The 56895-nt window shown below is 45.4% G+C and carries 64 protein-coding genes and 1 tRNA gene (1 of these 65 only partly in view); 13 read left to right on the forward strand and 52 right to left on the reverse strand.

Annotated features, from left to right (window positions below; translation table 11 throughout):
* Positions 1-851, forward strand: an 851-nt coding sequence (gene tnpB, locus CHX35_RS10960) for an IS200/IS605 family element RNA-guided endonuclease TnpB (protein WP_091837436.1), incomplete at its 5' end; no start/stop codon positions are given.
* Between the two features lie 160 nt (positions 852-1011).
* Positions 1012-1353, forward strand: coding sequence for a hypothetical protein (locus CHX35_RS10965; protein WP_091837437.1), 342 nt, complete (start codon positions 1012-1014; stop codon positions 1351-1353).
* 39 nt (positions 1354-1392) lie between these two features.
* Here CHX35_RS10965 and CHX35_RS10970 read toward each other — a convergent pair whose 3' ends face one another.
* The 11 genes from CHX35_RS10970 to CHX35_RS11020 all read right to left on the reverse strand — a co-directional run bounded on the left by CHX35_RS10970 (position 1393) and on the right by CHX35_RS11020 (position 9622).
* Positions 1393-1587 carry a hypothetical protein gene (locus CHX35_RS10970; RefSeq protein ID WP_091837439.1) on the reverse strand — a complete coding sequence of 65 codons (195 nt, stop codon included), beginning with the start codon at positions 1585-1587 and terminating at the stop codon, positions 1393-1395.
* A 144-nt stretch (positions 1588-1731) separates the two neighbouring features.
* Complete coding sequence (locus CHX35_RS17285) at positions 1732-3216, reverse strand: YecA family protein (RefSeq protein ID WP_140413600.1); 1485 nt, start codon at positions 3214-3216, stop codon at positions 1732-1734.
* 175 nt (positions 3217-3391) lie between these two features.
* Complete coding sequence (locus tag CHX35_RS10980; RefSeq protein ID WP_176392038.1) at positions 3392-4393, reverse strand: resuscitation-promoting factor; 1002 nt, start codon at positions 4391-4393, stop codon at positions 3392-3394.
* 287 nt (positions 4394-4680) lie between these two features.
* On the reverse strand, positions 4681-5784 hold the full coding sequence (locus CHX35_RS10985) for a VanW family protein (RefSeq protein ID WP_176392039.1): 1104 nt from the start codon (positions 5782-5784) through the stop codon (positions 4681-4683).
* Between the two features lie 216 nt (positions 5785-6000).
* On the reverse strand, positions 6001-6705 hold the full coding sequence (locus CHX35_RS10990; protein ID WP_091837444.1) for a gamma-glutamyl-gamma-aminobutyrate hydrolase family protein: 705 nt from the start codon (positions 6703-6705) through the stop codon (positions 6001-6003).
* A 133-nt stretch (positions 6706-6838) separates the two neighbouring features.
* A complete protein-coding gene (locus CHX35_RS10995) occupies positions 6839-7051 on the reverse strand; it encodes a DUF378 domain-containing protein (RefSeq protein WP_217895882.1) in 213 nt (70 codons plus the stop codon).
* A 125-nt stretch (positions 7052-7176) separates the two neighbouring features.
* Entirely contained in the window at positions 7177-8280 is a 1104-nt protein-coding gene (gene ispG, locus CHX35_RS11000) for a flavodoxin-dependent (E)-4-hydroxy-3-methylbut-2-enyl-diphosphate synthase (RefSeq protein WP_091837448.1), read from the reverse strand.
* A 133-nt stretch (positions 8281-8413) separates the two neighbouring features.
* Positions 8414-8662 carry a YkuS family protein gene (locus CHX35_RS11005; protein WP_091837450.1) on the reverse strand — a complete coding sequence of 83 codons (249 nt, stop codon included), beginning with the start codon at positions 8660-8662 and terminating at the stop codon, positions 8414-8416.
* The gene (locus CHX35_RS11010) at positions 8659-8838 is read right to left on the reverse strand and encodes a hypothetical protein (RefSeq protein ID WP_091837452.1); all 180 of its coding nucleotides are present in this window, start codon (positions 8836-8838) and stop codon (positions 8659-8661) included. Before CHX35_RS11010 ends, CHX35_RS11005 begins: the two co-directional genes overlap by 4 nt.
* Positions 8838-9044 (reverse strand): YqzE family protein, encoded by a 207-nt coding sequence (locus CHX35_RS11015; RefSeq protein WP_091837454.1) that lies wholly within the window; start codon positions 9042-9044, stop codon positions 8838-8840. The genes CHX35_RS11010 and CHX35_RS11015 overlap by 1 nt, the downstream gene beginning before the upstream one ends.
* A 50-nt stretch (positions 9045-9094) precedes the next feature.
* A complete protein-coding gene (locus tag CHX35_RS11020; protein WP_091837455.1) occupies positions 9095-9622 on the reverse strand; it encodes a shikimate kinase in 528 nt (175 codons plus the stop codon).
* A 131-nt stretch (positions 9623-9753) separates the two neighbouring features.
* Between CHX35_RS11020 and CHX35_RS11025 the strand changes: the two genes are divergently transcribed.
* Complete coding sequence (locus CHX35_RS11025) at positions 9754-10536, forward strand: PhzF family phenazine biosynthesis protein (RefSeq protein ID WP_091837457.1); 783 nt, start codon at positions 9754-9756, stop codon at positions 10534-10536.
* A gap of 46 nt (positions 10537-10582) precedes the next feature.
* Here the strand turns inward: CHX35_RS11025 and CHX35_RS17585 are convergent, their stop codons facing one another.
* A complete protein-coding gene (locus CHX35_RS17585; RefSeq protein ID WP_176392040.1) occupies positions 10583-10726 on the reverse strand; it encodes a hypothetical protein in 144 nt (47 codons plus the stop codon).
* 92 nt (positions 10727-10818) lie between these two features.
* On the opposite strand from CHX35_RS17585, the gene CHX35_RS11030 reads away from it, so the two are divergent.
* Positions 10819-12642 carry an alpha/beta hydrolase family protein gene (locus CHX35_RS11030; protein WP_140413601.1) on the forward strand — a complete coding sequence of 608 codons (1824 nt, stop codon included), beginning with the start codon at positions 10819-10821 and terminating at the stop codon, positions 12640-12642.
* A gap of 41 nt (positions 12643-12683) precedes the next feature.
* Here CHX35_RS11030 and CHX35_RS11035 read toward each other — a convergent pair whose 3' ends face one another.
* The 8 genes from CHX35_RS11035 to CHX35_RS11070 form a co-directional block, all read right to left on the reverse strand.
* Positions 12684-13448, reverse strand: a complete 765-nt coding sequence (locus tag CHX35_RS11035; protein WP_091837459.1) for a MerR family transcriptional regulator — start codon at positions 13446-13448, stop codon at positions 12684-12686.
* Between the two features lie 203 nt (positions 13449-13651).
* Positions 13652-14041, reverse strand: a complete 390-nt coding sequence (locus tag CHX35_RS11040; RefSeq protein ID WP_140413602.1) for a hypothetical protein — start codon at positions 14039-14041, stop codon at positions 13652-13654.
* Positions 14042-14043: 2 nt separating this feature from the next.
* On the reverse strand, positions 14044-14568 hold the full coding sequence (locus CHX35_RS11045; protein ID WP_176392041.1) for a pilus assembly FimT family protein: 525 nt from the start codon (positions 14566-14568) through the stop codon (positions 14044-14046).
* Positions 14505-14867 (reverse strand): type IV pilus modification PilV family protein, encoded by a 363-nt coding sequence (locus CHX35_RS11050; protein ID WP_091837465.1) that lies wholly within the window; start codon positions 14865-14867, stop codon positions 14505-14507. Before CHX35_RS11050 ends, CHX35_RS11045 begins: the two co-directional genes overlap by 64 nt.
* Entirely contained in the window at positions 14867-15319 is a 453-nt protein-coding gene (locus CHX35_RS11055; RefSeq protein ID WP_091837466.1) for a GspH/FimT family pseudopilin, read from the reverse strand. Before CHX35_RS11055 ends, CHX35_RS11050 begins: the two co-directional genes overlap by 1 nt.
* Complete coding sequence (locus tag CHX35_RS11060) at positions 15309-15647, reverse strand: competence type IV pilus major pilin ComGC (RefSeq protein ID WP_091837468.1); 339 nt, start codon at positions 15645-15647, stop codon at positions 15309-15311. The genes CHX35_RS11055 and CHX35_RS11060 overlap by 11 nt, the downstream gene beginning before the upstream one ends.
* Before the next feature lie 30 nt (positions 15648-15677).
* Positions 15678-16724 carry a type II secretion system F family protein gene (locus CHX35_RS11065; protein ID WP_176392042.1) on the reverse strand — a complete coding sequence of 349 codons (1047 nt, stop codon included), beginning with the start codon at positions 16722-16724 and terminating at the stop codon, positions 15678-15680.
* On the reverse strand, positions 16717-17799 hold the full coding sequence (locus CHX35_RS11070; protein ID WP_176392043.1) for a GspE/PulE family protein: 1083 nt from the start codon (positions 17797-17799) through the stop codon (positions 16717-16719). The genes CHX35_RS11065 and CHX35_RS11070 overlap by 8 nt, the downstream gene beginning before the upstream one ends.
* Positions 17800-18307: 508 nt before the next feature.
* On the opposite strand from CHX35_RS11070, the gene CHX35_RS11075 reads away from it, so the two are divergent.
* Both CHX35_RS11075 and CHX35_RS11080 read left to right on the forward strand, forming a co-directional pair.
* Positions 18308-18382: transfer RNA gene (locus CHX35_RS11075), tRNA-Gln, on the forward strand.
* A 127-nt stretch (positions 18383-18509) separates the two neighbouring features.
* Positions 18510-19340 carry a metallophosphoesterase gene (locus CHX35_RS11080; RefSeq protein WP_091837473.1) on the forward strand — a complete coding sequence of 277 codons (831 nt, stop codon included), beginning with the start codon at positions 18510-18512 and terminating at the stop codon, positions 19338-19340.
* Between the two features lie 44 nt (positions 19341-19384).
* Here the strand turns inward: CHX35_RS11080 and CHX35_RS11085 are convergent, their stop codons facing one another.
* Together CHX35_RS11085 and CHX35_RS11090 are read right to left on the reverse strand one after the other, a co-directional pair.
* Complete coding sequence (locus CHX35_RS11085; RefSeq protein ID WP_091837475.1) at positions 19385-20521, reverse strand: MGDG synthase family glycosyltransferase; 1137 nt, start codon at positions 20519-20521, stop codon at positions 19385-19387.
* Between the two features lie 125 nt (positions 20522-20646).
* Entirely contained in the window at positions 20647-21306 is a 660-nt protein-coding gene (locus tag CHX35_RS11090; protein ID WP_091837477.1) for a TerC family protein, read from the reverse strand.
* Positions 21307-21446: 140 nt separating this feature from the next.
* Between CHX35_RS11090 and CHX35_RS11095 the strand changes: the two genes are divergently transcribed.
* The gene (locus CHX35_RS11095) at positions 21447-21734 is read left to right on the forward strand and encodes a 4a-hydroxytetrahydrobiopterin dehydratase (protein WP_091837479.1); all 288 of its coding nucleotides are present in this window, start codon (positions 21447-21449) and stop codon (positions 21732-21734) included.
* Between the two features lie 90 nt (positions 21735-21824).
* On the opposite strand, the gene CHX35_RS11100 is transcribed toward CHX35_RS11095, so the two are convergent.
* The 5 genes from CHX35_RS11100 to CHX35_RS11120 form a co-directional block, all read right to left on the reverse strand.
* Positions 21825-23486, reverse strand: coding sequence for a M20/M25/M40 family metallo-hydrolase (locus tag CHX35_RS11100; protein ID WP_091837481.1), 1662 nt, complete (start codon positions 23484-23486; stop codon positions 21825-21827).
* 41 nt (positions 23487-23527) lie between these two features.
* Positions 23528-24730, reverse strand: coding sequence for a tRNA uracil 4-sulfurtransferase ThiI (thiI, locus tag CHX35_RS11105; protein WP_091837483.1), 1203 nt, complete (start codon positions 24728-24730; stop codon positions 23528-23530).
* A complete protein-coding gene (locus tag CHX35_RS11110; protein WP_091837485.1) occupies positions 24723-25886 on the reverse strand; it encodes a cysteine desulfurase family protein in 1164 nt (387 codons plus the stop codon). The genes thiI and CHX35_RS11110 overlap by 8 nt, the downstream gene beginning before the upstream one ends.
* Before the next feature lie 120 nt (positions 25887-26006).
* Positions 26007-26489, reverse strand: coding sequence for a DinB family protein (locus CHX35_RS11115; protein WP_140413604.1), 483 nt, complete (start codon positions 26487-26489; stop codon positions 26007-26009).
* Positions 26490-26766: 277 nt separating this feature from the next.
* Positions 26767-27240, reverse strand: coding sequence for an SRPBCC family protein (locus tag CHX35_RS11120; protein ID WP_091837731.1), 474 nt, complete (start codon positions 27238-27240; stop codon positions 26767-26769).
* Between the two features lie 284 nt (positions 27241-27524).
* On the opposite strand from CHX35_RS11120, the gene CHX35_RS11125 reads away from it, so the two are divergent.
* Together CHX35_RS11125 and CHX35_RS11130 are read left to right on the forward strand one after the other, a co-directional pair.
* Positions 27525-28457: a glycosyltransferase family 2 protein gene (locus tag CHX35_RS11125; protein ID WP_091837489.1), complete on the forward strand. Its 933-nt coding sequence runs from the start codon at positions 27525-27527 to the stop codon at positions 28455-28457.
* Positions 28458-28756: 299 nt separating this feature from the next.
* Complete coding sequence (locus tag CHX35_RS11130; RefSeq protein ID WP_245838779.1) at positions 28757-30121, forward strand: NCS2 family permease; 1365 nt, start codon at positions 28757-28759, stop codon at positions 30119-30121.
* Between the two features lie 207 nt (positions 30122-30328).
* Here the strand turns inward: CHX35_RS11130 and CHX35_RS11135 are convergent, their stop codons facing one another.
* Complete coding sequence (locus CHX35_RS11135) at positions 30329-30889, reverse strand: helix-turn-helix domain-containing protein (RefSeq protein ID WP_091837492.1); 561 nt, start codon at positions 30887-30889, stop codon at positions 30329-30331.
* Between the two features lie 128 nt (positions 30890-31017).
* Between CHX35_RS11135 and CHX35_RS11140 the strand changes: the two genes are divergently transcribed.
* Positions 31018-32508 (forward strand): L-lactate permease, encoded by a 1491-nt coding sequence (locus CHX35_RS11140; protein WP_091837493.1) that lies wholly within the window; start codon positions 31018-31020, stop codon positions 32506-32508.
* Positions 32509-32643: 135 nt separating this feature from the next.
* Complete coding sequence (locus CHX35_RS11145; protein WP_091837495.1) at positions 32644-32859, forward strand: hypothetical protein; 216 nt, start codon at positions 32644-32646, stop codon at positions 32857-32859.
* A 1227-nt stretch (positions 32860-34086) separates the two neighbouring features.
* Here CHX35_RS11145 and CHX35_RS11155 read toward each other — a convergent pair.
* The 17 genes from CHX35_RS11155 to CHX35_RS11235 form a co-directional block, all read right to left on the reverse strand.
* On the reverse strand, positions 34087-35436 hold the full coding sequence (locus tag CHX35_RS11155) for a 5'-deoxyadenosine deaminase (protein WP_425435349.1): 1350 nt from the start codon (positions 35434-35436) through the stop codon (positions 34087-34089).
* Between the two features lie 60 nt (positions 35437-35496).
* Positions 35497-36648 carry a M20 family metallopeptidase gene (locus CHX35_RS11160; protein ID WP_245838768.1) on the reverse strand — a complete coding sequence of 384 codons (1152 nt, stop codon included), beginning with the start codon at positions 36646-36648 and terminating at the stop codon, positions 35497-35499.
* Positions 36641-37267 carry a DUF1989 domain-containing protein gene (locus tag CHX35_RS11165; RefSeq protein WP_091837500.1) on the reverse strand — a complete coding sequence of 209 codons (627 nt, stop codon included), beginning with the start codon at positions 37265-37267 and terminating at the stop codon, positions 36641-36643. The genes CHX35_RS11160 and CHX35_RS11165 overlap by 8 nt, the downstream gene beginning before the upstream one ends.
* 10 nt (positions 37268-37277) lie before the next feature.
* Positions 37278-37961 carry a cyclase family protein gene (locus tag CHX35_RS11170; RefSeq protein WP_091837502.1) on the reverse strand — a complete coding sequence of 228 codons (684 nt, stop codon included), beginning with the start codon at positions 37959-37961 and terminating at the stop codon, positions 37278-37280.
* A gap of 4 nt (positions 37962-37965) precedes the next feature.
* Entirely contained in the window at positions 37966-39789 is a 1824-nt protein-coding gene (locus tag CHX35_RS11175; protein WP_091837503.1) for an adenine deaminase, read from the reverse strand.
* A gap of 7 nt (positions 39790-39796) precedes the next feature.
* Entirely contained in the window at positions 39797-40075 is a 279-nt protein-coding gene (locus CHX35_RS11180) for a EutN/CcmL family microcompartment protein (RefSeq protein WP_091837505.1), read from the reverse strand.
* A 15-nt stretch (positions 40076-40090) separates the two neighbouring features.
* Positions 40091-40792, reverse strand: a complete 702-nt coding sequence (locus tag CHX35_RS11185; RefSeq protein WP_091837507.1) for a hypothetical protein — start codon at positions 40790-40792, stop codon at positions 40091-40093.
* A gap of 38 nt (positions 40793-40830) precedes the next feature.
* Positions 40831-41112 (reverse strand): BMC domain-containing protein, encoded by a 282-nt coding sequence (locus CHX35_RS11190; RefSeq protein ID WP_091837509.1) that lies wholly within the window; start codon positions 41110-41112, stop codon positions 40831-40833.
* Between the two features lie 47 nt (positions 41113-41159).
* Positions 41160-41600, reverse strand: coding sequence for a BMC domain-containing protein (locus tag CHX35_RS18040; protein ID WP_091837510.1), 441 nt, complete (start codon positions 41598-41600; stop codon positions 41160-41162).
* 24 nt (positions 41601-41624) lie between these two features.
* A complete protein-coding gene (locus tag CHX35_RS11200) occupies positions 41625-42578 on the reverse strand; it encodes a hypothetical protein (protein ID WP_091837512.1) in 954 nt (317 codons plus the stop codon).
* A 16-nt stretch (positions 42579-42594) separates the two neighbouring features.
* Complete coding sequence (locus tag CHX35_RS11205) at positions 42595-42858, reverse strand: BMC domain-containing protein (RefSeq protein WP_091837513.1); 264 nt, start codon at positions 42856-42858, stop codon at positions 42595-42597.
* Positions 42859-42870: 12 nt separating this feature from the next.
* Entirely contained in the window at positions 42871-44214 is a 1344-nt protein-coding gene (locus tag CHX35_RS11210) for a UbiD family decarboxylase (protein ID WP_091837515.1), read from the reverse strand.
* On the reverse strand, positions 44211-44777 hold the full coding sequence (locus CHX35_RS11215; RefSeq protein ID WP_091837517.1) for a UbiX family flavin prenyltransferase: 567 nt from the start codon (positions 44775-44777) through the stop codon (positions 44211-44213). Before CHX35_RS11215 ends, CHX35_RS11210 begins: the two co-directional genes overlap by 4 nt.
* A 35-nt stretch (positions 44778-44812) precedes the next feature.
* Entirely contained in the window at positions 44813-45394 is a 582-nt protein-coding gene (locus CHX35_RS11220) for a cysteine hydrolase family protein (protein ID WP_091837518.1), read from the reverse strand.
* A gap of 108 nt (positions 45395-45502) precedes the next feature.
* The gene (locus tag CHX35_RS11225) at positions 45503-46924 is read right to left on the reverse strand and encodes a dihydroorotase (RefSeq protein WP_091837520.1); all 1422 of its coding nucleotides are present in this window, start codon (positions 46922-46924) and stop codon (positions 45503-45505) included.
* A gap of 37 nt (positions 46925-46961) precedes the next feature.
* On the reverse strand, positions 46962-47288 hold the full coding sequence (locus CHX35_RS11230; protein WP_091837522.1) for a hypothetical protein: 327 nt from the start codon (positions 47286-47288) through the stop codon (positions 46962-46964).
* Between the two features lie 18 nt (positions 47289-47306).
* Positions 47307-47633, reverse strand: a complete 327-nt coding sequence (locus tag CHX35_RS11235; protein ID WP_245838770.1) for a Na-translocating system protein MpsC family protein — start codon at positions 47631-47633, stop codon at positions 47307-47309.
* 469 nt (positions 47634-48102) lie between these two features.
* On the opposite strand from CHX35_RS11235, the gene CHX35_RS11240 reads away from it, so the two are divergent.
* Positions 48103-48828 carry a DUF4261 domain-containing protein gene (locus tag CHX35_RS11240; protein WP_091837526.1) on the forward strand — a complete coding sequence of 242 codons (726 nt, stop codon included), beginning with the start codon at positions 48103-48105 and terminating at the stop codon, positions 48826-48828.
* 144 nt (positions 48829-48972) lie between these two features.
* On the opposite strand, the gene CHX35_RS11245 is transcribed toward CHX35_RS11240, so the two are convergent.
* Positions 48973-51189 (reverse strand): RNA ligase, encoded by a 2217-nt coding sequence (locus CHX35_RS11245; protein WP_091837527.1) that lies wholly within the window; start codon positions 51187-51189, stop codon positions 48973-48975.
* Positions 51190-51258: 69 nt separating this feature from the next.
* Positions 51259-51459: a cold-shock protein gene (locus CHX35_RS11250; protein WP_091837529.1), complete on the reverse strand. Its 201-nt coding sequence runs from the start codon at positions 51457-51459 to the stop codon at positions 51259-51261.
* Positions 51460-51921: 462 nt separating this feature from the next.
* Between CHX35_RS11250 and CHX35_RS11255 the strand changes: the two genes are divergently transcribed.
* The gene (locus CHX35_RS11255) at positions 51922-52107 is read left to right on the forward strand and encodes an alpha/beta-type small acid-soluble spore protein (RefSeq protein WP_091837531.1); all 186 of its coding nucleotides are present in this window, start codon (positions 51922-51924) and stop codon (positions 52105-52107) included.
* A 60-nt stretch (positions 52108-52167) separates the two neighbouring features.
* Here CHX35_RS11255 and CHX35_RS11260 read toward each other — a convergent pair whose 3' ends face one another.
* From CHX35_RS11260 to CHX35_RS11280, 5 genes are all read right to left on the reverse strand, one after another.
* Positions 52168-52863 (reverse strand): TetR/AcrR family transcriptional regulator, encoded by a 696-nt coding sequence (locus tag CHX35_RS11260; RefSeq protein WP_176392044.1) that lies wholly within the window; start codon positions 52861-52863, stop codon positions 52168-52170.
* Positions 52864-52868: 5 nt separating this feature from the next.
* Positions 52869-53597 (reverse strand): ABC transporter ATP-binding protein, encoded by a 729-nt coding sequence (locus CHX35_RS11265; RefSeq protein ID WP_091837534.1) that lies wholly within the window; start codon positions 53595-53597, stop codon positions 52869-52871.
* Complete coding sequence (locus CHX35_RS11270) at positions 53594-54496, reverse strand: ABC transporter ATP-binding protein (RefSeq protein ID WP_091837536.1); 903 nt, start codon at positions 54494-54496, stop codon at positions 53594-53596. The genes CHX35_RS11265 and CHX35_RS11270 overlap by 4 nt, the downstream gene beginning before the upstream one ends.
* Positions 54497-54508: 12 nt before the next feature.
* Positions 54509-55792 (reverse strand): ABC transporter permease, encoded by a 1284-nt coding sequence (locus CHX35_RS11275; protein WP_176392045.1) that lies wholly within the window; start codon positions 55790-55792, stop codon positions 54509-54511.
* A gap of 365 nt (positions 55793-56157) precedes the next feature.
* Positions 56158-56895 carry the 3' portion of an MFS transporter gene (locus CHX35_RS11280; protein ID WP_091837540.1) on the reverse strand. 429 nt of this gene lie beyond the right edge of the window, so the window shows 738 of its 1167 coding nt (coding positions 430-1167); its start codon lies off the right edge, out of view; its stop codon occupies positions 56158-56160.

Consider the following 56895-nt stretch of genomic DNA (forward strand, 5'->3'; position numbering starts at 1 on the left):
ATGATCGCCCGCGCTTTAAAAGCAAACGCAACCGTGTCCAGTCCTACACCAGTCAGTGCAACCATGGAAAAAAAGGAACGGCTTCCATCGCCATTGTTGCCAATCGGATCAAGCTTCCTAAACTGGGGTGGGTGAAGTTTGCCAAATCTCGTGAGGTAGAAGGGCGAATCCTTTCTGCCACCATCCGAAGTCATCCTACGGGAAAGTTCGTTGTATCGGTGTTGTCCGAGGTCCACCCGTGTCCGGTTGTGCCCGTAACGAGGGAGAAAGTCATAGGCATTGACCTAGGGTTAAAGGACTTTGCGATTCTCACCGATGGAACGAAAGTCAAACCGTCCCGCTATTTCCGGCAGTACGAAAGGAAGCTAGGCCACGCGCAAAGGATCATGAGCCGTCGAACTAAAGGCGGTTCCAATTGGCACAAAGCCCGCATCAAAGTCGCCCGTATCCATGAGAAGATCGTAAACGCGCGTCTCGACTTCCTACATAAACTGTCCTCGAAGCTGATTCGTGAAAACCAAACGATCTGCATCGAAGACCTTGGTGTCAAGAACATGGTGAAGAATCACAAGTTAGCCAAATCGATCACGGATGCATCCTGGTCGGAGTTTGTCGCCATGCTCAACTACAAGGCAGAATGGCATGGACGAAACGTAGTGAAAGTGGGGAAACAGTTCCCTTCCAGTCAGCTATGCTCTTCCTGTGGCAACCGCAATAAGGACGTAAAAAACCTCAACCTACGAGAATGGACATGTCCTACGTGCCACTCCCATCATGATCGAGACATCAATGCATCCAAAAACATTTTGCAAGAAGGATTAAAGATTCTTGCCGTCGGGACGACGGTCTAAGCTTGGAGTGTATCCTGTCAGTCGATGGGAGTTTCCAAGAATCCCCCACCTCTTAGCGTTAGCGTAGGTGGGGGAGGTTCAATATTCTGTTAATTATATGGCATAGGGAAAAGGCATCACGGATATATTGAGAAGAACTTCATGACGAGGAGGCTCCGATGTGAATCTCAATATTAAGCGTGTGGCTGGACTTGTGCGTGAGTATGAGCGCATCGATCACATCCTCCGTTCTCAAGGGTTCACGTGTAAAAAATTAAGTCCCCCTGTCTATGACATACGACTTCAAGACAATATTTCTGGTCGTAACTATCGTTTACGGATCCCTACAAAATCCCATAACGATCATCATGTAGCATCCCCGTTGCTGCTTCAACTCGGCACCCCCACGATTGATCGCCCGCGCGGTAACATTCCCGATAGCATCATTGAGGCTGCCAATCAAGTATTAGCAGAAATTGTTTCGTATCTTCTCCCCAATCCCCCCACGCTTCCCTCTATTTAAAAACAGCACCTCCAGTGCTGGAGGTGCTGTACACTCAACTTACTTTCGGTTGCGTTTTCGAACCTCATCCGCGAGCTTATTACCTAGCTCCTTCGAGTTACCCTGTGTAGAGCGAGCATCTTTATTAATACCCAACTCTCCGGCAACCTCGTTCATCATTTCCTGGAGTTTACGGTCGTCGGTCGATTCACCACGTGCTTGTTTGGCTTTCTTTTCTTTTCCGAATCCAAACAAAGTAGCCGCCCCCTTTAAATTCTTGCGTCGAGTGCCTCCTTATTTTTCACGGGGGCCGACCTTTTTATAACTACCGGATAATGGTTGACACGCCGACCATACTAACAACCCCCTTTTAGTGATCACTAAAAGGGGGTTTCAAACTTAAACCATTTCCATTTCAGGAGTAATTGGACATGGATATACAATTTCAATCGCGGTAAAATAGCTGCTATTATTTTGTACGACGATGGACCCACGCACCCAAAACTGACTTTCCATCCACGTCGGTGGAAGACCTCGTAGGTTCATTTCAATGGGTAACCAACGCTCACCCATGTCTACAGTCGAGCCACCAGAGGATATAGCGACACGATACGACCCGGATATCGCCATCGATGCATCCCCCTCCTCCATGATTCCATTTTCGATAAGCCATCGCCGGGCTTCGAAGGTGAGGGGCAAACTGCGAATAAAGGAACGATACACTCTGGCAAAGGTTGAATAAACGTCACAAATCGCTTCTTCTTGCAACCATTTAAACAATCCTTTCAAGGTATTAAGCAGGATTTTTGCCCGAATCGGACCCGAATTCTTTTTCTCCACATACCAGACACCGAAGAAGTGGGAAAGGCTTTCCTCGGTCAAATCCATCCAAGTAAAGGAACGCCCAAAATGAAGGGCGATATATTCTTTAAACCATCGCAGGGAATCGCCATAGTACTCGCGCGTCTTCATTTGAAATTGACTCACAAACTTCACTTCAAACTGCCCCATTTGTTGATTCACAACATCGGGTACGACACGCTCTTCTTCATATACATGAACGAAATGAGGAAGATCACTTTCTGGAGTCTTCTCCGTGATAATTGGTTCTTCCACTGTCAATTCTGCTGGTACGGCTTCATCTATGATGGGTGCGGTGGCAGGGACAGCATTTCTAAGGTGCTCCATCTCTCTCGCTCGCTGCATGAGTCCACCTACAACCTGTAAGCTATTTTTTTGTAAGACTCCCCGATGCTGTCCCCCATTTTTATGTGCCTCGTTTTTTAAATACACATCCATCTCCCCTCTCATCTCGTCCCCGAAAGATGTGTAAGGGCCAAAGAGCTCATGGCGATTTCCTAGGCGGCAGAGGCGGGCAAACATCAGCATCCCTGGTCGCACCGTTTCAGTTAGATGAACACGGTACAACTGACCTTCTGATAAGGAACAAAGGGTTACAGTCTCTCCCTCTACCTCACTTACTTCATAACCGTCTAGACGGATATTACACAATTCTTCAGCCTGTTGGTAAACATCTGGTTGATGTGCCAAGGAATCTTTCCACAATTCGACAACTCTTTTTCCATCGTTAAAAAATGCATCAAATAACATCCAAAACCGAAAAGAATATGAATACTCCTGAGGAAGGGGTCTCGCCTCTTCCAATTGAAGATCTTCTTTAAATTTTCGAGTCCATTGCCACTCCACTTCCCTAAAGACCTTCGCTTCAAACCAACGATCTAATTCACCAAGTAGCTCTGTCTTCCCTTGCAACTCTCTTTTTTCACGAAGCTTTTCTGCGGACTGAATCGCGACGACTCGTTCGCAGCATTTTTTGTATTTTTTGCCGCTTCCGCAGGGACACGGATCATTGCGTCCAGCCATAGAGACACATCCCGTCGAAGAGTTATCCTTTTCTGTAGTATATATGATATTCAGCGGGTAATTCAAAAAAAATTGGAAAAGTCAGATGGATTTGCCACTCCAATTACTTTATGAATTCATAATAAAATGAGCAACCCAACGGTGTAAAGTCCGTCGGTTGCTCATTTTATGTCGTTTATTCAAGAATATAGGCTGTTACATTTCGTCGACCCCATTGGATCGCCTCTTCTCGAGAGTTGAAGAAAAGGTCGATAATGTGTCCTTTTACCGCTCCACCTGTATCTTCAGCAACAGCTTGCCCATATCCTGGAATGTACAACTTCGTTCCAAGAGGAATGACATTTGGATCCACCGCCACGGTTCCTCGATGAGGAACCGTACCTGTCGCCGTCCGATTCCCTGAAGCAGTATAACCGGTTGTCTCTGCAGCCATCGTTCGTTTATATTTCAAACCAGCGATTCGGGAACCTGAAGAGAGTTCCGTCCCACCTTTGTCTGCTGTCAGGTCAGCCGATCCAACCATCACAACCTCCGTGACAGGATCCACTTTATCAACCAATTTTTTATCAGTAACCATTGCTTTACCATTCTTATAAATGGCAGTTACTTGATAAATGGATTTTCCCTTTTTCCCTTCTTTAGTGACTTTTTTCTCACCTTTGGGAAGATCATCATCTTTTTTCTTTTTCACTTCATACGCGATAGGTTCCACTTTCTTTTGAACCCGTTTCTCAATCTTATCAATCACAATTGCCAGATCATTGGTAATTTTTTGATCCAGAGCCGCATTCATTTGGTCATTTTTATCGACCTGAACCTTTTGCTCCTTCAAAAAATCACCAACAGTAGGCTCTGTCGTCCGAAGCTTCTTATCTTTCTCGCCGCCTACCTTCAGACTTACTGAACAATTGCAAGCGAGTTGGATATTTGTTTCATCCTTCACGATAGGGCTGTCCCACTTCTGACTGGGTTGATACTGCTTTTTTAACTTTGCAGGATCGTAACCCTCTTGTTTCAGAGCATCTGACAGGGTACCGTTCAGGACTGACGTGTGAAGCTTCTCTTCTTTATCACTGAACGTAATCGTTACTTCCTTCTTCATCGCATAACCGACTGCGGTACCCGATAAGAGTAGGATGGCGATAACCCCTACCGCAATGAATAGGGTCTTTTTCATCCAATTCCTCCTTCGTTTTCCGACTAGCCAAAGAGACGGTTCCATTATAGCAGAGTGCCTCAATAGGATCTACGGAAATTTACGCTAATCCCTACGAAGTCATTTTATCAAAAATTGGAATATCAACGAAGTCTTTTAATTTTTGCATGGAATCCAAACAAAGCAGTCTTCTCCTTTTACCCCCCTTTGATTCATTTCTCATATATTAGACCATTTTTATGTAGTTTTTCTAAAATCATTCCTAAAACATAGAAAATAGGCGGATGGGTCTTGTCCGCCCATAGCTTTTATTCACTCATGGAATTGTCACGATTGCTGGAATCCGTCGATGGTAACGGAGAATTTTCATATTCTTTTTCCGTTTGATCAAGGGGTTGTTTCTCATCAGGATTGGGAACTTCTTCGGTTTGTGGCTCTTTTTGTGGTGGATCGGGTGTCTCACGGGGATGGTATACCGTATCCGCTGCCCCATAGATGGAAACGGTCAGCCATCCATCTGACGATACCGCTCGGATTAACACTGGACGATTCAACTGATTTTGAAAGCGAAAGTCCGGCCCCCCCCAAGACACTGTTGCATCTTGACCGACAGGCACATAAGTGACGTGCTTACTGTGGCTACTTCGTTGTAAAATTCGAAGCCCCGCCCGTGCCACACTGTTATACAGGGTGGATGAAGTTTGACAGATCCCGCCACCAATACCTTCGGTATATTCTCCTCGCACGATCACCGTAGCCGGACGGTATCCACGTTTTGCACTACGAATACCAACGGTTTGATTAAAGGAAAAAGTATCACCGGATGGAATCACGTGATTATGAATCGCATGAACAGACAAATCAATATTGTGCGAACGATTCCAGTGATAGGGATTATACCGAGTTGTATAAGATCCCAGCTTTTTCTCGCGAATATGCTTTAGCATCGCTGTCGTAACACGTGGACGCCAAGGGAGTATTGGCGCTTTTTCCACCTTGTTCGTATGTTCATGAAGATCATCCAACCATTGCTCAACAACCTCTCGATCCAACTTTTGTCCAATGGTATGAGGAACGATATGGTCATCCTCTAAGCGAGCATTGCGAGGCGCCCGATTGATCTCCTTTTGCACCTGATTTAACCATCGATGAAAAGCTGTACGATCCAAGCTGGTGGGATCGATTCCATCATAGCCCATCTGGGAAAGATCCACTTTCCATACATTTTCGCCATCAGAGAGCTTTAACCAACTCGGTGTCACCTTCGATTCTGACTGGCTTTGTACGGGAGTCGGCTTTTTCTTCTCGGTGGTCGATGAGAGTTCTTTTGCTGACGAGGAAGGTTTTCCCAGGGTACAACCACTGATGATTGATAACGTAAGTATCCAGACCCATGTTTTGTGACCACGCATGTTCATCTCCCCCTTTACGATGTAGTCTTCGTAAAAAAGGAAAAAACACTGGTGGTAACATCAGACAGGAGTCACTCAACAGAAGCTTACCATCCTATCTTATCCTAGAATAAAATCCCCCGCCTATCCCCCGATTGTCCAATCTTTTTAAAGATAGGGCTACTGCAAAGGGCTTTTCATGGTACAACTTTCGTCCAACGTCCTGCCCTTAATGCCCTACACACCTTTTCTACACGCTGAAATAAAGGATTTAAATATCGCCTGGGAGGTCACATCCTCCTTTAGCATCGCTTCAGGATGCCATTGCAGAGCGAGTAAAAAGGGGTCGTTTTTTCCTTCATATGCTTCAATCACCCCATCTAAAGACGTTCCTGAAATCACACAGCGATCCGGAATTATTTTAACGGCTTGATGATGAAAGCTATTTACACGAATGTCTCTTTGCTTTGTAATCCTAAATAAGAGGCTCTCTCCCTTAACTTTCACCCTATGGGAAGGGTGATTTCTAGGTGCACGCTGGGTATGTTGGAGTAGCTTTTCTTTTTGCGAAGGGAGATCTTGATACATGGAACCACCCAATGCAACCGATAACAACTGGCACCCGCGACAAATCGCTAAAATTGGCTTGTTTGTCCGTATGAACTCCTGGGAGAGGCTCATTTCCATCAGATCCCGTTCAGGTTCAACAACGCCGAGGCCGGGAAGGGGCTCCTCATTAAACAAGTACGGGTTAATATCTTTTCCACCAGTTAAAAGCAAACCATCTAGAAGAGTCGCCAGTTGTTGATGGATCTCTTTGTCCCTTGTCGGGGGAATCATCAAAGGAAGACCTCCCCCAAATAGAATTGCCTCACTATAATCACGACGACAGGTACACATTTCATTTTCGTAGGAAATAGTCAATCCGATAATGGGACGCATCACTTTTCCTCCCCTCCTCCTTTAATATAGAAGGGAGATCACCCTTTGGTGCCCATTCGAGCAAAACAAAAACGCCTCTACTCACCCTTACAAGGTCAGTTGGGCGTTCCTTGTTCCAAAATAAACACTGCACTTACATATCTGCTGGGGTTCTCGTTTCAAACAAGAACTTTATGGAATAGATGCCGGCAAGGCCGACGAGGGCATAGATTACGCGACTCAATCCAGAGGATTCGCGAATCGCATCCCCTCCAAATAAGGCTGAGACCAAGTCCCATTGAAACAGACCCACCAACAGCCAATTCAGCGCTCCTACAATAACTAAGATCATACTAATGCGAGACATAGCGCTCATGGTTAAACCCTCCTTTACTAAAGCTCGTCCCTAGTATGTTAATCCATCCTCATTCTTATCCAAAAATTTTTCAAAAACAAAAGATCACCTGAATGATCTCAGGTGATCTCCTACTATTAAGTGGTCTTTAATTCTTTTTCCTGTTCTTCTTTTAAGCGATACTCTTCGGCGATCTTATCGATCTCTTTCTTCAATTCTTCAACCATCGTTTCCTCTGGAACTTTACGGATAATCTCGCCATGTCGGAATAATAACCCTTCACCACGTGCACCGGCAATCCCAATATCTGCTTCCTTTGCTTCCCCTGGTCCATTTACTGCACAACCCAGCACAGAAACTTTAATAGGCGCTTTAATGTTGGAAATATATTCTTCCACTTCATTGGCAATCGAAATTAAGTCAATCTCGATGCGCCCGCAGGTAGGGCAAGAGATGAGGGTGGCTGCGTTCGCTGCGAGGCCGAAGGACTTCAATAGCTCTCTAGCGACTTTCACTTCCTCCACAGGATCGGCACTTAGGCTAATCCGCATCGTCGAACCAATTCCATGGGACAGAATCGCACCCATCCCCGCTGCACTCTTTACCGTACCTGAAAAGAGTGTTCCAGATTCGGTAATACCAAGGTGAAGTGGGTACTGAATCACTTCCGCCGCTTTTTTATAGGCTTCCGTAGCAAGACGAACATCCGAGGCTTTTAAGGACACAATGATGTCACGGAAATCAAGATCTTCCAGGATACCAATGTGGTACAGGGCACTTTCCACCATACCTTCTGCTGTCGGATATCCATACTTATCTAAGATACGCTTCTCCAAGGAACCCGCATTTACACCAATTCGCATGGGGATTCCACGTTCTTTAGCCGCCTTGACAACTTCTTCTACCTTTTCACGACGACCGATGTTTCCTGGATTGATACGGATTTTATCAATCCCACCTTCGATGGCTTTTAATGCAAGTCGATAATCAAAATGAATATCAGCCACTAAGGGGACCGTAATCTCTTTTTTAATGAGTGGAATCGCTTCAGCTGCACGCATATCAGGGCAAGCGACACGTACAATCTGACAGCCCGCTTCTGCAAGGCGATTAATTTCATCCACTGTTGCTTTTACATCATGGGTTTTTGTCATGGTCATGCTTTGAATAACCACTTGATCATTACCGCCAATTTGGATATCGCCCACTTTGACCGGACGGGTCTGAGTGCGATGATACATGGTGTATCGCTCCTTTTAATGCTACTTCGATACGCATTACACTCCGACCATTATACCATCTTGTGCCCAAAAAAAAAGGAGCCTTTCTTGTATCGGCACCTTTTCTACATAAAATCCTCACATTCGATGGTGTTTACAAATTCATCCGTGCTTGTACGGCTTGATAAACTTCTTCAGGAGTCATCCCATTTGCATTGATTACCGACATATCCGAGGTGGTATCCTGCATGCCCATCACATTTTTATCTGCACCTGTAATCACACTACAAGTGCAAGAGTTTTGTTCGGTCATCGATACCACTTCAACTCCCTGATTCGTCAGGTATTGACTCACATCGCTAAGTCCTTCTTCCACCGCCACACGTTGTTGATACTTTCTCATGATTCAACACCCCTTTGATCAATCATTGATCCATCCTGGTCTTTTGCGTAAGCAACCAAAGCGACTTTCTTATCCAAAAGTTGATTAAGTTGCTCTTCGGTTTTGGCGATCTGGTTTAGTGCGTCAGGTTCATTTAGTAAGTTTGCTAATTGAAATGGATCTCTTTTTTGCGCCATTATGATTCGCCTCTCGTCAACCGTTTTTTTTGTTTACGTGCAAACATCGATACACCAAAGGGGATCATGCCAAACCACCGAACAATCCAATTCGGCCGATGTTCCCGACGCTCCCGCCTGGCTTCTTTTCGTTCTGATTTTGGTGTATCGATATAGCGGACCATCCGTTGGGTTAAGAATTTCAGATAATCCTGGGAAGCAGACATGGTATCACCCCCTAGTCCTATCTTAACCAGGGGGTGATCCTTTCAATCCATTATGCTTTTGTTGATGAGAAAACCGCTTTCCATTGTCTCCAAATATTTTCAGCCGTTTTAGACGGTGAATTGTGGGTGGTATCTTGTTTAAAGTGAGCAAAATCATACAATCCCTGCCGCTCTTTTTTGATGCGCCGGACCTTTTCAGTAACATCCCCGGTTAGTAAGGGACGGGAACGATCTCGTGAAAGGCGACGTATCAATTCTTCTTCTGTCGCATCGAGAGCAACTACCCAACCCTTCTTCTGCATCAAATGGACGTTTTCCGGAAGTAAGACAATTCCACCGCCTGTGGTAATAATCTGAGGCTCTCTTTGAAGCACGTTCGCTAAAATTCTTTTCTCCCGATTACGAAAGCCTTCCTCCCCTTCTTGTGCAAAGATCTCAGGAATAAGCATCCCCGATTCTCGTTCCACTTCTTGATCCGTATCGGTAACCAATAGCTCCATTCGTTCACTGAGCAATCGTCCGATCAGGCTCTTACCCGTCCCCATAAATCCAATTAAAATCAAATGTTTGCCCTGCATCACATGTTCCCCCGTCAACCGATTTGTTCGTCATTATATCATGGGAATCCTACAAAACGGCTTTCCCATGATTGTGAATTGAAAAAAAATTCGTTACACTAATACAAATAATTAGGTAAAGGAGAACCTTCATGACCTGGCCCATCTGGCAAATCAATGCCTTTACGAATCGTCCTTTCAAAGGGAATCCTGCTGCCGTTTGTATGCCTCAATCAAACGGGGAAGATCAAAGGTTGCAACAAATTGCCATTGAGATGAATCTTTCTGAAACCGCTTTTCTCTACAAGAAAGAAATGAATACGTATCACCTTCGCTGGTTTACAATTTCAGAGGAAGAAGAACTTTGTGGCCACGCAACATTGGCTGCTGCCCATGTTCTCTGGGAGGAAGGTGATGCAGATCGACTCCATCCAATCAAATTTTTCACACGTAGCGGCCTCCTAGAAGCATATCGAGAAGGGAATGATATCCGCCTCGATTTCCCCAAGGAACCCATCACACTTTGCCCAATCCATCCTGCAATAAAAAAGTATTATGGCTCCATTATTCAAGCCCAAGGATACAATCGACTGGATCATTTTTTGGAACTCTCAACTGAAGAGGATGTTCTTCAGTTTCTGCCGGAAGAAGCGATAAAGCACTTAACAGGGCGACGTGGAATTATTATCAGTAGTCCGTCTACAAGGAAGCATACGGATATTGTATCTCGTTTTTTCGCACCTACAGAAGACCCGGTTACAGGCTCCGCCCACTGTGCAATCGGTCCCTACTGGGCAGAACGAATAGGGAGAGAAACTTTGAGGGCCTATCAAGCCTCCTCCCGTGGAGGAACCTTGCATGTTGTTTGCCATGGGAAGCGCGTTCACCTTATTGGCCAAGCCGTTACGATCTGGAAAGGCCGACTAACAGTCTAAGGGACTCATATAAATAGGGTAGGTATCCCATCAAAATATTATATCTTTAGTCATCCTTTTTCACAGAGCGACTCGGCAACCATCCAAATAACTCCTCTGCCTTATTCACTAACTCTTGACCCTGTACCATCTTGCCTTCCGTATGGAGCAGAATAAACTGGGTCACCAACAACCACTCCTCCCTATTCATCGCCCTTCATCTCCCCATCCATTATCCTTTACCTTATTATTCGTCAACGGATCCACTTTTTAGACCAAAAATAATTAGAAGGGGGCTTGTCAATGACTTCTTCAATCACACAATCAGAACTTCGACGATACTTAGAAATACGTTCAGCTTATGCGCCTAGTTACCATCGAATGGATAAAAGTGTGGCTTTTCTTTCAACAATGAGTGGCCTTCCGCAAGTTTGGAGAATGGGAGAAGCTCCTTGGCCGCAACAACTCACTTTTTTTTCGGAGCGAGTAATGGGAATGAGTGCCTCCCCCACACAGGACATTTTTTGTCTATGGAAAGATCAAGGCGGAAACGAACGATCTCAGTTGTATCTTATGGATGGAGATGGCCTTTCAATCGAAAACTTAACCAATGATCCCCAACATATCTACCGATTTGGGTCATGGGCTCCTGACGGCCGTCGATTTAGCTATACCTCCAACCAACGCGATGGTGTTCACTTTGATATTTACCTTTATGATGTGAAAAATCGCCAACATGATCTTCTCCTCGAAAGTGATCATACCAACCACGCTGGAGAATTTAGTCCTGATGGTCGAAGCCTTCTCTTCGCCCTTCTCCATTCGAATTCGGACAATGATTGGTACCTCCTTGATTTGGACTCCAAACAATCGGTTCATCTAACTCCTCATACTGAGGACGCTTTATATCAACGGCTCACCTTCTCATCGGATGGCAACTCGCTCTTTCTCTTATCCAACCAAGAAAGTGAATTTTCTCGTGTCGCCCGGTTGCATCTCGATACAAAGCATTGGTGTTGGTTAACTGAGGATCATTGGGATGCAGAGGATCTCACCCTGAGTCACGATCGAAACCTTCTCGCTTACAGTAAAAATGAAAATGGAAGCTCACAGATATATCTCCTTGAAACAGCCACTCACCATCATCTTCCCATCCCCACCAATCCACCTGGGGTAGTAGGGGATCTTTCATGGAGTCAACAAGACAACTCCCTCGCTTTTACGTTAAGTAGCCCCCTAGACGCGAATGAAATCTGGCAGTTCCACCTACAACATGCACACTATGAACGGCTCACTTATGCTTCCCTGTCCGGCCGACCACGAGAGCCCTTTGTTACACCTGAACTGATTCAATACACCTCCTTTGATCAATTGTCCATCCCTGGCTTTTACTATCGACCCCATCATCGCAGTGGCCCCTACCCTGTCATCATCTGGGTACATGGAGGACCTGAATCCCAGAGTCGCAACGGCTTTAATAGCCTATTTCAATTCTTTCTTTCACGAGGAATTGCAATCTTTGTACCTAATGTTCGTGGGAGTAGTGGTTACGGACATACATACGTCCATTTAGATGATGTACGAAAGCGAATGGACTCCGTTGCCGATTTAGCTTGGGGGGTACAATGGTTGCAAAGGTATGGGAATGCTCAGCCGGATGCAATTGGTATCATGGGGGGGAGTTACGGTGGATTTATGGTGTTGGCTGCCCTTACCCATTATCCAGACTTATGGGCAGCAGGGGTAGATATCGTGGGGATTGCTAATCTGAGGACTTTTATTCAAAATACTAGTTCCTATCGAAGGCACTTACGGGAGTCCGAATATGGGACGATTGAAAATGACGGAGAGTTTTTCGACCAAATTTCACCGATTCATCACGTTGAACAAATTAAAGCACCTCTATTTGTCATTCATGGAGCAAATGACCCCCGTGTTCCTGTCAATGAAGCAGAGCAAATCGTTACTGCCCTTCGTAAAAAGGAACATTCTGTTGAATATCTACGTTTTGAAGACGAGGGACATGGGGTGGTAAAGTTAGAGAATCGAATCAACGCCTATGCTGCCGTCGCCGAATTCTTAGATCGCTGGCTCTCTAAACCAACGAATTCGGATCAGGAAAATTGAGTCACCTAAATGAAAAGGGAAGCCCGTGGGCTTCCCTTTTACTATTTCTTAACTCCGGTAAAGAGATGAATGGCATCCCTTAAAAATTCTGCCGTTCCTTCTTGCTGTTGATCGTAGTGAGCCTTAAAGCGTTCATCGTCAACATACATTTGAGCAAGGCCCGCATGGGCTTCTTTGCTGTATTCATTCCAGTAAAACATCAGCCATTGTTTATGCAAAGCCGCAGCTTTTTGGGCAAGATCGCTTGCTGGATCTCCAGTTTGCATCGCTTGAGCTAACGCTGCTTTTATTTCATCAGCTAATTGTGTAACCCTAGCATGCTCCTCAGGTGTCATGTCCATCACTTTTTGGTTTGCCTGATCAATGGCCTCGTCGCCATACTTCTCGCGGATTTCTTCCCCATATTTTTGTTCGTTTTCGTGAACCATTTGTTGCTTAAAGCCAACAAACTTATCTTTGTCTGTCATCGTGATTCTCCCTTCTGAGAATGCGATTGTATTTTCCACGTTACTAATCAGTTGATCCAGTTGTCTGCGTTGATCTACCAGGCGCATACGATGTTCAATTAACGCTTGTTTCCGATCAAAGAGCGGGTCCCTTACAATCCTTTTAATCTCATCCAAACTCATCCCAAGCTCCCGGTAAAACAATATAACTTGAAGTCGGTCCACTTCCTTCGTGCCATAAATACGGTACCCTGACGAACTTACCCTCGCCGGCTTGAGTAGATCAATCTCGTCATAATATCGCAGGGTTCTCGTACTGATGCCTGCTAACTTCCCTAGTTTTTGGACGGTATATTCCATCGCTTCACCTCCCTATGTTCACGATAATGCCTTCCGTAACGTCAAGGTCAATGTACTTTTTTAAAAAAGGGCCTGAATGCATCGCCCTATCGTATTTGAATCCACAGCGCCACTCAACGACGTACCCTGAGGTTCTTCGATTAAGAAAGAGATTCAAGTTTGAACCAGATTAATCATGATATTCCTCCAATTACTGTAGTTGGTTAACGACTCCACTTTTGAATGATACAGGTATCCTTCGCAACGAGTACCCTAATGGTTTGCTTTACTCCCTGGCCTTTTGCAACCGATACAATCTGGATCTGATTCCCGTGGTGTGCTTCACTCCAAGTTTGTGATTGAAAGCCGTTCATCTGTGTAATCAATGAATCATTTTTTGAACGTGAACCGCCACAAAGTTGATATTGCATACGAGCAATCCCACTTTCCGCAGCATATTGCGCCCGAATCATTTTCCATTCGGCTGCACTACCATGCCCTGCTCTTACGAGTTGAGTAAGAACCGCCGTTATAATGAAGAAGAGCAGGATTGATACTGCCAGTACGATGGGAAGAGCCAATCCCTTTTCATTGTTTAGCACACGCCAAATCATGATCATAGAGAGCTCCTTCCCCGAAAATAGCGACGCACCTTCAAATCACTATGCCAATTTTGCAAACCGACCTCGAACCACACCCCATCCTGATCGGGCTCAAAGCCTATCCAATAAGCATCCTGTAATAAAATGGTCGTCCCTTGATATCCTGACCCTTCTTTTGAACGCACCCCTCGCAAGAGCCGTCTTTTATCCTGTTTATAACGAACGGTTTCACCAGAAGGTAAATCAAATAGGAGCCATCCCTCGTTGGATAACCTAAAATCTTGCCCTTGGCGAATTTCATCTCGTACATCCGCAACAAATTGTTGGATCTCCGCTCCCAATTGCTGACGGTAAAACCCCTTTTTTAATTGACGCTCTAATCCATATTCGAAAGAAAAGATAGCTGGAATAAGAAGGGTAAGGATGGTCATCACAATCGCGATTTCCACATAGGTAAAGCCCTTTTCTTCCTTCATCAAGGTCGATAGTTTAAACTTTTTAAGGTAATGGAACGCTCGTTTCCCCAACTGTCTCTCCACTCCACTGTCACCTCACATCCGGACAATTTCCGCGCAATGAACTCCCTTCGCCAACGGATGTCATAGGATACACGGCCTTCTTTGGTTGTTTTACGTTGATTGCGAGGAAGCGACGACGTATTTTTTTGCAGCTCCTCCATCTTCGATTCAGCGATTCCCATCGCAGCCATCCGTCTCACTCCCGAAACCAAATGATGATTGGCTTCAATAGCGACAGGTAATGCTGTCACTAAGAGTAGGCTAAAAATCAACATGGCGGTTACCGTTTCAACAAGGGTAAATCCCCTCTCATTGAACATCAGGGATCGACCTCCACACGCACTCGACCTGAAGCTACTTGGACCACAATCTTCCCGACACGTTCTCCTCCGCGAATTAGGTGAAATGTACCGCCACGTACTTGACCACTTTTACGAAAAACGACCTGATGATGGGGATAATTGCTGGCGATTTTATACTGTGTAGGAAGAGCCTCTCGTCGCAATAAATGACCATCCTGCAATACCACATAAACACCTTGAGAAGGTTGCAATAAAAATACAGTCTCCTCTTCGGTAAGACGAGACTGTACCTGAGCAAACCGCAAATCAGCTGCCATCCCCCTTAAAAATAACTCTCGCTCAAGCCGGTCTCCCCATTGGACAAAAGCAGGGAGAGCCAAGAGGGTCATGAAACTAATCATCATCATGGATAATGAAAGTTCGACTAAGGTCCACCCTGTTTCTTCACGTAAAAACTTCCTAATCGCCATGTTTACTACAGTGCACCCGTTTCTCCACCGAGGCACCCTTCCGAATGGTGTAAGTTCCCTTCGCTGGACAGGTTGGCGTGGACCGTAAATACCCTCGTTTTTTTAATTGCTCTACTGAAGTCGGAAAGCTCCCATACTCTAAATAGTAGTTATCAGCTTGCGCACCAATTAACTTCCGATTGGCATCACAGGCCCTCTCTTGTGCCGATTGTCCTGCCATTCTTAAATTTGGCAATGCAATCGCGATAATGACACCAATTACAAATATCACGACAATCATTTCAATTAAAGTAAATCCATCCTCATTGGAAATCCATTTTTTTATCATGTTCAAGCTCTCCTCTCTCTTACTGCTCTCTTACATCGCCTGTACCATATGAAGCATGGGCAAAAACATCGCAAGCACCGTCGCCGCCATCAGTACGCCCAGCCCAAAGATTAAAATCGGTTCCAAACTACGCGTAAAACGATTCATCCGTTCGCGAATAATCATTTCGGTTCCACGAGCTAAGGTTAATAGCGACTGATCCAAACTGCCTGTTTCCTCGCCGAGGGCAACCAGTCGTCGCAATGATTTTAGAAAGAGGGAGCCTTCCTTTGACAAACTTTCATGCAAAGAATGCCCCGCTAATAAAGCATGGCGGACGCTTTTCATTCCCCCGGTTAAAGGGGCCCAAGGGCTAAATCCCTCCACGATTTCCACTGCTCGCAATAACGGAACCCCCGCTTTTAATAAAGAACCCAGTTGAACCGCTAAATAATGGGTAAATCGCAACGCAAAATAAGAGCGAAGCACAGGCAATTGATATACCCATGCCATGAGTTGCTGACGCTTGACCGGAGACAAGTGTCGTAAAAAAAGAAACAAAATCATAATGAACAAAGTAACCCCACCAATAAAATAAACACCCTCCCGAATCCATTGATGAAACGATAGAAACCAGCGGGTATACAGGGGCAACTCTAAACCCATCGTGGCATACATCGCTTGAAAGCGTGGTACCACTGTGGTAACAAGAAAGACAAAGGCGCATCCTACCAATATCAAGACAATCGCCGGATACATGAGGGCTTGTACCGTATCTCGAATCAACTGATCACGCCCTTGAAAATAAGACCGACACTGACGCAAACCAAAAGCATAATCTCCATGTTCCTCTGCCGCTGATAGAAATGAAACAAAGATCGGAGGAAGGCCTTCTTCACTGAGTGCACTCGACAAACCCCTCCCCTCTTCCAATCGTTGCAAAATGCCTTCCATTTCCTGAAATCTCAATATATTTTGTTCACCTAATAAACGAATGCTTGGAATTAGAGAAAAACCTGCTTCTAATAAGTTAGCTAACTGTTCGCTAAATTGAACCAGTCGGTCAGCCCTCCATTTGGAGCGACGGAGGCTAATCATGAGCATCTACCACGCGATGATATTCTGCAATGCTCGTCTCACCTGTCATCACTTTTTCCAAAATAGCATCCGCTAACGAGCGCATCCCTAATTTTTGAAAACTGTGCCGAAGCCGTGAAAGCGGTGCCCTTTCCACAATGAGCGGTTGAAACTCCTCCTTGATCGCAACCACTTCAAAGGCACCGACGCGATGAAGATACCCCTGTTGTTGGCAACGGTCACACCCTTTTCCCCGACACCCTTTACAAATCAACCGTATCAAACGTTGTGCAACGGCTCCAACTAATGAAGCCGCAATTCGATAGGGCTCAATCCCCATATCAAGAAGCCGTGTAATGGTGGAACTCGCATCCGTCGTATGGAGTGTTGTTATTACCAAGTGCCCTGTTAACGCGGCCCGAATGGCAATATCAGCGGTCTCGCGATCTCGAATCTCCCCCACCATAATAATATTTGGATCTTGCCGCAAAACCGCCCGTAATCCATGGGCAAATGTAAGCCCAGCCTTTGGATGAATTTGAATTTGGTTGACGCCAACTAATTGAAACTCCACCGGATCTTCTAGTGTGACAAGGTTTTGTTCTACCCGATTCAATTGATGTAAGATCGCATACAGTGTTGTTGTTTTACCTGCTCCTGTCGGTCCTGTCACCACCAATAAACCACTGGATCGTTGAATCAATGCCAGTAGCCGTTGTTTTTCTTCTTCACCCATCCCTAATTCTTCTAATGACAATAACTCGGGTCGATTACGTAGCAAGCGCAATACTACTTTTTCACCATGAAGCGTGGGCATACTGGAGATACGAACATCCACACGTTCGCCATCAATTGTTACGGTTAATGCTCCATCTTGGGGTAATCTTTTTTCTCCAATATCAAGATGTCCCATCACTTTAATCCTTGAGATGATCGCGTGCATCCGCTCCTTCTCTATCCGATCTCCCTCCACTAAAAAACCATCCACACGCTGACGAATACAGAGATGATCCGCCCGTGGCTCAATGTGAATATCACTGGCTCGTCCACGGATCGCTTCCTCTATCAAGGTCGAAACATAATCCGTTATATCCACCTTCTCACCTCTCATTCAAATATTTAATGAATGCCTCCTAAATTTCGACACCCTTTAATATTCACCTGCATTTTTTTGTTTTTTCTATCATTTAAAAACAATAACTAACTAAATTAGGGTTTTATATTACTAAAAAAGCGCATCTCACAGAGATTCTCTGTGAAACGCGCAAGAAATCCTTGATGGATTTGAATCCGTCGCCGAAGGCAAACGGAGGATGAGAATGATTCTACGCAATGGGATTCTGATAAAACCGCCGCGAAAACGTACGAATAAAAATCGCAGGATTGGTCACAAATACAAGTGTTCCACGACGAAACTTACGGACACCTCTGCGACTCGTATAGAGAATCCCATTGGGAAGACCTGCTTGCAAATACATGGAAGATTTCGTATTTTATTTGACAAGAGAAATCCATTTCGGTATCGTAGCAAATACAATGAATATTTTCCTTCCTCATTACACATGATACTTTTTGTCAATGCGATCCGGGGGATTTTAATATGATGGGGCGTAGCCAAGCGGTAAGGCAACGGACTTTGACTCCGTCATGCGAAGGTTCGATCCCTTCCGCCCCAGCCACAAAAATGGAAAGCCCTGGATGTATTCAGGGCTTTTTCACGTTTTTGTAACCATTTGGGTCTCGACTTCCTTCCGAGAATCCATTATGATGAATATCGTATCTCTGAGAGATCGGTGGTGAATAACAATGACGATTCTGACTATCGTAACGATGACTTCCGTCTTGTTGGCGATGATCTGGTCCGTCGCCCGTTTTAATACCTTCCGACCGCTCATTAAAGACGTAAACATCGAACTTACTCATCCCATGGATCCTGAAGGGCTTCGCATTCTGCATTTATCTGATCTTCATATGGAAAAACTATCGGTTTCACCCGAAGCCCTGTTAAAAAGTGTCTCAGGTAAGCCGATTGACTTGATAGCTCTTACAGGGGATTACATGGATACGGCACCGATGCAAAAACGCTTCCTGGAATACTTGGACGCTCTGCAAACATTAGAGCCACGTTACGGGACGTATGCCGTATTTGGGAACCATGACTACTGCATAGCTGATCATCTACCTGCTCTTACAAAAGAGATGGAGAAGCGCGGTTGTACGGTATTAAAAAATGAACATCGCACCATTCAAATGGGTAGAAGAAAGCTAAACATTATCGGAATCGACGACTACTATACAGGACGAAGCGACGTCGACAAAGCATACGCCGGCGTTGGCGAAGGCATCAACCTTGTTTTAACCCATGACCCCAATATTGTACTGGATATGGGATATCATTTTGACTATCTATTGTCGGGTCATTTCCATGGCGGACAAATTCATTGGCCAAAACCTTATCATTTAAAAAAGATGGGGAAACTCCCTCATCTTAATATGATTAGCGGACTTCACTATCATGATGAACGTGCATTTTATATTAGTGATGGACTTGGACAAACTGGCGTTAATCTTCGATTGCGTTGTCGCCCGGAGATTACCTTCCACAGCTTGGAAGGGGCCGCTATCTCGATGGATTAATTGAAATAAAACAGCCGGCGGTGTTCATAACACCTTCGGCTGTTTTATTTCTCATAAGACAAGTGTTGAAGGATAATTTGCGCAGCATCACGCGCTGAATCCGGTCTGCCTAGTCGCCTCGCCCGAAAACTCATTTCTCGCCACGCATCAGGTGAATCAAGCAACGGGGAAATATGTCGAGGGATTGAACCCGGTCGATCTTGCCGTAAGGCAACTTTTTTTTGCATTAAAAATTGACTATTACGTTCTTCCTGACCCGGAATCGGGCGACAAATCACCATAGGGAGTCCTGTAGCTAAGCATTCGGAACTGGTCAACCCTCCCGGCTTTGTCACAATCACATCCGCCGCACCCATCCAATCCGCCATTCCTTGTACATAACCAAACAGGTGGACATTTCTTTTTTCTCCAAAGCGGGCAGAGAGCCGCTCCAACAACGGCCTGTTTTTCCCAGTGATCACTAATAATTGAGAGGTCGGCATATCTTTTTGAAACTGTTCAATGGATCGTTCCAACGGCCCTAAGCCAAGCCCTCCTCCCATGAGCATGATGGTAAAGGGATCCGGAGCGACCCCAAGCATCTTCCTTATTTCCCCTTTATCAGGACGCGAGCGGGAAAAATCAGGATCGATGGGGATCCCTGTATGATGGACTCGTTCCTTGGGCACGCCATATTTTTCATGCAATTTTTTCGCGACGCCTTCATGGGCCACTAAATAAAAGTCTACTGCCGGGTGAACCCAAAAACCATTGACATCAAAATCAGTAATCGCCGCACCTAATCGATAAGGTTGTGAAGCTTGTTCCTTCACATAACCTGCCGCACCTAGACAAAAGGCATGGGTACAAATAACCACTTCAGGGTTTAGCGGATCTAAAAAGCGCCGTAACTTTGCAGCAATAACCTTCCCCACTCCTGAGCGAAACGCATCACTAAAGGCTTCCTCTCTTTTATAAGCGGCTCCCCATAACTGGGGTGCATATTGCAATGTATTCAGGTAAACCTTGCGAACGACCCCTTCCAGCTGGCGACTAAACTGAGGCAACCCACAGGAGATATCCACACCCACCGTCGGTGCTTCGTGGTCCAATCCCTTGGCTATGGCTTGCGCTGCTCGAAAATGACCATTTCCTCCAATGGATTCTGTTAAAATGAGCACTTTGTTGTTGTTCACCGCCACCCTCTCTCCTCCCTACGTGCGTCGTCTATAGTTTCCATCACTCACCGCTGTAACATACCATTGGAGCCGACCTCACCTCTTTCTCGGCCGACTCCAATTGTTTCCGTAACTCCACGGGTATCCTTTTAAGTCCGCCGGCCCCTAAATAAATACCCTGCACCTAATACTAAACCAATCAGCAAAGTAGGTGTCATCCATGTGAGATAATCCGCACGGGTGACTAGATGATCATGAATAATTTTATCTTCCACTAACAACTGACCCGCCGTATATGCTAAAATTCCCGAACCCACATACACAAGCCACGGGAGCTTATTCATGACCGTTGCAACAATACGGCTTCCTCCCATAAGGATCGGAACGCTAAGGGCCAGCCCTAAAAGCACAAGTAAAAAATCGCCATGGGCAGCACCTGCCACTGCCAATACATTATCTAAACTCATCACAACATCCGCAATGATAATGGTTTTAACAGCCGATTTTAATCCATAACCTAATTCCAGATCCTCTTCCTCGTCCTCATCCATTAAGAGCTTAATGGCTATCCAGACAAGAAGTAATCCACCCACCGCTTTTAATAGCGGTATTTTTAATAACCACACGGCAATTAAGGTCAGAAGAACGCGTAGAATCACGGCAACAATGGTTCCATATAATATTGCTTGTTTTTGCTGATGAGCGGGCAGCTTTCGAGATGCCATTCCGATAACCACTGCATTATCACCTGATAAAACTAAATCAAGAATGATGATGTTGATAAAGCCAAGCCAAAATTGGGCATCCATATTTTTTTACCAATCCTTCCGACTCCCCACTCCCTTTGAATCATACCCTCTCCAGAAAGGGATAAACTTCACCATATCCCGTCTTACTTTTTCCATTAACCGGGTAAAGAATAAGAGGTCATGTTAAAAGGAGGAGCAAAATGAAATTATCTGCCAACGCGATCTCGAATCGATTAAAGGAGGTTTCTGGCTGGCGTGAACAGAAGGGAAAATTGACCAAACAATTCCGCTTTCCTACCTATATGGAGGGTGTTGATTTTGTCATTCATGTTGCTAAGCTAGCCGAAGAGTTGCAACACCATCCTGAAGTAATACTCAGCTACGCTCAAGTGGAGATTCAATTAATCACCCATGATGAAGGCGGCATTACTGAAAAAGATTTTGCTTGGATCCAGCGACTTGAAAACTCAACGCCACATATATCGTAAAAAGAGTGAAAAGCCATTGCGATGATCCCTATGATCTTCCCTTCGCAATGGCTTATTCTAGTGGGTTCGCTCCACCACATTCGATTTTTTCTACGCATGATCCCATGAGGCGAGGAGTCTTCGAACCACCTGATAATTTACTTCTGGAACGACTTGCATGGAATAATTGATCTCTACCCGTTCCCACTGCTTATGAGCATCCATTCCATAGGGGCCAATATTGACCACTGGCACATCCAACTGGCGAATCGCATCCACATCCATCTGATGCTTCATCCCCCATGCCGGCATATTTCTTGTCAGTGCATCAATTCCCTCATCATCATCACAAATGGCTACGAAACTCATATCGGAGATGTAAGGAAAGAAATTACGGATTTGAATGGGGTGCTCACAATGAGGTTGCACATCATTCACCGCATCACGTACTGCCTGGATCAGGTGTTGATCCTGCTTTTCCTTTTCGGATAATACCACCCGTGGCATATAGACTGAGGCAAAAAACAGGACAATGGCAGGCCCCTTTTCTCCCCACCAATCCCAGACTTCCTCAACCATCCGGCAACAATATTGGCGTAGATCCAATTCTTCATCGTTTAAGAGATTCATTCCATATAAGCGCATGGCTGCTGTGAATTCCGTGCCATACTTTTTAGCACAGGCTTTATACAGTTCATCATAGGTCATCACAGTGGATGTCCACGGATGAGGTAAATAAGGGGAGCCGCTTAACGTACAAAAGCGTTGATATCTCTCTGTTACCATTTGTATCGCATTTTCAAGCGCTTTTTGAGCGGTCCCTTTTAATTCATGGAGGACATCTTTTGGTGAGCGACGATGCACAAAAAAATTATAGTAGGTAAAAGCAGCAAAGGGTGTCTGTACATCGTATTTATCCTTTAAGTCCGTCTGCTTCAATGAGACGGGTGGCATGGTTAGCTCTCCGTACATTTCATCACAAAAATCAGGGTTATAATCAATTAAGTCCGTCAGTTCAGCAGCAATCAAGTTCGGATCAAAACCCTCAAAAACCTGTCCAGCATGGGTTTCCTCCCCGACGATAAAAAATGCCGGAAGCAATTTACCAACGGTCCCTAGATAAACATAGCGGGAGGGATCTCCCTTATATTGAGGGGATGTGTAGTCCGTATTGATTGCACCTACATATCGAAGGTTACTTTCTGAAGCCAAATGGTTCAGCTCACGAACAGCCGATAATATTCCATGGGAATTATCTTCCTCATCACAGGTTGCTAGAAAAAGAAGATTGCCCTCTAGCTCTTCTGGGTGATCTGCAAAATGACGCAAGAGAGACATGTTGGCAGCAACACCACTCTTCATATCGACGGAGCCTCTCCCTACCAACCATTCCCCTGTTGCCAAATCGCTTTTCACTTGATCAGATAATCGAGCCTGCTTCCACTGTTCCAACAAATCTTGGGGAGAGAAGGCTAGGGGCTTCCATTTCCCATAATCCTCTACACCTACGGTATCGATGTGACCCATTAAGATCACTGTTTCTTCCCGGGGCTGTGGACTTTTCACAAGGGCAGCGACATTGTAACGTTCCCGGTCATCCCCCTCTGTCTTCCAAAGGTATAACTGGTTTGGATTCTCACGGAAATAAGGGAGCTTACGAAAAAATTCATAAATATGATAAGCAATATCTCGCTCCCCAATGGTGCCATTCACACTCGGATGATGGATCAACTCTTCTGTTAGAGCAAGGGTTTCTTCTTTCCAGGAACGCATGGAACTCCTCCCCCATCAACAATTCAAGTAACCGTCCATTATTAAAAATAAGATGAAAACTCCCCTTCTTCCTTCTGTGCCGGGGTTAACCGAATCGTCTCAATCCCATCGACTGCTTCTTTTACTAAAGCATCCACGTCTAATCCTTTTTCCATTTCTTCACAGAGCTCTAACCGAGGTCGGGTAACCGGTGACTTGGGTTGAAACACCGTACAACAGTCCTCATAAGGGAGGATTGACGTTTCATAGGTGCCGATTTTTTTGGAGATTGTCATGATGTCCTGTTTATCCATCCCGATGAGCGGACGAAGGATCGGTATCCGTACCACATGATTAATTACATGCATGCTTTCTAAGGTTTGACTAGCCACTTGCCCAAGGCTTTCACCCGTTACCAAGGCCAGTGCTTTTTGACGACGAGCTGTCTCCTCAGCAATACGCATCATCATTCGCCGCATAATCGTAATCATGTAGGAATCTTTACACTTAGAACGAATTTGCGTCTGAATTTCAGTAAAGGGAACGACATGCAAACGAATATTTCCTCCATAGCGAGTCAGCTCTTGTGCTAGGTCGACCACCTTTTGCTTCGCCCGTTCACTCGTAAAGGGATAGCTATGAAAATGGATGGCCTCTACCGTCGCCCCACGTTTTAAAGCTAGATAAGCTGCCACTGGACTATCAATTCCACCGGAGAGGAGAAGCATCACTCGCCCACTACTTCCTACAGGTAACCCGCCCGCTCCTTGAATATCTTGCCCATAAAGATACGTTTCTTCACCACGTACTTCAATACGTAGTTCCAGTTCAGGTTGATGAACATCCACACGAATCCCATCCACATTCCGCAAAACTTCTCCTCCCACAACTCGGTTCAGCTCATTGGAGCGATGAGGGAAGTTCTTTTGCGCGCGCCGTGCAACCACCTTAAAGGTACGTGGAACAGGCATCTGTTCCTGCACCAACTGCACAGCCGCTTTTTTGATCATTTCCAAATCGGATTCGACCCGTCGTGCAACACTGATACCCACTATGCCAAAGACATCCGTCAGTGCTTCAATAATCGGTTCCACGGGGTTCTCACCCGGTTCAACAAAAATACGTCCAAAGGTCTTTTTCACTTTCACACCAGGATACGTATGAAGCTTCGTACGCATATTTTCCAACAATCGATTTTCAAAATCCGTGCGATTCTTCCCTTTTAAAGCGAGTTCTCCGTACCGAACTAAAATTAAATCATTCATCCTCATACACCTTCATTATCTTTTGTAGTTTGGGAATCACCCGTTGCACTGCTAAAATGGTCGCTTGCACTTCCTCGGCGGTCGTCCATCGACTCATACTGATGCGAATGGAGCCCACCGCAGTCTCTTCATCGATCCCCATTGCCGTCAATATCCGACTCGCCTTTTCTCCTTTTGAAGAACAAGCGGACTTACTGGAAACAACGACCCCTTCTTCCTCCAACGCATGAACGATCACTTCAGACTTTAATTTTGGGAAGGAAAGAGACAGGATAAAAGGGGCACCCTCTCGCGAAGGGTCCCCATTAATCCGAAAATGGGTCAACTGATCCTTCCATTGCTGAATCATTTCTTGTCGCCAATCGCCAAGACGAGCAAGCATCTCCTTGCGTTGGTTAGCACCTAGCGTGATCGCTTTTGCAAAGCCAGCGATTCCAGGGACATTTAACGTTCCTGAACGGTAACCTGCCTCCTGCCCGCCACCTATCAATAGTGGAGCTAAGCGCAAGCCCTCCCGTATATAGAGACACCCCACACCTCTGGGTCCGTGAAACTTATGGGCAGAAATACTAAGAAGGTCCACTCCCCACGCTATCGGGCGCACATCCATTTTACCAAAGGATTGAACCGCATCGACATGGAACAATACTTTGGGATAACGACGAAGTAGCTCGCCAATCTCTGCAATCGGTTGAACCGTCCCAACCTCATTGTTTACATGCATGATAGAGACCAGGATGGTATCGTCTCGCAGGGCTTTTTTCACATCATCCAGTCGAACCTTCCCTTGTTGATTCACTGGCAAATAAGTGACTTCCCATCCTTCTTCTTCCAACTGTTTATGCACCTCATAGACAGAGGGGTGCTCTATCTGTGTGGTAATCAGATGACGACCGCGGTTTTTAAATTGCAAAGCCGCTCCTTTAATCGCCATATTATTCGATTCCGTCCCCCCGGATGTGAAGATGATGGAACCTGGCGATACGCCCAATGCGTGTGCCACTACCTCTCGTGCCTGTTTGACAAGGCGTTCTGCCTTCCCGCCAAGACCATGGAGGGAGGCAGGATTTCCATAAATGTTTTGCATGACATCAGCGACGACTCGAATTACTTCCGGATCCGGTTGAGTCGTTGCACTATTATCCATATTAATCATGGCCGTTCACCCTTACCATTCCCACAATTTCAGCCTGCCTTCAAGCCTTCACACATCATACCATAGGCCATTATTCTCCTCTATAGCCTCTCCCCTCTGATCATTGGCTAACCCATTCTCTTATGGGACAAAGCCACCTTTAAGGTTTTCTGAGAAGCATCCTTCTAACTGTGATCGATGGTGCTGATCATGATCGATCGCTTCTTGGATATATTCCGCTAAGGTGAGAGTGTGCTTCCCCATTCGTAACGTTCGTCCCCAATCCTCAGGAGGCATCCGATTTAAAAACCGAAGTAATCCTTCACGGAACGTCAAGAACTGCTTGATCACCTCATGGCAGGATACCCCCGAACAGGCCCAAATGGAAGCTTTACGATTCATATTTTCTATAGTTAGTTCACTCCAAGTTTCACGAGTGAAATCATCAGGTAAAGCATATTCAACCAAATATCGATCCCAAAAATGAAGATGGGCAACCACCTCAATCGCCGACCATTTTCCCTCAGCAATCGGCTTTCTCCACTGATCCGTTGAAACTGTCGCTAGCGATCGGATAAAGTAGGTCATCTCACCAAGCTGTTGGCATCGTTTAATGGTATTCACAAGATGACTCCCTTCCTGCGCTCCCCCTTTAAACAACAAGGAACGTGGATGTTTGTTTTTTTATCCTTCTTTCAACAATATCGGGAGTAGATCCTTCTTTTCTCATTCTTCCTAAAGTTTCTTTCAAGAGCCTCACCTAGGAGAAAAAGAAGGCAACATCATGCCTTCTTTAACTGTTCGTTCATCGATAATTGAACCATAGGTATATCGCAGGGAGAACTTCAATTATTCAGCCTTCACTACACCCTGAATCGATTTAGTTGTACCGAATAACCAACTAGGAATCCCCTTGATCACTAGTCAGTTGTTCAGCATATTTTTTCATATATTTACCTCTCATTAATAAGAACTCCCTCATATATTTTGCTAACATCACCCCGTCAACGAACTTCCCAAGAACCCCAAATGGAGAGGAATAGTCGAATACATCGATCAGCTTTGTACCCGAGTCGATTTTTATAAAGAAGTGTTCATGCTTGAACCTTTTAAATGGCCCTTTCGTCATTTCATCGACAAAGTAGGTTGGGTAGATCAGTTGGGTAACCTTTGATGTTAAACGGAATGTAATCCCCAGATGCACCGCTTCCCATGTAACACTTTCACCCAATTGAATGTGACCCGATGTTCTCCCTGCAATTGCCTTTTCCTTTGTCGTCGCCGTTGATTTCATATGGATATTGATATCCCTTGCTACGTCAAAGCAAACATGGATGGGGGCATGGATATTCACTTCGGTTCGTATGATAGGCACTCGTCTCACCCCCTTCATTTCTTTTCCTCTCTTTTTTTTACCCTCTTCGCCCCTCGCTTTGGACCCATGGTATTGAATTAAAAACATCCATCAACCTCTTTCCCCAAGCCGTTGTCGTCACACCTATTATCCTATTTAAATAAAGGCCTAATTTCCTCACAATAATTTCTATTAAACATATACTATCGTGTCGGGGTCCATCCATAGAAAACATTAAATAGAAAAGACATCTTCAAAGTATAGAGTGTTATATTTATTGATTAAGAAGGGATTGGGGTAGCAGTATGACAAATCCAAAGGTCAGCATATTAATACCGGCTTTTAATAAACCACTTCTTTTTAAAAAAGCGCTTGAAAGTGCCTTGCAGCAAACTTATGATCCTATCGAAATTATCATCTGTGATGACAGTACCAACTACGACACCCACGATGTGGTCCAGCCATATTTAAAAAAATATAGCCATATACGTTACTTTAAGAATGGGGTTAATCTGGGGCAATTTCTAAACGACCTAAAGTTGCTCGAGTTATCCACTGGGGAATATATCAATTATTTAATGGATGATGATTTATTTCATCCCCAGAAAATTGAAAAAATGATGCGCTATTTCACTCATTATCAACATCAAACGATTACACTTGTTACTTCTCACCGCCTCACCGTCAATATCGAAGGAGAAGTCATTCCCAATAATGACCCCTCTTTCACAAAATTATACGAATATGATTCCATTGTTGAAGGCGCGCAATTTGCTGATTTTATGTTAAAGATCGGTAATTGCATTGGCGAACCCACCACCGTGTTATTTAAAAAAGAAGACTTAAAAGATCCCTTTGGTGTCTATGCAAATCGACCCTATGGATGCAATGTGGATATGGCTACATGGATGAGTCTGTTAGAAAAAGGAAAACTCGTATACATCGCTGAACCTTTAAGTTATTATCGCTCTCATGAAGGACAACAATCCAAAGATTTAAAAATGATTATCTATGGCGCTGTTGACTTAGGACATATGGTAAGTGAAGCCTATAATCGAGGTTTATTACAGCAAGCGAATGTACGTTCAAAAGCCATCGCACGTAGTTTAGTCTATATCGATTTTGCAATGAATACGATTCAAAAGAATAGCACAAGCAAGGTATATAAAAGAGAAATCACTGAATTATTATATTATAAAAGGGTGTTAGAAAACGTCGTTTTATCGAGCCCCCAATAGAACCCTCTAAAGTATTTTATTGAATAGGATTTAAGGCTGGATATCCTCACTCACCCACTTCACCCTTGACAAATGGTTTTCAAAGCATTATTCTGTTGTGCAATAGAATGACACCGAGTACGGGGAAGGTTGCTCCTAATTGCTTCCTACCCCTCGTTGCCGACTGCAGGCAGCTTGGACGCCGCTGGACGGAGTCCGACGAAGCCGCGGATATAATGGGAGGGTTCCTCCTATGTACCGCGGTTTTTTATATGCATCAACACAATAGGGGAGGATTTCATATGTCAACGGGTAAGCCAATGATAGAGACACAATCTGACGTCCATCCCGATAACCGTTCATTCCCTTCCTCTGGATGGCTCAATCGTCTGTTTAAACTGCGTGAACGCAGGACCAACCTTCGCACCGAACTCCTTGCAGGTCTTACGACTTTTTTAACCATGAGTTACATCATTATTGTTTGCCCGATCATCCTCTCGGAAGCAGGCATCCCACGGGAAGCAGCAACCGCCGCCACTATTTTCTCAAGTGTATTTTGCACCCTAGCCTTTGCGCTCTGGGCCAATTTTCCCGTCGCGTTGGCTCCTGGAATGGGACTGATCTCTTTTTTCACGTACACCGTCGTCCTTGGTCAAGGACTCTCCTGGCAAACCGCATTGGGAGCCGTATTTATCTCGGGGGTTGTCTTTTTATTACTTACCCTTACAGGACTGCGACGTGCCCTCTTTGAAGCGGTCCCGCGCACACTTCGTTCCGCCATCACCGTAGGTATCGGTCTCTTTATCGCCTTTATCGGGCTGAAGAACGCTGGGATCGTCGTCGCTAATGAGGCAACTTTTGTCTCCCTCGGTTCCATCACCCAACCGAGCACCGCACTGGCTGCTGGCGGCATTCTCCTTGCGGCGTACCTTTCAGCACGCCGCATCAAAGGAGCACTTCTTCTGAGTATTCTTGCCTTAACCATCGGGGCGATGGCATTCGGGATTACAAAATCGCCACAAGGCGTAGGCGATATTTTCTCCTTCTCACTTCCTGATATCGCTCCGACATGGATGGCGATGGATATTAAAGGAGCATTGGCCTATGGGATCGTACCCATCATCTTTTCCTTCACCATCGTTGAGCTCTTTGATAACATGGCTACCCTGATGGGATTATCGAAACGAGCGGGTTTAATGAAGAAAGACGGTACCATCCCAAACCTGAACCGTGCATTGCAGGCTGATGCAGTGGGCACCATGGCAAGTGCTGCCTTAGGAGCTACCGCACTCAACGCATACGTTGAAAATGCCACCGGGATCTCTGAAGGGGGACGCACAGGACTTACGGCACTGGTAACCGGCCTACTTTTCCTCCTTTGTCTCTTTTTCATTCCACTCGTTTCCCTCATCCCTGCAATGGCGACCGCTCCGATCTTAGTCTTAGTGGGAGCCATGATGTTGCAAGAAGTGAAAGAAATTCCGATGGATGATGTGACGGAAACCGTACCAGCTTTCTTAACGATGGTCATGACCCCCCTCACCTTTAGTATTGCAGAAGGATTAGCCTTTGGTTTTATCTCTTTCACGGTGCTTAAGTTGCTGACTGGACGAAGAAAAGAAATGCACTGGTCCATGATTCTCATTTCAGCGGCATTTCTCGTCAACTTTGCTTATCATGGATAAGGCTTTATCCTCGTAGGATCAAAGAACGTCGCCAGAGTGTATCACTCTGGCGACGTTCTTTGATTTATTCACCATTATTCGAGAGGTCACTTCTTTCACTTACCCTTGATATCCGATGAAGAGTTCGTTGAAACCATTTAAGAACCAATAAGATCAGGTTGAGCTTTCATCATTCAATGATCCAATGATTTTCTGCATAAATCTTAGCTACGAATTGCGTAAGCTCGAAGAATCGATCACAAGAAAATAACGACACGCTTCCTCCCCCATATTGATAAACTCATGGGTACCATTCGCTTCGTAAAACAAGGAATCTCCACTTTCTAAAATAAAAGTAGACTCATCAAGTCTCACTTTCAACGTTCCTACCTCGACATAAATGTGTTCATGCACATTCCGTTGATGAGCAGGAAACGTTCCTGTGGAACAACCAACGGGAAGAATATTGAGCACAAACTCCACACCCCTAGAAGGCAGTGTAGGAGAAAGTAAGCGCCGCTCAAGCCCAGATTGTTCATCATATAATATCGGGCGTTTATCTTTCTTCGTTACAATGATTTCCTTTTTTCTTGTTGGTTCTTCGATCACTTGCGATACAGTAATTTGTAACGCTTCAACGATTTCACAAAGTAAATTTATTGTAGGGTTTTTTTCACCCCTTTCGATTTTGGAAAGCATTGATCGACTTACCCCTGAGCGGTCTGAGAGATCTTGCAGGGAGTACCCTTTTTTTAGACGATACTGTTTTAACCTGAGACCTACATTCATTTTTCCGCCTCCTGTATACTATAGTATATATAATTGCGACCTATATACATTAATATACCCTTTTATCATTGTGTATAATACCGAACAAATGTATACTATAGTATACATTATGAGAGGAGGAACACCATATGGTTTTTTCGCTTGCAATGGTTCCCATTCTTATCGTGTTTGTGTGGATATTCCTTTTTAAACGATCGTCGATCGAGGCCGGTATTCTCGCATGTATGATCGCATCGCTAATTGGAATGGTGTCCAATTCCTTCTCCTTGGTGACACCGGATATTTTGGGCGCAATTCTCAAAAGTGCACTAACCACTTCGATGGTCGCCTATATCTTGTTCTTCGGTATTCTGCTATTTCATTTAATGAATGAAGCTGGCGCGATACAAGGGATCGCATCTTTTGTATCGCAAACCACCAATAATCCCACGAGACAAGTTCTTCTTTTAGCCGTTGCATTTTCACCCCTGGTTGAATCCGCCGGTGGATTTGGTTTAGCCATCATTGTCATTGCTCCAATTTTGATAACGTTAGGTTTTAATCGAACCAAAGCCATCGTGATCTCATTATTAAGCTTAACCGCTGTTCCTTGGGGGGCTTTAGCTACAGGAACTGTGATTGGGGCAAATTTATCCGGTCTTCCTTTACATGAATTGGGGGTAGGTAGTGCCATTCTCTCCATCCCCACATTTTTATATTTTTCAATTGTAATGACCTACATCAGTGGCGGGTTTAACGCCTTACGCAAACACCTGTTAGAAGTTTTATTCGTTACCATTTCCTTATCCCTTGCCATTTGGTTTTTTAGTCGCTATATCAGCGTCGAGCTGGCAGGTGTTTTCGGAGCCATTATTGCATTATCGACCGAAATGTTCCTCATTCGAATCACTGAAAGAAAACCCAAATTAGCGGGAGCCCCCCATGCCACCCCCTCAATTTTCCGCACCATGAGCCCCTATTTTTTATTGATTCTACTGCTTTTTATCACTCGAACATTGCCAGTATTAGAAACTCACCTAAAAAGCATAGTTGTATGGCATTGGCCCCAATATGACTTTAAACTCCCCCTCCTTTACTCCCCTGGGTTCTGTCTATTGTTGGTTTGTCTTTATACCCTCGTGAACTATCGTCTTTCGCTACTGATGATCATTCAATCCCTTAAAAGGACAATTATGCAGATTATTCCCGTTCTCTTATCAACACTGGGGTTTGTGGCAATGGCTCATCTTATGGATCAATCCGGAATGACTCATGTTCTCTCCTCTTCCGCTGCCCAATTTTTCGGATTCGCTTTCCTATATTTTTCACCCTTAATTGGAGGATTGGGAGGGTTTCTTACTGGAAGTAATACGGGCTCGAATGCGATGTTTATGCAATTACAATTAAAAACGGCACATCATCTCCCCATGAATCCCGACCTGATTGCCTACGCACAAAATACCAGTTCATCGCATTTAACCATGGCCAGTCCCTCCAGAGTTGTCCTGGCTACATCCATCGGGAAAATTCCTAACCAAGAGAATAGAATCTTACGAACCCTATTCCTTATTGGCTTAGGTACTTTATTGCTATTAATCATCGAAGTGGGGATCGGACAAACACTTTTAGCACCAACATGAAGTCACTTCAAAATTAAAATACTACACATCACAATTACCTTATACTATATAATATAGATAATTAATACAATTGAATTTGTTTGATGCATGAAACCTGATAAAGGATTTAACCATTATCCATCTGGAGGTGTACAGATGGATACAATTAGCCTAGTCCTGTTGGGTTTAGGAGCGATTATGTTGTTTGCAGCGAAGGCGGCAATGGGCAATCGCGACGGTGATTATATGGATGCTGAAATTGAACGAATGAAACCTCAGCAGGAGAAACAAAAAGATGCCAATCGTTCGGTCATTTATCTTTGTATTGGATTGGCATTCGTCATTGCTGGAATTAGTTTATCCATCGTTTAACCACTACGCTGTTGTAAGAGATAAGGGAAAAGGGATTCTTAAAGTGGATAGGATATAATTTACAGTGAAACATACCGATAAAAACGAAAAGCCTACTTACTAAGTAGGCTTTTCGTTTTTATATTAGAACCAACCTTGTACCAAAAGTTAACTTTTCATTTAAGCACAGAATATATGTTAATAAAACCCATGTAAAATAAAGCAAATATACAATTAGATATTTATAAATATAATAAATTTTTTAGATTATTTTAAATATTTTATTCTTTTATTTTAATTTTTAATTTTAAAATTCCTTATTTTTTACCTATTTTTAGTACATTACCTCTTAGGAATACTGCCTAATTAACACGCCTGCTCCATAATCTTAAAAATAACTCATCCATTAACCAATATAATAAAAAAGTAATATTTAGTGTATAATATAGAATAAATACAAATGAATTAACCAACTTATTATCAATAGTACTAAAAAGAGGGATAATTAAAAACGGAATAAACGAGAAAGTCATATGAATAAAAAACGAAATTAACCATCGATATTGATATTTTTTTGATATAAAATCAGAAAGAACGGAAACTGGAAGGACAAAAATAATTAATACAGGACCCAAATAAAATAAATACATTAAAAAAATATTAATCTTATCATCGAAATTAAATTCCGTAGGGATAATGTTAATTAGCAATAATAATATTAATAATAAACCCATTAACGCTAATGATTTTCTTAATAATATATTTTTCATTTATATTCCTCCAATATTATTTTGTAAATCTAACAAAATTCCCCCGCAAACCCACGCTTAACTGTTCCAGGTAATGTTTCTCCAGGTATTTGTCCATCGCCTGGTAGGAGATAGAATATGCCATCTTGATCTTTGTGTTTAATTACAAGTAGTTTATTTTCATGAATCAAAATCGCTTTTGCAGAGTTTCTTATTTTCATTTTAACTCCTTTCCGACCCTTATTTAACCACTCAAGAAGCGCCACGGTCACAATCATAAATATATTGCCATTGTACGAATGAAACTAACATCAATCGATCACCCCTAAATACATTCAATTTAACTCCTCATGGATCCTACAACCCACACCAAAAAGATGCGTGCTAGCCTTCCCAATCCATGTTCAAGGGAAGTCCTGCACCCATCTTTTTTTCTCCAACAATTATCCAATGAGTAAGACTTACGTCCTCTCTTTTTCACTCGAGGAGCACACCTCCTTTAAGCATGGGTGCCTAAAGCGTCTTCCTTGGCTGTCCGATCCAAGAGACGACGGATGGCGCGGTTACTTTCTCGAATCACCTTATCTTTATCCATCGTCTTCATCACCTTCTTATCCATGACGACTTTGCCATCTATGATCGTTGTTTCTACATCCGAGGATTTTGCCGAATAGACCAGGCGGGAGATGGGATCAACTCCTACGTAGGGGGAGCTGTGAAAGCTATTTAAATTTAGGATCGCCAGATCCGCCTTCTTCCCTACCTCCAAACTCCCAATTTCATCCGCCATGCCCATCGCTTCAGCACCGCCAAGGGTCGCCATTCGGAAGACCTCACGGGCAGGCATACTCGTCGGACCATGAAGGGGTTTTTGGATCAGGGCTGCCAAGCGCATTTCTTGAAACATATCGAGGTTATTGTTGCAGGCGGCACCATCCGCACCCAGACTGACTTTGGCATCACAGGCGTGTAGTTGCGGGATTTCGGCATAACCTGAGGCTAATTTGAGATTGGAACCAGGGCAATGGCTAACCTTTACACCCCGCTCACGAATGACCTGACGCTCTGCATCGTTAAGCCAGACACAATGGGCTAAGATTAAGCGTGGACTCGCTAGCCCAATCTTGTCCAAATAGAGTACATTGCGCATGCCACGCTCTTTTTCGACAAGCTCGATCTCCCCTTTATTTTCAGAAGCATGGGTATGAATCATCACATCATATTTCTCCGCAAGATCCCTTACCTGAATCAATAATTCTTCTGTGCATGAAACCACAAAGCGTGGGCAAAAGGCGTAGCGAAGGCGGCCGTTGTCATAGTTATGCCACTTTTCAAGCAACTGGACGCTCTTTTGGATCGAAGTCGCCGTATCTTCCATTAGAGCAGGAGGGACCCCTTCCCCATGATCCATCATCACTTTCCCAGAAAGGGCGCGGATTCCACTTTCCGCCATTGCACGAAAGGCCGCCTCCGTATGATGAACCGTCTCCATATCCACAATCGAGGTTGTCCCCCCTGCAATGAGTTCACCAATCCCCAGCATTGCCGAGTAATAAAGGGAATCTTCATCATGGGCCGCCTCTAACGGAAGGACCCGTTTTCGTAGCCAATCCAGCAACTCTAGATCATCGGCTTGACCACGAAACAAGGTTTGACAAAGGTGAATGTGGGTCTGTACAAAACCTGGGATCATGGTTTTTCCTGTTGCATCCATTACCTGATCTGCATGTGTATCAATACGGGGGGCGATTTCTGCGATGCGCCCATCTTCGATCAGCAGATCTCCAACAAAGACCTCCTCCTCTTTATTCATGGTTACGATCTCCGCATTCCGAATCAATCGTCGCATCACCATAGCCTCCTCTTTATTTGATTCATTCATTCGATGAATGGGTTTCAGTATTGCCTGTTACTTGTTTTGAAAAAACCGGAGGGCTAACTCCTGATAAAAGGTAATCGCACGTTGATACGCCTCGATATCCACCCATTCATCAGGCTGGTGCGCTAAGGCAATCTCTCCTGGTCCATAGATCAGGGTGGGGATATGACGATCAGCGTTGAGTACCGATCCATCGGTGTAATAGGGAACACCGAAAACCTTGCCTTCATCTTCACCCTTCAACTCCAGTGCCAGTTGGATGAGAGGATCCTCAGGGGGAGTGATCATCGCGGGTCGGTTAAGAAGGGTTCGTACGGTAAAGTCGAGGGTTGGGAATGCATGTCTTGCTTTGCCGAGTCGCTCCTCGACTTCACGCACAAGTTTTGCATGTTCACGCGGGGGTACCGTGCGAATATCTACTGTGAGGATGGCCCGATCAGGAATCACATTGGTTTGCACACCGCCATGAATCTGGGTAAGTGCCATACTTTCTTCTCCAAGGATTTCATCCTCATATCGCCACCTCAGTCCCATCTTTTCTAGTATCTGTGCGAGATATAGAAGATGTGTTATAGCGTTGACCCCCTGCTCTGGCATCGATCCGTGAGCGGTGCGTCCTCGCGTACTCACCTCTAACCAGAGAGCTCCTTTATGCCCGATCGCTATTTTTTCCCCAGTGGGTTCACCGATTACCATCCCATCGACCCCTTCCATCCCCCCATGCTGGACATAGCAGCGAGCCCCACAACTATCGACTTCTTCCCCTGCTGTGGCTAGCAAAAGAATCTCTCCCTGTGGTTCCGCACCGCGATCCGCCAGGGATTCTAATGCCAGTACCATCGCTGCTAAGCCACTTTTCATATCGGATGCGCCGCGACCATAGAGACGATTCTCGATCATCTTCCCTGCAAAAGGAGGGACACTCCACCCTTCTCGATCGCCAAGGGTCACGGTATCCATGTGACCACAAAAAAGAAGTTTTCGTTTGCCCCTTCCCCATCGCGCGACCAAATTCTCCCGCCCCTTTGCTAAGGGTATTCGCTGGATTTGAATTCCTGTCTGTTCAAGGCGGGATGCAATCCTTTCTGCAACTTGCGCTTCATTGCCCGGTGGGTTGGTACTGTCGATTTGGATTAAAGCTTGCAAGAAGGACACGGCGTCATCAGGTATCCATCTACCCATGAAATTCCCTCTCCTTGAACATCCGTTGAAGCTTAAGGGGGGTAACCTTCCATCCATTAACAGGGGCTAGATCTTGCGAACAGGTTGCTACAGCGACAACAACATCCACGAGGGCCTCCAACTGGACATAGTCCCCTGGACGAGAGCGGGGTTCTTTGATCACATAGTCCCCATGTTCATCCAATTCATTGTTCATAAACCAATTAATCGGATCCGGTAAATGATCCGGGTAGATGCCAACCATAGCAAGGGCATTCGTCAAATTATCATGACAGTTCGGATGGTTTTCCACTCCAAAGTCGACCCGATAGCGCTCCTCATCACAAGCTGGAAAGAAAAAATCATGCCGACCCACCGTATCCTTCATCAATCGCATCAAGGGACGACGGCGGTTACTATATAAGCCATCCCCCTCACACAACCGAATACTGGAAAGGGATGCCCGCATATGAACCGGGGAGACATACTCCGACGGTTCCTTTTGGTTAAAGCAGATAAAATCACCAACCTGCTTCCCCTCCACATCGATAATACACAGGGATTCCCCTTTGTTCACCAGAGTCGCCCGCCCTTCATAGGGAGGGATCCAGATCGCTTGTTTGATCACAGGCGCATTCACCAAATCCCTCCTAATCGACAAAGACTGCTACTGCTCGCACGGGCGATCCCGTTCCTCGTCGAATTTTAAGCGGCAGCCCAAAGTATACGAAGCGCTTGCCTGCTACTTGATCGAGGTTACAAAGATTTTCCGTATTGGTCAGGCGATATTTTCGGCAGATACAATGACCGGAAAACTGGGAATCATCCGGTTTATCAATGGCTGGTGCGTCGATTCCAATATTGACCACCCCGCGTTTCGCAAGCCACTCTGCTGCTGCAAGGTTGAGACCCGTATAACGGGTAAGCCACTCCTTAGTGCCGTAGGCGCGTTCATAGTGACCGGTATAGAGGAGGAGAATATCCCCGGGCTCGATTCGTTGTCCTGAGCGAGCCAGCGCTGTCTCCAAATCATCGGGTTGAATAAATTGATCCGGTGACACACTGGATACATCGAGGCAAAGGGCGGGTCCATAAAAATAATGAAGGGGCATTTCGTCAATGGTCGGCCCCGTAGGATCATACTCATAGATCGCATCGCTATGGGTGGGACCATGTTCATTGATTAATAGGTTATTGGTAGCAAAGGGAAAGCCGATCTCCTTTTCACTCTCTTTATGGGTGATATTGGGGAAAATCATGGTTTTCTGATGCAAAGGAAATACCGGCATCCCTTGGTAAATCTCTTGGCTTAAATCGATTAAATGAAAGCCCATTTCCTCACCTCCCCTCTTGAATCACAGTGGGTAGAATTTTAAATTCATCCACTTCAACTAACCCGATATCCGTAATTTTCCATGTAGGGCTGGTTACCAGCGAGAGAAAGGATAAATGCATGAAGGGAACATGTAGCGTACATCCGAGTTCTTCCCTAGCCAGGTGATGGAGCTTCGTTACCGCATCCGCTAACTCTTTACCCGACAGCTGGTCTGTCATCAATCCTCCTACTGGCAAGGGAAGATCGCCCACTACCTTTCCTTCTGCGATCATTGCAATTCCGCCCCCCATGGCAATCACGCGATTTGCCGCCATGGCCATATCCTCGTAATTGGTTCCTGTAACGATCACATTGTGCGTATCATGGGCGACGCTTTCAGCAATCGCACCACGCTTGAGGGTCATCCCTGTCACAAAGGTCTTTCCGATGCCACCACCTCGTCCATGACGCTCTAGCACCAGGATGGGTAGGACGTCTCTTTGCAGACAAGGTTGAATGACTCCCTCCTTTACAGACAGCTCAAACTCCTCCGCTCCTGTCAGATTCTGATCGGGGATCACTTTGATCCCTCGTACACGCGCCTGTGCGCGATCGCTCACCGTTATCTGAAGCTCCCTTGCCGTCACCTTCATTCGTTTCATGGACCCTTTCACGGTATCCGGATACGTGTAAGGAGGAAGCTTCATGGTGAGATTCCCATGTTCAGCGACTTTTTTTCCTCCTAGATAAACCGATTCGGCAGTCATGTTTTCCAGCTCAGACAACACCACAACATCCGCTCGTTTACCCGGAGCCAAAACACCCACATCGCTAAAACCAAAGTGTGTCGCTGGATTGATCGTCACCATTTGAATGGCCTCCACCGGATCAACACCACAGGCAATCGTTCGCCGAAGAATATCATCCATATGGCCGTTCTGAAGGAGATCTTCGGGCACCATATCATCGGAAACCAATACCGCCCGGCGGGAGTCCATTCCCTCTTCGGTAATGGCTCGGATACACTCAGCCATATTGCGCTGGGAAGAACCTTCCCGCATGAACACCGTCACCCCATAGCGAAGTTTTTCCACCATCTCTTCCTTGGTTGTGGTCTCATGACAAGAGACATGCGTGCCACCACTAATGATATGCGCAGCCAACTCCTTCCCAAACAGAGCAGGGGCATTCCCCTCCACGGTCTTGCCCAGATGATGAGCATAGGCCACCGACGCAATTTGATCATCCAAAATGTGATCCGCATGCTGATAAACCGGATGAACATTACTAAACCCTTGGATTTCTCCAATTCCCTGTACGAAAGGATCCGCCATCAACTCCGTCATATCCTTAGCGGAAATATCCACCCCAGCCGTCTCCAAACCTGGAGCATCCGGTGTGCGACACGGAATCGTAAATTTCACACGCTGGGGGAGGGTTTTCGCCTCCTCGATCATCGCCTTCATTCCTGGCACACCCAACACATTTCCGATTTCATGTGGATCCGCCACCAAGGTAGTCGTCCCCGTCGGGATCGATAAGCGCGAAAATTCAGTTAACGTTAGCATAGCACTTTCAAAATGCATATGAGCGTCGATAAAACCCGGGGATACAAATTTCCCTGTCACATCCACCACTTGCGTAGATGGGCCAGTCAACTCCGAGCCTTCTCCCACAAGTAAGATTTTCTCACCCTTGATCGCTACATCCGCAACATAGATCTCTCGCGTGATCACATTGATCACATAGCCCCCTTTAAGCACGAGATCTGCATAGTGTGCAGGATCCAGCAATGTGTCAATTAGCCGCCGCCAATGAATGGCTTCTTTAATCCGGTGGGTATCCACAGATGCTTCACTCCTTTCTCGTTTGACATTGAATCGTATCAATGATCCCAACAATTGCTGCATCGACAGGCGCATTCTCTTGAGGTAGCGCCCTTGCTGCTACACTGCCTGTCACAAAAATAACCTGTTCGCCAACACCAGCCCCCACGGTATCCACCGTGATCAAAGGCGTGCCACGATCCTCGCCCTCTGGCGAGATGGGTTGGGTAATTAACAATTTGCTTCCGATCAGTTTTTCATCTTTTCGTGTAGCAACCGCCACTCCGATCACACGGCCCAGTTGCATTCTCTTCCCCTCTTCCTATTGCTTCTTGATCCGTATCCCTCGTTCTTTTGCTGTATCGGATGCAAGGGGGGTGATCAGCGCCTCGCGCGAAACCACGATGACTTGATCACCATGACTTGCAGCCCCTTCCACATCTTCTGCCGTCACGAGCTCACGCTGCTCGCAGCTCTCCATCATCAACCAAGAAACGATCGTTTCTTTTGCTAAGAAATTAACCCCGAGCGCTTGGATCTCCGCGAGGAGTCGCTGCAATTTACGCTGCAATGACAGGGGAGGCGGATTGCGTGTCCCAGTTTGATGTACCCTCTTCCAACCAGCAGGGTCAAAAATCCTCATTGGAACCCCCACCCTTTTCCCATGCAACAGGCAATGAAGCGTCAATGCCTGAAAGGGATCCTCATCCTCCCATTCCGTTAAGCGAGCGAGAAAGGAGAGAGAGGGAGTAGGGAGAAGAAGCACCCTTGTTCGTTGTTTCATTTGATCAAGCCACTCTTCTCCATTTCCCTTTAGTTGACGCACGGACCAGGGAACAATCGGGGAATAGGTCCCTTGACTCCATACCTCTGGAACAATCCCCCTCTCAAGGAGAACTTGAAAAAGGGATGAAGCCCCGTCCCCTCCCGCTCCAGCAGGAGTAAGAAGGATGACCACTCCTGTTGGACTTGGCGGCAATTTATTCTGATAACGACCGAGAATGTGAATCAGAACACGCTCCATGTCACTGGAATCACCCCATATACGGGTCATCGCTTGTCTTATTCATTCCCTTTGGAGAGGAGCGCGCGTTCCACTTCTTGATGAGGGCGGGGGATAACATGAACCGAAATCAATTCCCCAACACGACTCGCCGCACTCGCTCCTGCATCCGTCGCCGCTTTGACTGCACCCACATCCCCGCGTACCATGACCGTCACTAAACCAAAACCAATTTTTTCGTACCCACAGATCTCTACATTGGCCGCTTTCACCATCGCATCCGCCGCTTCTACCGCACCAACCAACCCCTTGGTCTCAATCAACCCCAATGCTTCTCCCATATCAATTCCTCCTTTTAAGTGGGTACTGCCATTGTTTTCCGAAGGAATTACGGCTTATCCGATTCCTCGCTATCTCCTTTTGTATCCCCCTGAGAGGAAGGAGCTCCCCTTTTCTTCCCCTTTACTTGACTGTTGTCCATCGTTGTCTTTTCAACAGTTCCATTGGGTGCCACCTCATTCTTCTCTGGCTGAACCCCTTCAAACTGAGGAAAGATCTTGCGATTGACTTCATGGTGCGCTCGTGGGATCACATGGGATGCCATTACATTCCCTACGCGCGCAGCCTCTTCGCGTCCCGCTTGCACCGCAGAGGTGACTGCCGCCACATCTCCCTGCAGATGGATGGTTACCCCCAGCGAGCCGCCTGCTCCAATGACTTGCTCCCACCCCGATAAAGTTACATTGGCTGCCTTTAATGCCGCATCCGCTGCGGAAACCGCTGTGGTAAAACCGATGGTTTCTATCATTCCTAAAGCTTGTTGTGCCATGGTTCCCTCCCTCCGATCACTCATTTACCCCAAGGAATCGATTTCGCGTTGGATGACTTTGATCACCGACTCGATCACCCCTAAATCCCCCCGTAGCAACAACGCACTCTGATCCACACGAAAGTGAAGGTCACTATCCGGTATGGTTTCCCAACCGCGTTGCAGCATGGCCCAGCATTCCCCTTCACTCATCCCCTCAAACAATACAGCGGCACCCTGTTCTCCAGCAGGTAGCACTTTTTCCAATAATGATGTCGGTTGCTTGGAAAAGTGGATGCTGACTCGCTTTAGCCCTGCACGATTTAATCGCATAAACAATTCTCGAAGCAGCGTGCGGAGGTGATCAGGGTCATCTCCACCCAAACGAAGTTGGATTCCCTCAGCGCCTGTTAGGATCTCCCGCTCAATTTCAGGCTGATCCTCCAAAAGCATCGCTGCGCTAAATACGGGCCCCTTCAATGGAGCAGGACATGTGATGATACCAACTGCGGTGCAGGTAGTGCCTGACACTTGTAAGGCTTGCGCCACACGAGGATGAAGACCTGCAAAAAACCAGATCTCCACTCCATTACGAAGGCGACCGATTCGTTCTGGTCTCTGTCTCCTTCGAGCCGTACTCAACCCGTGTGCTTGAGAAAGCGACAGCCGTTGCATGGATACACTTTCTCTATGGGAATTGGCTTCTTTCTCACCTATCTCCCAGTCTGGATGTTTCTTCTCTTTGTTTCCTCCCTCATTTTTGTGAGAAGCCTCATCCTTTAAGGAGCTTTTTTGATAGAGTGGAGAAAGCCTCTTTTGTTGTTGTTCGCGTTGATAATTCGGTCTTCGAATCCCTGTCGGCACCAATGGCGTCGATGATGGTGGAGAGTGGATCGGGGCTTGGGGTGAATTTGTTGCCTGTTTTTTTCTCTCGTCATCCTTCTCCTGATCCCTCGCTAAGATCTCCTCTACCATCTGTTTCATAAATAACTCCGCCAAGCCGGCTCACCTCCTTTTATAGGATCTGGGTTAGTTCCGCATGGGGGTGGGGAATCACATTTGCCGCGATCAGTTCGCCTCCTGTAAGGGTAGGCGCTTCTTTCCCGGCTGCAACCGCTGCTTGGACCGCTGCTACATCCCCATCCACAATTACCGTCACCAACCCTGAACCCACTCGCTTCAGATCAACCAATCGGACATTGGCCGCCTTACACATCGCATCGAGCGCTTCCAGTGCGGCTACTAAACTTCGGGTTTCCACCAACCCAATGGATTGCATGACATCCCTCCTCTACTCCACATAGTTACGAAGATCGATCGACTCCATCCCTGGAATCTTCGCCCGCCGAAACATCTTCTCCTGACCAAGGGGATAAGTGGCATCCATCCCCATCTTCGCCGACACGCCCCGAAGTTCATGAGAAGGCTCTAAAGGTGACCCATTGGCTCCAGGGATAATCATCAGGTCGTGATCGGCTTGGAATCGTGTAGCAATTGCCCACTCTACCTCCTCGGGATCCCAGATATTCACATCCCTATCCACAACCACTACATGCTTTAAATCCTTATCGCCTGCAAAGGCAGCCAACATCGCTTGTTTGGCATCCCCTTCCCGCTGTTTCTCGATTTGGATAATTCCGTGAAAACGACCCGCCCCAGGCATCGTGATATGCACATCCCGAATCGTTGGAACCACTTGCCGTACCGTGGCGAACAAGGTAGCTTCCCGTGTCAATGCCATCGGTAATTTTTCTTCACAGCTAGCGGGTAATATCGTCTGCCAAATTGGCTGATTCCGATGGGTAATTGCGGTTATTTCGACGATGGGCTGATCACTTTCTCCACCATAATATCCACCCAGTTCCGCAAAAACGCCCTCATATTCTCGTGCTTTCGGGAGCACTTTTCCTTCAAAGACGACCTCTGCCTCTGCCAACACATCAAGATCCACTGTCCGACAAGAAACCACCTTTAGTCCCTCTCCTATTAAGGCCCCTGCTACATCCAATTTATCGGTATCGTATAGGTGGGTACTCACTTGAGAGGCCAAAACCACCGCTGGAATGACGCCAAACATCACGGCAATCTCCATCGGTTCTCCGCGTTCTTCTAATTGCCGGTATTGTTCTTGTAAACCCGGCGAAGTAATCACGATATTCGTCCGATTCCCCCCCAGGAATTTCATTCGCCGAATCGAGGTGTACCGTTTTACCCCATCACGCCCCTTTACTACCAACAGCCCCGAGACATAGTAGTGACCACAATCCTCTTCATGGTAGCGACACACAGGGAAGTCGCTGTCCAATTCCTCAGGCTCAAGAATCACATTTTCCTGTACAGGCCCCTGTTCAATCCGTTGCGTCGGGATCGGATGCGTAATGGCATCCATTAACCGCGAAATGATTGCATCGGGTAGAATCCCCATGCTTTCCGCGACTCGTGTTCGATCACCTCCCAATCCAACAGCTACCGGTACGGAATACCCTAAAATTTTCTCAAACAGAAGGGGGGTTTTCCCCTGGAACTGCTTGACTACCGCTCCTAATTCAAATTCTGGATCCACCGGCTTTGTTACACGTTGGAGGATTTGCTGTTCCCTCCAATGCTGGAGAAGTTGTCGGATATTTGTAATCATTGAACCCCTTCCTTCTCCCCCCAGCGAGTCAGTAACCCATGATCAATACCAAAGGCGTCCAGTATTCGCGCAACCATGAAATTGATCAACTCCCAAATCTCAGTCGGTCGATGATAAAAACCCGGTGCTGCTGGCATAATCACTGCTCCCGCCCGTGCCAACTGGGTCATATTCTCCAAATGAATCAAGTGCAAAGGGGTCTCTCTCGTCATCAGGATCAATTTTCGCTGTTCTTTCAGAACCACACTTGCTGTTCGGCTGAGTAACGTATCCCCGATCCCATTGGCGATTCCACCCAGGGTGTTCATTGAACAGGGCGCAACCACCATGCCATCAGTCAGAAAAGAACCACTAGCAATCGAGGCGAACAGGTTTTGATTATCGAGGAGGGTCGCGTATTTTTTTAGATCCTCCACCTTCACGCCACATTCATACTGCATCACTTGCCCACCCATTTTTGTCGCCACTACATAGGTGTCTACACCCAGTTCACGTAGGGCACGAACGAGGCTATATCCATAAATCGAACCGCTGGCTCCTGTAATCCCAACGACAATCCGCATCCAACCATCCTCCTTCCCCATCACCCCCCGATTGCTTAGATGGCCCGCTCAATTGGAAATTTCTCCTTGGCTAGGGCGATATACTCCTCCGTGGACATCACTTCACCAAATAAAGCGATATCTCGTAATCCTGAGCGATGCATATCATCATCCTGTGAAGCCGTTGAATCGCTGAGACAAATGATGTTGTATCCATGATAAAGGGCATCGGATGCGGTACTACGGACACAGACATTGGTCCACACACCTGTCAGCACCACCGTATCAACCCCTTCCTCTCGTAAAAATAAATCAAAATCCGTGTAAGAGAATGCACTATGCCTTCGCTTTTGCACAATATAATCCCCCTGTGCTTCATCGGGTTGGAGCTCTTCGATAAATTGGGATCCCCATGTCCCTTTAATGGCATGAACCGGACGCACTCTAAAATCCGCATCATTTTTACGGTGTGCCTCTTGGACAAATACCACCTGAATTCCTTGGGTATGGGCAAAATCGACTGCTTCTTTAATATGGGGAACGATTTTTTCACCATTTTCACAACGCAACGCCGCTTCAGGACCAATAAAATCATTCAGCATATCGATTATGACAAGAGCATGCTTGTTTCCTTTCATTCGCTACTCATCCTTTCTTTGCAGGTTACATCCTTGGACAAAAGGTGGGAGAAGGGGCTTTCCTCTCACTTTCACCTTCTCCCACCTTTTTAGGCCCTAAATCATGGTTTAATAAATGAGACTACCTTCCACCCGTTTTAACTCGATATTGCTTTGGCGCTTAACGAACTGACCGTAGCCCGCTGTAGCTTGGATGCCCCCATGATCTTCATCATAGACAACACCGCCACGAACGATGGTCATCACTGGCTTTCCTTTTAGCTTCATACCATGGAACGGGGTGTACTTCGCCTTGGTCAAGGTTTTTTCCTGATCGATAACATACTCACGATCCAGATCGATCACAGTAAAATCCGCATCCGAACCCAGTTCCATACTTCCTTTCTTCGGATATAATCCAAAATGAATCGCCGCATTCCGGCTGGTTACTTCGACAAAGCGAGATAAGGAGAGGCGACCCTTGTTGAGCCCTTCGCTTACCATGACCGGAACCATGGTTTCCACACCCGGGATTCCAGGGAAGCTATTCCAAATGGTTAATCCATCAGCAACTTTTTCCGTTGCGATCTCATAGGGTGCATGATCGGTACCAACAAAGTCGATCGTCCCATCGCTAAGTGCCTGCCAATGAACTTCGTTATCCTCTTTCCCTCGTAGAGGAGGCGCAATTTTTGCCAGGTTGCCAAACTGTGTCATATGTTCCTTGGCATTCAAAGTCAGGTAATGAGGACAGGCCTCAGCAGTAATTTTGACACCTCGGCGCTTCGCATCCCGAATTAATGCCGCCCCTTCCTTTGTGCTCATATGCACGATATGTGCACGAGCACCGGTTTCCTCTGCAAAACTAATAATCAACTGGATTGCGGCTTTTTCCGCAAGGGCCATCCGGGCTTCTGCCCAGGCAGGGCTATCGGTACGACCCTCTTTCTCTAATTTATTGGCATAAAAGCTACAAATGTCATAGTTTTCAGCGTGAACACCCACAGGCAATCCGGTCTCTGCTACTTTTTGAAAGATTTCTAGCATCTCGGCATCACTTACTTTGGGAAAAGTAGGAACGGAAGGAGTCATATATACCTTAAATGCCGTAACTCCCGCCTCCACTTGCCCCCAAACATTGTCCAACTTTCCTTCACGAACATCTTCTCCCGTCATTCCACCCCAAAAAGCAAAATCAATATAGGCCTGATCCTTAATCGGATTCAGTTTCATATAAAGTTCGTCTTCACTTCTCACCGAGGGCTTGCTACAACAGGGCATATCCACGTGACAAGTGAGTCCACCTGCTGCTGCAGACATACTCGCTTCAGCAAAAGTCTCCCGATGGGTAAATCCAGGATCCATGAAGTGAGTATGGGGATCGATACAACCGGGGACAACCAGCTTCCCCGTTAGATCAATGGTCCGCTCTGCCATTACCCCACTGGCATCCTGAACAAATCCGACGATCTTGCCTTCATCTACCAATATATTGGTTTGTACCTGACGATCACCTTGGGGAATGTTTGCATTTTTCAGAAGCAAATCCATTCTGCTCACTCCTTTTAAAATGGGTAGTCGCTTTCATTTATATGGAACACTTTGTGATCCAATCACAAAGTGGCTTCCACGCTTTTTTGTTTTGCGGATTCATGACGCCAGGGACCACCGCTACCCCCTCACCCATCGCGGCTAACCAAGCAAGGATCATCATCACTCGCTTTCGTTCATGATGGTGTCCTACTGATTCATAACTGCTGATACCAGAAAAACGCCGTAGCCATAGAAGGTTCTTCCCTTCTATGGCTACGGCGTTTAGCACTCCGGTAAACAGAGTCCGAAACTTCCGTTTCAAGAAAAGTGGAATAGTCAACCGATCCGTCGGCAAACTCTCCAACTCGATTGTTAAATCCATGTCATCCTTTATCAACGATTACATCAGTGGACGATCAAGCAAAATGACAATACAAGCCACTTCGGTCTCTGGATCATAATCCTTGAGAATGGATCGCACCGTTAATCCAAATTGCATCTCCACATGACTTTTTAACCGTTCTTTAAACTCCCGCACAAGTGCGGCATCGACGCTCAGCGTCAATTCATCATACTTACCATCAAGGATCGCAAGGGCCGGAATTCGTTTCTGTTCTGTGAAAATCACGATCTTATCCCCCATGATCTCCACTTTCTGTTTCTTCACACCGATCCCATACATCTCTTGACTTACCTGATTGTTCAGTTGAGCGAGTTCTTTCTTCAACGCCCCGCGGGTCGAGGGTGAAGGTGAACTCTTCCCAATATTTGTGTTAGATTTCCTGACAGATAATTGGATATCCCTTTCCCCCTCTGACATCGCTATAACTGATGTTAGGTTTTGTTACATGATAGTACCAAACTATTCTTCTGTCAAGCTAAAATCCTTCACTTACCCTTGCATATCCAACCAATAAATCCCTTAACCTGGTATCCTATTCAAAAAACACCTCCACGACCATTTCAACTTCCCCCACTTCTACCCCTGCATAATCGAAAAAAAGATGGTGAAATCTTTTTAATCACCTGATATTCCCCTTGCACTCCACCACACCATAACCCACCATTCTTTTCCCCGCCACGAAGCCATAACTTGATCAATCCCTCAGGGATCTTTCGATCATCGGTCCCATCGCCTATGCTACTATGAGAATATTAAGGTTTGTGCCATTGAACATGGAAAGGAATGTGGCTTTATGACAGAAGCACAAGTCATTATCGGTATACCAGGACAATGGAAAGACCGATCAGAATTAATCCACAACGTGGTATCAAAAAGCGATGGATATATCATGGCAGGGCACATGATATTTAACACTGAGAAGAATAGTCATTTCGATGTGGAGATCTATGAACATAACCCCCACCTAAAGGAATCCTTTACACACGCAAGCAGAGGCACCTTTACTCCTTATTTGTTAAACGATATTGACCAACATACTTTTACGGTCTATGTCATCGCAGAGGTCAAGGGACTCCATTTACAACAACTGATCGAGGCAGGGTCCGCTTTACTTAAAGCTGGTGGATTAGCCATTAAGATTGAAACTTCCGGAACCGCCTACACCCAAGAAGATTGGCTTGAACTGTCCGCCACACAAGATCCATATTCTCTCTATACCCACTTCGCATCTCACATCAGCGGAGGAGACCATTATTATACCCGCGGAATGAAGACCTTTGGATTACCCGATGCCGCTGTCTCCTCCATCCTCTCATTGGAAAAGGCCTCTTCTCTTCTCCAAGGTTTCAATGTATACAACATGATGGAAAAACCAACGTTTCACGATGGCGAGACCTTTTGTCTAGGAGAAAACGAACCTATCTATCAATTACAATTGATCGATGATCACCGTTACGAAGAAGACCATGTGTTTTATAACCCCTTTGGTTTGTATCAGCTGAGACCGTTTGAAGTGTAGATCCTTTCTTTCGTCCTCAATATCATGTCATCCCTTATTCTTAAAAAGCAGTAAACCACCAATACCCAATACGGTATTGGTGGTTTACTATTAAGAAACATCATGATGCTTTTACTTTCAGATTGATTCACTCTAACGCAGTCATCATAATAGGGACCCCTGAACACCGTTATCCTTCCCCACTTCTTCCAAAAATTCATCACGTAACTGGATAATGGTATGCTCTTTCAGGAAATTCTCCCCTCGTTCTTCCCGCACACGTTTCATCCAATCATAAAAGCGGAAATGTTCCTCTGATACCATCAGGTCCTTGTATAGCATATGACTTTGTCCGTCCGCTAGATTTGCTTTCACCTTCCGCATGTGACGCCAAAAAAGATAATAAGGGCCTTTCATTTTGGTCATCAACCCGCTAGCATCCTCCACGATATACCCTTCGATTTCACAAGAAAGATCCTTGTTAAATCGCTGATAAAATCGATAAAAGCCAAGCCAATCGGTGAAAGTATGCACCTTATCCTTTACTTTCACTCCAAGTTTTTCGCCAAGATTAACTAATCGTTGCCACGATTCTTTTTGATACTGGGAAGTTCGCTTGACGATATCGAGTAGGATGAGATGATCCTCTTCATACTTGATAATATGGGGATCCTTCTCAGGTAAAATCACCTCAAAGACCAGTGATACACCTTCTTCCTTAACCACTTCTTTGATCTCGTTCACTTTCTCTTCATGGAAAGTCTCATAAAATAACTCTTGAAACCATAGGGCAAAGGGCCCACGAAGTTCTGATTTGGAAGAGAAGAGTAATGCGTCCGTGTCTGCATCATATCCAAGCATCCCTAGATACCCATTGGGTTTTGAATAAACCGTTACCGGATAGGTAAAACGATCCCTCAAAACCTTTAATTTGGTTTCCGGACGCTGTTCAATATTAAAAAATTTATTATAGGAGCGGTTGACTATCTCCTTCGTTTTCTCATTGATAAACAATCCCCGCGCTCGGACATTCACCTCATCCCAACGGTTTTTAGCAAAGGCCTTTGTCGTGAAATTATAGGAAAAAATATTTTCCCCGACTTCCTTTTTCTTCACTAATGGATTTTCGTCCATTGATTTCATCAACTCATCAACGGACAAATCCGGTTCATCAAATGCAACCGGCTCTTCAGCTTCCCACGGAGAAAAATGATCGTTTTTAATTTCGAAGGTGGTAAACCCTGTTTCATCAAGAGTAACTACCCGTAGATGCCCACCCTCTTCCACCTGACCTTCAAGATTGAAGGAACGTTTAGAAGCCTTCGTAGGCAATCGATAGCGATTGCGATGACCATGAATTTGATATTCAGCCTCTTCGCTCAACTCATCCCAGCGATCATCAATATCAACATCGTAACCACCTACACCTTTAATCGCTTGTTCTGCAGCGATCAGTGGAAGGCGCTCAGGAAGATTTGGAAAACCACCATGATTTACAAACACTTTTTTCCCACGATAAGTATATAGCGCAATCGGACGCACTTTTCGATAAAGGACTCTCACCGACTTTTTACTGATATTCGCTTTTGTTAACTCGATTGCTGTCTCACGATTAAAACTACTGGATGCCGCCGGACGGTCATTACTCCACTCCCATAGGTGGCGTTCATGGTTTCCTTCAATAAGGATCACATTATCCCGATCATGTATCGAAATGAAGTACTGTAACACCTCTGCATTTTGTAATCCCCGATCACACCAGTCTCCCGTGAAGATATATAACTCATCGTTTTTTAACTCACCCTGCAAGTATTCCATTAGCGCTTGATAACAACCATGGATATCACCGATGTGATGAATCTTACGCCAATGGTTAAAGTCTAATATTTTCGTCTCCCTCCACACTTTCCATTCCGAAGGAGGGATCACCGTGAGCCAACCGGGCAATGATTCTTCTCGTAACCGTTCCGCACCATTAATAATCACCGTTTCTGGCACTCGCTTATATGAAGGGCGTTGGCGATTTCGCTTTAATACCTCATCGAGGGCCACCTGGGTAAAGTCAATGACCACCGCTCGATAGCGATACTCTTTACAATATTTTTTATATTGGGCAAAGTTTCGTGCCGAAAGATGCGTCGCATCCACTACGGTTAATTCCCCTCGCTTCATTCGTTCCTCAAGTAATGTAAATAAATGCCTCCACACCGTTTTATCATTTTTCGCTGTTATCTCCAATTCCCCATCCATGGTATAAACAGGGCTTTGCGTTTGCATTCGAATATGATCAGCGGACAACGTATACGGCATAAGCCCTTCAGCTTCGAGCCAAGTTGACTTCCCCACTCCCGGCAAGCCGCGAACAATTACCAATAACCGCATGAACAAAGCTCCTTCTCTGGGATTATGAAAAAAACCTCCCCAAGGGGAGGTTTTGTTTTCAAAGTCGTCTTAGATTTTGACAACGTTTTGAGCTTGGTCACCGCGAGTACCTTGGGTGATTTCGAAGCTTACTTTGTCGCCTTCATCCAAGGTTTTGAAACCATCAGCTTGGATAGCGGAGAAGTGTACGAATACATCGTCACGACCTTCTACTTCGATAAAACCAAAGCCTTTTTCTGCGTTAAACCATTTAACGGTACCTTCAATCATGGGTTAATCCCTCCAGAAAATAAGTCAGTTGTACATATTAACGGCAAAAATTCACACATTATAAAGAACTACCATCGAGATTATAATTCTTTATAACATGTGAATTATATACCTCAATACCTACAACCGAGATCTATTATATCACATGTATATTTTTTTGCAACTAGGGCGCACCGTAAATTCCAAGCCCATTTTTATGAGGGCATTTCCCTCGCCGTAAAATCCTTTTAATTTATATAATTTAAATTTTATTTAGACAACAAAACCATTATAATTGGAATAAAATAATCCATTCACTAATATAAATCCATTTTTAATTATTGTTTTTCGCAAATAGATAACTAAAAAAATCGCTATTTCTGGACACTGTGTATCCACTCTTCCACCCTACAGATTTTCCCAACATAAGAACGGTTGTTAGAGAGAAAAGTAACGTTACATCCCTCAAAGGAGGTGACGAACATGGCTCGCCAAAACAATCGCTTATTGGTACCTGGTTGCGAAAACGCAATCAACCAAATGAAAACGGAAATTGCTGCTGAATTTGGAGTTCAACTTGGCCCTGACCAAACTGCACGTGCAAACGGTTATGTTGGTGGTGAAATCACCAGACGCCTAGTCGGAATGTCCATGCAAAGCCGAATTTAATTTGATTTCATAAGACAAACAAGCAAGGGAGTCCATACATAGGAACTCCCTTTTTTTATTTTATAATGTTTCTTTTTTCTCCAAAGGTCCCGCAATACCATGTAAAAGTGCTTCTGTCGTCCAGGACAACTCCGTTTTTTGATCTTCTTGAACCGCTTTATCTGGCAAAATATTTTTTGTAACGATAAAACCTAGACCCATAGATAAAATACTACGTGCGACTACATAAGCTGGCAGATCCTCACGAATCAGCCCTTTTTTTTGCCATGCATCAACCCGTTCAACGACTTCCTCATAGATGATCGTTGCGACATGATTTTGTACGGCTTCCCGAATTTCCGGTTGGTACAAACTTTCCACCAAAATGATTTGGATTTTACGCCAATTTTGTTCAACCAATTTCATCCGATCTTCATACAACTCCGGAATGATTTCACCTAAGGGCTTATCCGTATCTAAGATCTTCACCACAGGCTTTAGAATGAAAGGAACAACCACCCTTGATAATGCAGGGATGACCAAATGCAACAATAAACCCTTCTTCGTTTTATAATGCTTAAAGATCGTCGCTTCAGCGACACCTGCTTTCTTGGCAATTGAGCTCGTGGATGCACCTTCAAATCCTTTTTCTGAAAAAATATGAATAGCAGCTTCTAGAATACGACGTTGTTTTTCAGTTACCCGTTCCTTGGATAGGTCGAGACCATATTCCTCAGCAACCCAGTGCACCCAATCTTTCCACTCTTTTTCCTCCATGACCGTCACCTTTCCATACATTGGATAAAGATTTCATCAAGTGTTGGTAAGCGTGTATCCTCCTCGTTGGCAAACTCTTTTTTTATTTGGCTGACAATTCCTTGCGTCACTACTCTCCCTTGATTCATCATGGTAATTTGATCACAGCGCTCCGCTTCATCCATCACATGAGTGGTTACAAGGATGGTTGCCCCTTCATCAGCTAATCGGTACAACTGCTCCCAAAATGCTCGTCGCGTCACAGGATCGACCCCACTTGTCGGTTCATCGAGAAAAAGGAGCGGCGGCGAATGAAGTTGCGCAGAAGCAAAGGCCACTCGTTGTAACCATCCTCCTGGCAGTCGACCCACACGTTCATGACGCACTTCTCGTAAGTGAAATTCTTCAATCTGAGCGTCAATCCGTTTCTGAGCTTCCCGATGGATCCCATACAAATGAGCATAGAAACGAAGATTTTCTTCTACGGTCAGATCAGGATACAAGGAAAATTTTTGTGACATATATCCAATTTGCTGACGGATCGCTTTTTGTTGATAGCGAATATCCAGCCCTAACACTTGCCCTTTTCCACCATCCGGTAGCAAGAGTCCACACATCATACGGATTAACGTCGTTTTCCCAGCGCCATTGGCACCAATTAAACCACAGATTTCTCCCTTACCTACCGAGAGGCTTACTCCATCGACCGCTGTATGATTGCCAAATCGCTTCGTGATTGTTTCAAGCTGGATCATCGCCCTTTCCCCCCATCCGCTTCCAAGAATCGTTGGGTAAAAACTTCCTCATATAAAGGGTTTACTTCTTCCAGGGCGAGACCATCCCTACTGGAGGATAGTAACGTGTTAATTTTCCTTTGTACAGACATTTCTTCCCGATGAAGGATATATAAATCCCTGCCCTTGGAAAACACTTCGCATCCAGGGACCACTTCACGAATTTTGTCCATCCATTTAATCCGCTCACGACCCGCATCCCTGATTGCCCATATGCGAAAAGGAAAGTCTTCTAACAATCGCGAGGGAGAATCCGCGACAAGAAGTTGTCCCTTATGCAAGAGCATGACTTGGTCGCAATAAGCTGCTTCGTCTAGGTATTGTGTCGATGCAAGAATCTTTGTTCCTCCCTCAGCGACTGACTGCAACAACTTCCACATCTCCCGTCGGGATAAAGGATCCACTCCATTCGTTGGCTCATCTAACAATAACAGATCCGGCCGATGTAACACGGCTGCAGCAATCGATAATTTTTGCTTCATCCCTCCTGAGAGTGCTCCCGCCTCTCGATCGATAGCTGACGCTAATCCCGTCCAGTGAAGCAACTCCGCAATCCGTTGGGTACGTTCTGGATAGGAAAGTCCATTTAAACGACCATAAAAATGGAGATTTTCTTGAACACTCATCTCCCCATATAGACCAAAAAATTGAGAAACGTAGCCTAAGGTAAACCCTTCTCTCCCTGATATTTGACCACTTTCTGGACGGTACAGCCCCGCAATCACTTTAAGGAGTGTCGTCTTTCCTGCACCATCAGGGCCAATTAAGCCCGTAATGTTTTCTCCACCAAGAGTAAATGAGATTTGGTCCAGCGCCTTTTTTCCACGATAGGAATACGAGATGTTTGTCAGTTTTAACATGGTAACCCTCCTTTACCCCAAACTCCGACGAAATCGAGCGGTCGCTAATACCAAGAAGAGAACCGCCGCAATTGCTAAAGCAATGATTCCCCATTCATCCGTCAAAGGGGAAACTCCTTTTAAGAAGGAACCGCGACTGATGGGAATATAATAAGTAAGCGGCATCAGATAGGATAGCCAACGGATCCCCCATGGCATCGCTTCCAACGGAAACACAAAACCAGAAAGGATAAATTGCGGCACAAGTGTTAAAATCGCCAACTGCATCGCTTGTTGTTGATTCTGGGAAACCGTTGAAATCAATAAACCAATACCCAGTGAAGCGAGTAAAAAGAGGCAGGAAACACCAAGAAAGGGGAGTAAATCACCGCGGAAGGGTACATCAAAAAACCAAACTCCTACAGCAAATACCAACAAGAAATCAAACACCGCAATTAAGCAATAAGGAATTAATTTTCCCAGTAGTAACTCAAAGGAACCCAAGGGTGAGACGATCAACTGTTCCAATGTGCCTCGTTCCTTCTCCCTAACCACACCCATTGCCGTCATCAACGTCGTAATAAAGATCAGTACTAACCCTACCAACCCCGGGATCATAAAGGATACACTTTTTAAATCTGGATTATATAAGACATCCACCGCTGGTTGTAAATCGTCGGTATTGGGTAATGATTGCTCCATCTCTTTGGCAACCTTCTTCATCTGCTCAGCTGACAGTTTTCCAAATCCACTCTGCAACTGCGCTACTTTTTCCGGAGGTAGATTCTTGGTAATCGCTTTCCATTGTGGGGATTCCGACCATTTTGTCCCAGAGGAATTCGTTGTCAGTTTTTCACGGATATCCTGTTGCATTTTCTTCATGTTACTTTGTTGAACATCTGCCAGAAGCCCATTGATTTTCCGAAGAGCTGATTGGGCTTGAAACAGGCGACTTCCATCCACTTGAACCTGAAGACGTTCCTGTTTATTTCGAGCGAATTGTTTGTATTGTTTAGGAAATGCGATAATTACATCAGTTTCTCCCAATTTCAACCTGTTCTTCCCATCATCCAACTCTGATTCTTCCACTACCTTAAAATCTTCTTCTTCCTTCACTTGATCGATTACCGCGGAACTTTCTGCTGAGGCTGCCTTATCCACAATCACTACCCGTATCGTTTCCACATCAAAGTTTACCGCATAACCAAAAGCCACAAGCCATAGTACCGGCAACATCACCATCATTGCCAATGTACGCCGATCACGACGTAATTGAATAAATTCTTTACCTACAACGGCTTGAATTCGCTGCCACATCGTCTCCACCTCTTCCATGAAAGTATAGTGATTACTCACTAATAATTATATGAGGGAGGTTGGATGCCGTCAATACGCAGGTTGGTAATTAATCACTCACTTCCGCTAATTCCCTATCTTGCTTAGATTGGATGTGTGTCTAGGACGACTTATTACCTTTCTCATACAATAAACCTGAGCAGTCAAGAAGGAGGGATCGGGCAATGAGCTATGGTTATGCGTATGGGTATGGTGGCGGTTTCGGCCTCAGACGTCTGTTGATATTCCTCTTAGTCGTCGCAACCATTTTTGCGCTGGTCTGCTAAACGACGCCCGATATGACAAAAAGGAGTTCCCAACAGTGGGAACTCCTTTTTGCTATTCAATTACGTCATTACTCTGCCGATCTTTTTATCCAGCCGCTTGACAATAAAAATCATACCAACACCACATAAGGTCGAGCCTCCAAAAAAGAGGTACGTTGCGAAGATATGAAAGTGATCCATAATAATACCCCCGAGGAGGGTAAAGAACCAATTACCAAGGCCTGTCCCCACTGCTGAGTAAAGAGCAATCGCAGTCGTTTGAACTTCCTTGGGCGCGATATTTCGTACATATTGAATGGCAGAGGGGATAAATAAACCGATGGAAAGACCCTGGCTTATTGTTGTAATATACACCCACTCTACGGATGGTTCATATCCATAAAAAAACCACCGTAAAGCCGAAACAAGGGACGCAAACATGGCAACAGATAGCAATCCCCTCCGCTTAATCCACTTTCCAGCAAAGCGCATGACAGGTGCCTCTGAACCTGCTGCAAGTAAAAAACCAAGACCCACACCTGCTACGGTACCTCCAAGGTCTTGGATAAATAGACCAAAGTACACATTATTTGCCTGAATCGGACCAAAGACAAAAAAGGTTCCCATTAAAAAAAGCGGAAATTGGGGAAGTTTCATCAACTGCGTTAAACCCGTACGCAAATCGGTCTCAAAAGAAACGCGTTCTTGTGGAAGTTTGGTCGCGATCAAAGCACTCAGCGTCATCGCACCTGCAAAACCAATAAAGATGACCGTCAACCCCGACATCTCTGCCCACTCGCCAATAAGGTAAGCCGCACT

It is taken from the genome of Marininema halotolerans (assembly GCF_900116235.1).
GTDB lineage: Bacteria > Bacillota > Bacilli > Thermoactinomycetales > DSM-45169 > Marininema > Marininema halotolerans.

Bases quoted from the DNA above. Each gene is read 5' to 3' on its own strand.
- CHX35_RS17285 (WP_140413600.1), bottom strand. From the start codon at position 3,216: ATGGCTGGACGCAATGATCCGTGTCCCTGCGGAAGCGGCAAAAAATAC.
- CHX35_RS10980 (WP_176392038.1), bottom strand. From the start codon at position 4,393: ATGAAAAAGACCCTATTCATTGCGGTAGGGGTTATCGCCATCCTACTC.
- CHX35_RS10985 (WP_176392039.1), bottom strand. From the start codon at position 5,784: ATGCGTGGTCACAAAACATGGGTCTGGATACTTACGTTATCAATCATC.
- CHX35_RS10990 (WP_091837444.1), bottom strand. From the start codon at position 6,705: ATGCGTCCCATTATCGGATTGACTATTTCCTACGAAAATGAAATGTGT.
- CHX35_RS10995 (WP_217895882.1), bottom strand. From the start codon at position 7,051: ATGTCTCGCATTAGTATGATCTTAGTTATTGTAGGAGCGCTGAATTGG.
- ispG (WP_091837448.1), bottom strand. From the start codon at position 8,280: ATGTATCATCGCACTCAGACCCGTCCGGTCAAAGTGGGCGATATCCAA.
- CHX35_RS11005 (WP_091837450.1), bottom strand. From the start codon at position 8,662: ATGAGAAAGTATCAACAACGTGTGGCGGTGGAAGAAGGACTTAGCGAT.
- CHX35_RS11010 (WP_091837452.1), bottom strand. From the start codon at position 8,838: ATGGCGCAAAAAAGAGATCCATTTCAATTAGCAAACTTACTAAATGAA.
- CHX35_RS11015 (WP_091837454.1), bottom strand. From the start codon at position 9,044: ATGTCTGCTTCCCAGGATTATCTGAAATTCTTAACCCAACGGATGGTC.
- CHX35_RS11020 (WP_091837455.1), bottom strand. From the start codon at position 9,622: ATGCAGGGCAAACATTTGATTTTAATTGGATTTATGGGGACGGGTAAG.
- CHX35_RS11025 (WP_091837457.1), top strand. From the start codon at position 9,754: ATGACCTGGCCCATCTGGCAAATCAATGCCTTTACGAATCGTCCTTTC.
- CHX35_RS17585 (WP_176392040.1), bottom strand. From the start codon at position 10,726: ATGAATAGGGAGGAGTGGTTGTTGGTGACCCAGTTTATTCTGCTCCAT.
- CHX35_RS11030 (WP_140413601.1), top strand. From the start codon at position 10,819: ATGACTTCTTCAATCACACAATCAGAACTTCGACGATACTTAGAAATA.
- CHX35_RS11035 (WP_091837459.1), bottom strand. From the start codon at position 13,448: ATGGAATATACCGTCCAAAAACTAGGGAAGTTAGCAGGCATCAGTACG.
- CHX35_RS11040 (WP_140413602.1), bottom strand. From the start codon at position 14,041: ATGATTTGGCGTGTGCTAAACAATGAAAAGGGATTGGCTCTTCCCATC.
- CHX35_RS11050 (WP_091837465.1), bottom strand. From the start codon at position 14,867: ATGTTCAATGAGAGGGGATTTACCCTTGTTGAAACGGTAACCGCCATG.
- CHX35_RS11055 (WP_091837466.1), bottom strand. From the start codon at position 15,319: ATGGCGATTAGGAAGTTTTTACGTGAAGAAACAGGGTGGACCTTAGTC.
- CHX35_RS11060 (WP_091837468.1), bottom strand. From the start codon at position 15,647: ATGATAAAAAAATGGATTTCCAATGAGGATGGATTTACTTTAATTGAA.
- CHX35_RS11065 (WP_176392042.1), bottom strand. From the start codon at position 16,724: ATGATTAGCCTCCGTCGCTCCAAATGGAGGGCTGACCGACTGGTTCAA.
- CHX35_RS11080 (WP_091837473.1), top strand. From the start codon at position 18,510: ATGACGATTCTGACTATCGTAACGATGACTTCCGTCTTGTTGGCGATG.
- CHX35_RS11090 (WP_091837477.1), bottom strand. From the start codon at position 21,306: ATGGATGCCCAATTTTGGCTTGGCTTTATCAACATCATCATTCTTGAT.
- CHX35_RS11095 (WP_091837479.1), top strand. From the start codon at position 21,447: ATGAAATTATCTGCCAACGCGATCTCGAATCGATTAAAGGAGGTTTCT.
- CHX35_RS11100 (WP_091837481.1), bottom strand. From the start codon at position 23,486: ATGCGTTCCTGGAAAGAAGAAACCCTTGCTCTAACAGAAGAGTTGATC.
- thiI (WP_091837483.1), bottom strand. From the start codon at position 24,730: ATGAATGATTTAATTTTAGTTCGGTACGGAGAACTCGCTTTAAAAGGG.
- CHX35_RS11110 (WP_091837485.1), bottom strand. From the start codon at position 25,886: ATGATTAATATGGATAATAGTGCAACGACTCAACCGGATCCGGAAGTA.
- CHX35_RS11125 (WP_091837489.1), top strand. From the start codon at position 27,525: ATGACAAATCCAAAGGTCAGCATATTAATACCGGCTTTTAATAAACCA.
- CHX35_RS11130 (WP_245838779.1), top strand. From the start codon at position 28,757: ATGATAGAGACACAATCTGACGTCCATCCCGATAACCGTTCATTCCCT.
- CHX35_RS11135 (WP_091837492.1), bottom strand. From the start codon at position 30,889: ATGAATGTAGGTCTCAGGTTAAAACAGTATCGTCTAAAAAAAGGGTAC.
- CHX35_RS11140 (WP_091837493.1), top strand. From the start codon at position 31,018: ATGGTTTTTTCGCTTGCAATGGTTCCCATTCTTATCGTGTTTGTGTGG.
- CHX35_RS11145 (WP_091837495.1), top strand. From the start codon at position 32,644: ATGGATACAATTAGCCTAGTCCTGTTGGGTTTAGGAGCGATTATGTTG.
- CHX35_RS11155 (WP_425435349.1), bottom strand. From the start codon at position 35,436: ATGCGACGATTGATTCGGAATGCGGAGATCGTAACCATGAATAAAGAG.
- CHX35_RS11160 (WP_245838768.1), bottom strand. From the start codon at position 36,648: ATGGGTAGATGGATACCTGATGACGCCGTGTCCTTCTTGCAAGCTTTA.
- CHX35_RS11170 (WP_091837502.1), bottom strand. From the start codon at position 37,961: ATGGGCTTTCATTTAATCGATTTAAGCCAAGAGATTTACCAAGGGATG.
- CHX35_RS11180 (WP_091837505.1), bottom strand. From the start codon at position 40,075: ATGCAACTGGGCCGTGTGATCGGAGTGGCGGTTGCTACACGAAAAGAT.
- CHX35_RS11185 (WP_091837507.1), bottom strand. From the start codon at position 40,792: ATGGAGCGTGTTCTGATTCACATTCTCGGTCGTTATCAGAATAAATTG.
- CHX35_RS11190 (WP_091837509.1), bottom strand. From the start codon at position 41,112: ATGGGAGAAGCATTGGGGTTGATTGAGACCAAGGGGTTGGTTGGTGCG.
- CHX35_RS18040 (WP_091837510.1), bottom strand. From the start codon at position 41,600: ATGGCACAACAAGCTTTAGGAATGATAGAAACCATCGGTTTTACCACA.
- CHX35_RS11205 (WP_091837513.1), bottom strand. From the start codon at position 42,858: ATGCAATCCATTGGGTTGGTGGAAACCCGAAGTTTAGTAGCCGCACTG.
- CHX35_RS11210 (WP_091837515.1), bottom strand. From the start codon at position 44,214: ATGATTACAAATATCCGACAACTTCTCCAGCATTGGAGGGAACAGCAA.
- CHX35_RS11215 (WP_091837517.1), bottom strand. From the start codon at position 44,777: ATGCGGATTGTCGTTGGGATTACAGGAGCCAGCGGTTCGATTTATGGA.
- CHX35_RS11220 (WP_091837518.1), bottom strand. From the start codon at position 45,394: ATGAAAGGAAACAAGCATGCTCTTGTCATAATCGATATGCTGAATGAT.
- CHX35_RS11225 (WP_091837520.1), bottom strand. From the start codon at position 46,924: ATGGATTTGCTTCTGAAAAATGCAAACATTCCCCAAGGTGATCGTCAG.
- CHX35_RS11230 (WP_091837522.1), bottom strand. From the start codon at position 47,288: ATGGATTTAACAATCGAGTTGGAGAGTTTGCCGACGGATCGGTTGACT.
- CHX35_RS11240 (WP_091837526.1), top strand. From the start codon at position 48,103: ATGACAGAAGCACAAGTCATTATCGGTATACCAGGACAATGGAAAGAC.
- CHX35_RS11245 (WP_091837527.1), bottom strand. From the start codon at position 51,189: ATGCGGTTATTGGTAATTGTTCGCGGCTTGCCGGGAGTGGGGAAGTCA.
- CHX35_RS11250 (WP_091837529.1), bottom strand. From the start codon at position 51,459: ATGATTGAAGGTACCGTTAAATGGTTTAACGCAGAAAAAGGCTTTGGT.
- CHX35_RS11255 (WP_091837531.1), top strand. From the start codon at position 51,922: ATGGCTCGCCAAAACAATCGCTTATTGGTACCTGGTTGCGAAAACGCA.
- CHX35_RS11260 (WP_176392044.1), bottom strand. From the start codon at position 52,863: ATGGAGGAAAAAGAGTGGAAAGATTGGGTGCACTGGGTTGCTGAGGAA.
- CHX35_RS11265 (WP_091837534.1), bottom strand. From the start codon at position 53,597: ATGATCCAGCTTGAAACAATCACGAAGCGATTTGGCAATCATACAGCG.
- CHX35_RS11270 (WP_091837536.1), bottom strand. From the start codon at position 54,496: ATGTTAAAACTGACAAACATCTCGTATTCCTATCGTGGAAAAAAGGCG.
- CHX35_RS11275 (WP_176392045.1), bottom strand. From the start codon at position 55,792: ATGTGGCAGCGAATTCAAGCCGTTGTAGGTAAAGAATTTATTCAATTA.